Here is a 57,671-nt window from a genome sequence, read left to right as displayed (position 1 = left end):
GAACCGAAGGAGTCGGTGATGTTCTCCCGAATCGCCATCGTCAACCGTGGCGAGGCCGCAATGCGCCTCATCCATGCCGTCCGTGGCCTGTCCGCCGAAACGGGGCAGGCGATCGAGGTCATCGCGCTGCACACCGATGTCGATGCCTCCGCCACGTTCGTGCGTGAGGCCGACATCGCCTACGACCTCGGTCCCGCAGCGTCGCGCCCGTACCTCAACATGAAGGTGCTCGAGCGCGCCCTCCTCGAGACCGGCGCCGACGCGGCGTGGGTCGGCTGGGGCTTCGTCGCCGAGGACCCGGTCTTCGCCGAACTCTGTGAGCGGATCGGTATCACCTTCGTCGGCCCGTCGCCGGACGCGATGCGCAAGCTCGGCGACAAGATCGGCGCCAAGCTGATCGCCGAGGAGGTCGGCGTGCCGGTCGCGCCGTGGAGCCGCGGCGCCGTCGACACCATCGACGACGCGCTCACCGCGGCCGCCGACATCAGCTACCCGCTGATGCTGAAGGCCACCGCAGGCGGTGGCGGACGCGGTATCCGCGTGGTCAACAACGACGAGGAACTGCGCGAGGCCTACGAGCGCACCCGCGACGAGGCCGCCCGTGCGTTCGGCAGCGGCGTCGTCTTCCTGGAGCGCCTGGTCACCGGTGCGCGCCACGTCGAGGTGCAGGTCATCGCCGACGGTCAGGGCACCGCATGGGCGCTCGGCGTCCGTGACTGCTCCGTGCAGCGTCGTAACCAGAAGGTCGTCGAGGAGTCGGCGTCGCCGGTCCTCGCCGAGGAGCAGGTCGCCGAGCTGAAGGCCTCCGCCGAGCGCCTCGCCGTCGCCGTCGGTTACCGCGGTGCCGCCACGGTCGAGTTCCTGTACCACCCGGGCGAGAAGCTGTTCGCGTTCCTCGAGGTCAACACCCGCCTCCAGGTCGAGCATCCGATCACCGAGATCACCAACGGCTTCGACCTCGTGCGCGCCCAGCTGCACGTCGCGGCGGGCGGCAAGCTCGAGGGCGAGCCGCCGACCGAACGCGGCCATGCCATCGAGGCCCGCCTGAACGCCGAGGATCCCGACCGCGACTTCGCTCCGGCGCCGGGACGCATCAACCTCCTCGAACTGCCGGCCGGCCCGGGAATCCGCGTCGACACCGGCGTCAGCGAGGGCGACACCATCCCCGCCGACTTCGACTCGATGATCGCCAAGATCATCGCCTACGGTCGCGATCGCGACGAGGCGCTCGGCCGCCTGCGCCGCGCGGTACGCGAGACGCGGGTGATCATCGCCGGCGGCTCGACCAACAAGTCCTTCGTGCTCGAGCTGCTCGACCAGCCGGAGGTCATCGACGGCAGCGCCGACACCGGCTGGATCGACCGGGTCCGCGCCGAGGGCGGCCTGGTCGCCAATCAGCATTCGGCGATCGCGCTCACCGCGGCGGCGATCGACGCCTACGAGGAAGAGGAGAAGGTCGAGCAGCAGCGCCTGATGTCGACCGCCTCGGGCGGCCGTCCGCAGGTCCAGCACGAGAGCGGCCGTCCCCTCGATCTCAAGCTGCGCGGCGCCAACTACCGCGTCCGCGTGGCCCGCATCGGCGCACACCGTTTCCGCGTGAGCATCGAAGCCGGTGTCGAGACCCACACCGCCGACGTCGAACTCGAACGCTTCGACGACCACGCCGCCCAGCTCGTGGTCAACCGTGAGCGGTTCCGTCTCGTCACCGACACCCACGGACCCGTCCACCTCGTCGACGTCGACGGCATCACCCACCGCGTCAGCCGGGACGAGGGCGGCGTCGTCCGCTCCCCGGCACCCGCACTCGTCGTCGCCACCCCGCTGCAGGTCGGCGACGAGGTCGAGGCGGGCGCACCCGTGCTGGTCCTCGAGTCGATGAAGATGGAGACCGTGCTGCGTGCACCGGTCCGCTCGCGGCTCAAGGAGAGCCTGGTGTCGGTCGGCACGCAGGTTGAGACCGGCGCGACACTGCTGCGTCTCGAGCCGCTGGCGGACGACGACGGCGACGAGGCCCCGGAGGAGGTCGCCGGCGTCGATCTCGACCTGCCCGCCGAGCCCGAGGTCGAGGCGCACGAGCGCACCACCCGCACGCAGGAGGACCTGCGCGCCCAGCTCCTCGGCTTCGACGTCGACGCCGACGAGGCCACCCGTCTGCTCGACGACTACCTCGCCGTGCGCCGCGCGGTCATGGCCAGCGGTCGCCGGCCCCTCGCCGACGAGCTCGAACTCATCACCGTGTTCGCCGACCTCGCCGAGCTGAGCCAGAACCGACCGTCGAGCGACGAGGTCGGTGTCGAGCACGTTCACAGTGCCCGCGAGAACTTCCACACCTACCTGCAGAGCCTCGACGTGGAGCGCGACGGTCTGCCCGCCGCCTTCCACGACCAGCTCGGCCGGGCGCTGCGGCACTACGGCGTCACCGAACTCGACCGGACCCCGGAACTCGAGGCCGCGGTCTTCCGCATCTTCCTGGCCCTGCAGAACCCGGCCGGCTCGGTCACCGTCATCACCACCCTGCTGCGTGAGTGGCTGCAGGAACCGACGCCGCGTGACGAGCTGCGCGACGACGTCGGCCCTGCCCTCGACCGCCTGATCGCCGCGACCCAGATGCGCTACCCGGCCATCGCCGACCTCGCCCGCGGCGTCGTCTACGCCTGGTACGGCCAGCCGCTGCTGCTCCGCGACCGTGCCCGCGTCTACAGCAACGTGCGCAAGCAGCTGCGGTACCTCGACGAGAACCCGAACGCCGCGGACCGCGACGAGCGCGTCGACAACATGGTGCGCAGCACCGAGCCGCTCGTCCGTCTCCTCGGCCAGCGCATCGAGCGCGGCACCACCGACAACCAGGTGATGCTCGAGGTCCTGACCCGCCGCTACTACGGCAACAAGGGTCTCTCGGACATCCGCAACCACGAGGCCGGCGGCACGACCTTCGTCGTCGCCGATCGTGACAGCGGCAGCCTGATGTCCGCGGCTGTCGGTTTCACGGGCCTGCCCGCCGCGCTCAACGGTCTCGGCGAACTCGCCCGCGGTGCCGCCGCGGTCGACGCCGACATCTACCTCAGCTGGGAGCAGCAGCCCAGCGGCTTCGACGCCCTCGCCGAGACCCTGCACGAGATCGTCTCCAACGCCGCACTCCCACCGCAGGTCCACCGAGTCACCATCACGGTGGCCGGCCGCGGCGACGCGCGGATGCATCATCACGTCACGTTCCGTCAGTCCGCGACCGGCATGGCGGAGGAACGCCTCATCCGCGGGCTGCACCCGCACATCGCACAGCGGATGCGGATGGAGCGGCTGCGGAAGTTCGACCTCACCCGTTTGCCCTCCGCCGACGACGAAGAGGTGTACCTCTTCCGTTGTGTCGCAAGGGAGAACCCCTCCGACGAGCGACTCATCGCCTTCGCCCAGGTCCGCGACCTCACCGCGGTCCGCGAGCCGGGTGGCCGTCTGCTGACCCTGCCCACCGCGGAGGCGACGCTCGCCTCGTGTGCCGACTCGATCCGCCGCGCCCAGCGCGGGGCGGCCCGGCCGTCGAGCACCAACCGGATCGTCCTCTACGTCTGGCCGCCGATCGACGACGACGCGTCGATCCTCGACATGATCTCGGGTCACATCCGCGGTGTCACACGGGGAATAGGCCTCGAAGAGGTCCAGGTCATCGCGCGTCGGCGCAACCCCGAGACCGGGGAACTCTCCAAGGTCTCGGTTCGCTTCTCGCTCAACGCGACCGGCGATTTCGACGTCAAGGTCGGCGAGCCGTCCGACGCGCCGATCGAGCCCGTCGACGAGTACCGCCAGAAGGTCAAGCGCGCCGCGGCCCGCAACACCGTCTACCCGTACGAGCTGGCCGAGATCCTCGGTGATTTCACCGAATACGACCTCGACGCCGAGCATCGCCTGGTCCCGGTCGACCGGCCCAAGGGTCGTAACACCGCGGCGATGGTCGCCGGTGTCGTGACCACCCCGACCGAGAAGTTCCCCGAGGGCGTCACCCGCGTGGTCCTGCTCGGCGATCCGACCAAATCGCTTGGCGCACTGTCGGAACCGGAGTGCAGCCGCGTCATCGCCGCACTCGACCTCGCCGAGCAGATGCAGGTCCCCCTCGAGTGGTACGCACTGTCCTCGGGTGCCCGGATCTCGATGGACTCCGGTACCGAGAACATGGACTGGGTCGCACGTGCGCTGAAGCGGGTCGTCGAGTACACCCAGGACGGCGGCGAGATCAACATCGTCGTGGCGGGTATCAACGTCGGTGCGCAGCCGTACTGGAACGCCGAGGCGACGATGCTCATGCACACCAAGGGCATCCTGGTGATGACCCCGGATTCGGCGATGGTTCTCACCGGCAAGCAGTCGCTGGACTTCTCCGGCGGCGTCTCGGCCGAGGACAACTTCGGCATCGGCGGTTTCGACCGCGTGATGGGCCCGAACGGCCAGGCCCAGTACTGGGCACCGAATCTCGGTGCAGCTCGCGACGTCCTGATGTCCCACTACGAGCACACCTACGTGCTCCCGGGCGAGGGCACCCCCCGCCGCGCGGAGACGGTCGATCCGTCAGACCGCGACGTCTCGGACTACCCGCACGTCCTCGCGGGCAGCGACTTCACCACGGTGGGCCAGATCTTCTCGCGCGAGCACAACCCGGATCGCAAGAAGCCCTTCGACATCCGCACCGTCATGCGCGCCGTCGCCGACCAGGACCACGTCGTCCTGGAACGCTGGGCGGGCATGGCCGACGCGGAGACGGCCGTCGTGTGCGATGTCCATCTGGGCGGAATCCCGGTGTGCATGCTGGGCATCGAGTCGCGTGAGGTCGCGCGTCGTGGCTACAAGCCCACCGACGGTCCCGACACCTACACCGCGGGCACCCTGTTCCCGCAGTCGTCGAAGAAGGCCGCCCGGGCGATCAACGTGGCCAGCGGCAACCGTCCGCTCGTCGTGCTCGCGAACCTGTCGGGCTTCGACGGTTCGCCGGAGTCGATGCGCAAGCTGCAGCTCGAATACGGCGCCGAGATCGGTCGCGCGATCGTCAACTTCCGCGGTCCGATCGTGTTCTGCGTGATCTCGCGCTACCACGGCGGTGCGTTCGTGGTGTTCTCGAAGGCGCTGAACCCGAACATGACCGTGCTGGCCATCGACGGTTCGTTCGCCTCCGTGCTCGGTGGCGCACCCGCCGCCGCGGTGGTGTTCGCCGGCGAGGTCGCCAAGCGTGTCGCGGCCGATCCTCGTGTCCGCGAGCTGGAGACGAACATCGCCGAGTCCTCCGGTACCGATCGCTCGAGCCTCAACGCCGAGCTCGCCGACATCCGGCAATCCGTCCGCGCGGAGAAGATCAGCGAGATCGCTGCCGAGTTCGACAAGGTGCACAGCATCCAGCGCGCCGTCGAGGTCGGTTCGGTCGACGCGGTCATCCGCGCCGAGGAGCTGCGCCCGCGGATCATCGGCGCGATCGAGAACTCCCCGGCCTGGGGCAAGAAGGACTCGCACGCCGTGAGTTCCTAATCAACACAAGTCGCCGCCCCCGGTTCGATTTCGAACCGGGGGCGGCGGTGTGTTGCGGGCACCTCAGCGAGAGTTGTAGGGCAGTAAGGCCATCTCCCGGGCGTTGCGGATCGCGGTGGCGACCTGACGCTGTTGCTGTGGTGTCAGGCCGGTGAGCCGTCGACTCCGAATCCGTCCCTTGTCACTGAGGAACTGACGGAGGAGTTGCACGTCTTTGTAGTCGACCGGGTTCCGACCGTCGGCCCGGACGCCGAGCGCGGACAGTTGGTTCTTCTTACGGGCCGGACGGTCGTCGTCACGGCGTGGTCTGCGTTTCATGAGTGCCTCCTGTGCCGGCCGTTCACCAGCTCGACTTGTGGATTCCGGGCAGTTCGCCTCGATGGGCCAGTTCGCGGAACCGGACCCGTGACAACCCGGCCTTGCCGATGTAGCCGCGGGGCCGGCCGTCGATGGCGTCCCGGTTGCGCAGGCGCGTCGGACTGGCGTCTCGTGGCAGGGCGTGCAGGCGACGCTGGGCCTCTGCCCGCTCGGCGCCGGTGGAACCGGGGGCGACGATGGTCCGCTTGAGTTCCGCGCGGAGGTCGGCGTACCGGGCCACCACGTCTCGACGCTGTTCATTGCGGACGATCTTGGACTTCTTCGCCATCAGCGGTCCTCCTTGAAGTCGACGTGGGCCCGGGCGATGGGATCGTATTTTCGGAGCACCATGCGGTCAGGATCGTTGCGGCGGTTCTTCCGGGTGACATAGGTGTAGCCGGTGCCTGCTGTGGATCGGAGCTTGACGATGGGGCGGATCTCGTTGCGCGCCATCAGATCTTCTCCCCTCGCGCCCGCATCGTGCGTAGCACCGATTCGATCCCGTGGCGGTCGATGGTCGAGATTCCCTTGGCGCTGACCCGCAGGGTGATGTACCGCCCCTCGCTGGGTACGAAGTAGCGCTTCCGTTGGATGTTCGGGTCCCAGCGACGAGATGTGCGCCGATGGGAATGCGAAACCTGCTTGCCGAAGCCCGGTTCGCGCCCGGTGACCTGGCACCGACGTGACATGGCGTCCTCCTTATTGACAATGATTGGCATTAGAGTCGCCGCCACGGTACCGTCGATTCAGCCTAAATGGAAATGATTCTCAATAGTCTGGAGTGTGGACGTGGACGACCTGAGCCCCGCAGAAGGGCAGATGCGATTCCTCCCTGCCGACAACCGAACGCCGGTCATCCTGGTGACCGGCCTGGACCGACCCACATCTCGCCGGATCGGCGACGCGCTGACGTCCGATCCCGGAACGGTGCAGGTCCACCACGATCTGAGTGGCGTGGCCGACGGGCGCGTGGTCCGGACCCTGGCCTGGCGGGAATCCGACGGCCGACGCCGCGAAGGGGTCACGGTGATCGAGCTCGCCCACGGTTGTGTCTCGTGCACGCTGAGGGAGGATCTGCTGCCCCTGCTCCGACGCCTTCACCGGCGGTCGTCGGTGCGACGCGTCGTGCTCACCCTCGATCCGATCCTGGAACCGGAACGCATCGCGTGGTCGATCGAGCATGTCGTCGTCGACGACGTGCCCGCCATCCCCGCGGCACCGGCCGCACTGGATGTTCGGGTGGAGTCGACGATTACCGCTGTCGCAGAGCACGTCTGGCTGCATCACGCGACGAGCGATCTCGGGTTGTGCGAGGTCCTTCCCGTACCGCCCGACGACGAGCGAACCCTCGCACAGGTCGCGGTCGGTCAGGTCGCCTTCGCCGATGCGCTCGTCGTCCTCGGCAACAATTCTCCCGCCCGGGACAGTTGGGAGTCCGCTCGCCTCATGGCCGTCCTCGAACGGTTGGCACCGAGGGCGCCCATGATGTTCGAACTGCCGGAACGGCCGCTCACTCCCCTGCTCGTCCAGCAGTTGGTCGCCGCGATCCCGCCTTCGTCGCGGCGGGGGCGCATCGACGGGCCGCACGACCCGCTGTTCCTCGACCAGCCCTCCCTCGACCCCGACTGCGGTGTCACCTGGATGGAGTTCTCCACAGATCGACCCCTGCACCCGGGTCGCCTCCATGACGCGATCGACTCGCTGCTGGACGGCGTGGTCTGTGCTCGTGGACGCTTGTGGCTCGCGACCCAACCCGACGAGGCCCTGTGGCTGGAGTCCGCCGGCGGCGGTCTGCGCGTCGCGCCGGGTGGCCGGTGGCTGGCCGCAATGGACGACGACGAGCTCGCCCGGGTCACACCCGAACGGCGAGCACTCGGGGCATTGCGGTGGGACGACACGTTCGGGGATCGCCACTCCTCGCTGGTCGTCCTCGTCCACCGCGGCGACCCCGACGAGATCGAACAGGCGCTGCGAGCCGCCTGCGTGAACGATGTGGAACTCGCTGCCGGACAAGAGTTCTGGAGCACATACGATGATCCGTTCGGCCGGTTCCACGCGGACCCGTGTGACGACGTCGACGTCGAGGCCCCCATGGTCGACACCCCATCCGCCGACCGCCCGTCCGGCGGGGGGCCGGCCGACGATCACCACGACGACCGGTGACGTTTTGCCGATCCTCAGGCATGGTGGAGGGATGGCCGACAACGAGCAGCGCGACTGGACGACCACCGAAGACGAGCTGAAGTCCGACCCCGACATGCCCGAGCAGCCCGCCGAGCGGGGTGGCCCGGACTCGGTGCTTCCCACCTCCGGCGACACCCCCATCGGTGAGACCGAGCGCATCGAGGAGGAGAAGGCCGCCTACGACGCAGCCCCGCCGGACACCGACGCCCCGAAGGATCACGCCGTCGGCGGATCGGAAGGCACGGCAGATGGCCAGTGAGAAACGGACCATCGTCCTCACCGGTGCCAGTGACGGCATCGGAGCCATCGCGGCCCGCGCGCTGGCCGGGCCGTCGACGAACCTGATCCTCGTCGGCCGGAACCCGCAGAAGCTGGCGCCCATCGCGGCCGAGACCGGGGCGACCTCGTTCACGGCCGACTTCGCCGACCTCGCCCAGGTGCGGGATCTGGCCGCGCAGATCTCCGGCGGCGTCGAGTCCATCGACGTCCTGATGAACAACGCCGGCGGCACCTTCGACCACCGGGACCGCACCGCCGACGGCCACGAGCCCAACTTCCAGATCAATCACCTCGCCCCGTTCTTGCTGACCCACCTGCTGCGCGACCGGCTGGCCGCGGCGGGTTCGTCGCTGGTCCTGAACACGGCGAGCGTCGGCAATCTGGCCGGCAACGTCGACTTCGACGATCTCGACTTCGAGAAGCGTCGAGCGCTGGCACTGCGCCCCTACGGCACGGCGAAGCTGATGAACATCCTGTTCACGCGCGGCATCTCACAGCGGTGGACCGATGACAAGATCTATTCGGCCGCAGTGCATCCCGGTCCGGCCGCGACGAGCTTCGGACGAGACTCGCGGTTCGTCGGACTCGCCTATCGCTCTCCGGTCACCCGCCTGGTGACCATCACGCCCGAGCAGGGCGCCGCACCGCTGATCGCCCTCGCCGAACGGGGAGCGGATCCGTCGGTCAACGGCGTGTACTTCAGCCGGCACAAGCCGAACGGGCTCGAGAACCGACAGGCACACGACCAGAAGATCATCGACGGCCTGTGGGAGAGGTCGGCGGAACTCACCGGGCTCAACTGACCCGCCACAGGTCAACCCACAATTGAAGGAGCGCAAGATGACGCACAACATCCTCTTCGTCATGACCGGCGCCGACGCGTGGACGCTGAACGACGGATCAAGTCACAAGACCGGCTTCTGGGCCGAGGAGGCGGTCGCGCCACTCGAGGTGTTCCGGGAGGCCGGATTCGCGGTGACCGTCGCGACGCCGGGCGGCGTGCGTCCCCCGGTCGACGAGGGCAGCCTCAGCCCGGACGCCGCCGGATCCGTCGAGCGCGCCGACGAGCTCCGGAAAGTGATCGACTCCGCCCCCGAAATCCAGAATCCGATCCCCCTGTCCGACGTGGACGTCGCCAACTACGACGCGGTGTTCGTACCCGGCGGCCACGGGCCGATGGAGGACCTCGCGGTGGACACCGACGCCGGAGCGCTTCTCATCGCGGCCGACCGGGCCAAGAAGACCATCGGCATCGTGTGTCACGGACCCGCGATCCTGTTGGCCGCCAAGGGCGAGGACGGGGTCAATGCCTTCTCCGGTCGTACGGTGACCTGCTTCGGCAATGCCGAGGAGCAGCAAGCCGGACTCGCCGACAAGGCGCCCTGGCTCCTCGAGAACCGGCTCACGCAAGAGGGTTTCAAGGTCACGCTCGGCCTGCCGTGGACGGTCCACACCCAGGCCGACGGCAACCTGCTGACCGGACAGAACCCGGCGTCGTCGGAGAAGCTGGCCCGCGAGGTCCTGCATCGCGTGAAGAAGGCCGCGGAAGAATCCGCGTAGCGGCCGCTAGGCCGGAAGCAACCCGTCGACCAGCGCGTCGACGATGTCGGCGAGCGACTCGTCGGGCATCAGTGGCCCGGTGAGCCGGTCGAGGACCAGCCCGTCGACGGCGTAGTGGAAGAGCGCGATCTCGTGCGCGGACCCGGGCAGGCCCGCCTGCTCGTTGAACGCCACGTCGCCGGCGAAGCCTGTCCGACGCCACTCCCCGATGATCTCGGCCACCTCGGGGCGGCGGATGCCCTCGAGTCGTAACTCGATGAGGGCGATCGTCACCTCCCGGTTGGCGAGGAGCCGTTCGACGATGTTGCGCAGATACTGTGCGAACAGCGCCCGACTGGGTGGCTGGCCGGCCCGTGCGGCGATGAACTCGTCGCTGGGCGCCAGTCGCTCCCCGATGCGCTCGACGAGCCCCTGGAGCAACGCTGCGCGGTTGCGGAAGTAGTTCGTCGTCGTCCCCTGGGGAACGCCCGCCTCCCGATCCACTGCGCGGTGGGTGAGTCCGCGTGCACCCGCTGTCGCGAGCACCGTCAGTCCCGCATCGGCGAGGGCTCGGCGTCGTTCGTCGTTTCGGGCCATGGACAAGACCATAGCGGGAACCACTACATCTGTTGTACATTCCTATCCACTACACCTGAAGTGGATAGGAGTGAGCATGCGAGAACTCGTGTACTACGTGGCCGTGAGCCTCGACGGGTACATCGCGGGACCGGACGGTGAGTTCGACGCTTTCCTCGTCGAGGGCGATCACATGGCCGACATCACCGAGCGGTTCGCCGACACGATCCCGACGGACTACGCGGTGGCCCTCGGGATCGATCAGAGCGGCGGCGGCTTCGACACCGTCCTCATGGGCGCCAACACCTACGGCGTCGGGCTGCCGGAGGCACCGAGTCCCTACCGGCATCTCGACCAGTACGTGTTCACCCACCGACCGCCGGAACCGGTCGACGGCGTGACGTTCACCGACCGCGATCCCGTCGAACTCGTGCAGGAGCTGAAGTCCGTGGACGGCAAGGACATCTGGCTCTGCGGCGGCGGGTCCCTGGCGACACAGTTGATCGGCGAGATCGATCGCCTGGTCCTCAAGAGGCAGCCGCTGCTCTTCGGCGACGGCATCCCGCTGTTCTCGCCCGGGACGTACAAACCGGAATGGTTCCAACTCGTCGACAGCCGGAACTACGAGACCGGGGTGTCGTTCATGGAGTATGTCCGCGCCTGATCGCTCACCTTGTGCGTTCGCGCTCACCCGATCTTGGTGAGCGCGAACGGAAAGAGTGCGCGAAAAAGCGAAACGCACCACCGGGGTCCGGTGGTGCGTTGCGGTTCGTGCAGTGGTGGAGCCTAGGAGATTCGAACTCCTGACATCTGCCTTGCAAAGGCAGCGCTCTACCAACTGAGCTAAGGCCCCGTGCCGACCGGAATCGGTCGACGGGATGCGATTTCGGGAGTTCGAAAACTTCCGTCGCAGTGGGCCTAGGAGGACTTGAACCTCCGACCTCTTCGTTATCAGCGAAGCGCTCTAACCGCCTGAGCTATAGGCCCTTGAACCGAGAAGTGAGGTTACCCGACGGATCCCCCACCAACCAAAACGGCTGGTCAGCGGCTCGATTCAGTCGAGATCCGCAAGCGTCACCTCGGCACCGCCGACGAGGTCGGCACAGATGTTGTAGATGTAGCTGCCGACCGTCGCGAGCGCTGTCAGCAGGATGGCGTTGACGGCCCCCAGGAGCGCCGCCACGCCGAAAACGGTGCCGGCCCCGATGACGTCCCCGGCCGAGCTCGATTCGTCGGCCACGAGCGTGCCGAAGCTGTTGTTCACCTGATCCCAGATGCCCATGCCGTCGAAGATCAGATACAGCACGGCGACCGCGATCATCCAAATGAAGAACCCGACGAACGACAGCACCGCGGCGATCTTGAACGTCGCCCACGGGTCGATCCGACGCAGCTGTACCGCGGCGCGCAGAGCCGTGCCGGCACCCACCTGACGCGGGGCCGAACGTGGTGCCACCTTCGACGGCGCCGCGGCAGGCGGCGCCTCCGGAGGACGCTTCTTCAGATCGGCCGTGTGGTGGATCTGATCCAGATCGGGCAGATCCTGGCCGGGCAGGTTGTCACGGTCGATGGTGCTCGTCGGCGACTCGACGAAACCGGGCTCCTCGGTCGCGACAGCCGAGCCCGGCCGACGCGGACTGTCGAGCTTGGTGACCGGAGCCTGCTGACCGCTCATGCTGGCCGCAGCCGTGCCGCTGTTGGTGACGACGCCCCGCGGCGGCGGGCCGCCCCTCGACTCAGGCGGCGGACCGCCGGGGTTGCCCTGCGCGTTCGGGCGCGAGTCGTCCTCACGCCCGAACGCCTCGGTCGGCGCGGAACCGGGCGATTCCTCGACCGGTCCGCGCTGCCACGGCGGCACCAGCCCACCGGTCGGTGTCCCCGTACCGGGACCGGACGGGTTCCCGGACGGGCGCCCGTTCTGCTCCTGGTTCGGCTCGTTCGGTGTGCTCACAGGCAATCCCTCACTCTGGCGTCACTGCCGATGGACATCGACGCGTCGGGTCACTTTCTACCGCCACCGACTCCTCGGCTGCACGTTTTCTCAACCCTAACGCCTACTCCGAGGCGTCCGTCTCCTCCGGCTCGTCGGCGTTGCGGGCGATCGCGATGACGGTGGTGCCCTCGTCGAGGTTCATCAGACGCACACCCTTGGTCTGGCGTCCCGCCTTGCGGACCTGCTTGGCCGCGGTGCGGATGACACCGCCGCCCGAGGTGATCGCGTACAGCTCCGAGTCGTCGTCGACGATGAGCGCGCCGATGAGTTCACCGCGCCGGCGATCGTGGGCGATGGTGAGCACGCCCTTACCGCCGCGACCCTGGACCGGGTAGTCATCCATGCCGGTGCGCTTGGCGTAGCCACCCGACGTCGCGACGAGCAGGTAGGTGTCATCGCGGACCACGTTGAGCGACAACAGGGTGTCGTCGGCGTTGAACCGCATGCCCTGGACACCCGAGGTCTGCCGGCCCATGGGTCGCAGGGTCTCGTCGTCGGCGTGGAACCGGATCGACTGGCCCTTCTGCGACACGAGGAGCAAATCGTCGTCGGAGGAGCACAGCTGCGCACCGACGAGTTCGTCCTCGCCGCGCAGGTTGATCGCGGCGATACCGCCGGAGCGGTTGGAGTCGAAGTCAACGAGCTTGGACTTCTTCACCAGGCCGTTGCGGGTCGCGAGCACCAGGTACGGCGCGTCCTCGTAGGTCTTGAGCTGGATGACCTGCGCGATGCGCTCCTCCGGCTGGAAGGCCAGGAGGTTCGCGACATGCTGGCCGCGCGCGGTGCGGTTGGCCTCGGGCAGTTCGTAGGCCTTCGCCCGGTAGACCCGCCCCTTGGTGGTGAAGAACAGGATCCAGTCGTGGGTCGAGCAGACGAAGAAGTGCTTGACGATGTCGTCCTGCTTGAGACCCGCGCCCTGGACGCCCTTGCCGCCGCGGCGCTGACTGCGGTACAGGTCGGTCTTGGTGCGCTTGGCGTAACCGGTCTCGGTGATCGTGACGACGACGTCCTCGCGAGCGATCAGATCCTCGTCGCTGACGTCGCCGTCGGCCGCGATGATCTTGGTCCGACGCTCGTCGCCGTACTTCTCGACGACCTCTTTGAGCTCGTCACGCACGATGGCGCGCTGACGCTCCGGCTTGTCGAGGATGTCCTTGTAATCGGCGATCTCGAGCTCGATCTCGGCGAGTTCGTCGACGATCTTCTGGCGTTCCAATGCCGACAGGCGACGCAGCTGCATCGCCAAGATGGCGTCGGCTTGGATCTCGTCGATGTCGAGCAGCTCGATGAGGCCCGTGCGCGCGGTGTCGGTGTTGGCCGACCGGCGGATCAACGCGATCACTTCATCAAGTGCGTCAAGGGCTTTCACCAGACCGCGCAGGATGTGCGCGCGTTCCTCGGCCTTGCGCAACCGGTACCGGGTGCGGCGCACGATGACGTCGATCTGATGCGCCACGTAGTAGCGGATCATCTGGTCGAGACGCAGGGTGCGGGGCACGCCGTCGACGATCGACAGCATGTTGGCGCCGAAGCTGGTCTGCAGCTGGCTGTGCTTGTACAGGTTGTTCAGCACGACCTTCGCCACCGCGTCACGACGCAGCGTGACGACGATGCGCATGCCGACGCGGTCCGAGGACTGGTCCTCGATCCGGCTGATGCCCTTGAGCTTTCCTTCGTTGACCTGCTCGGCGATCGACTGGATCAGGTTGTCCGGGTTGACCTGGTAGGGCAACTCGGTGACCACCAGCGTGGTGGTTCCCTTGTTCTCCTCGATGTCGACGACGCTGCGCATGCGGATGCTGCCGCGGCCGGTGGTGTAGGCGTCCTTGATCCCCTGGCTGCCGACGATTAGTCCGGCCGTGGGGAAGTCGGGTCCCTTGATGCACTCCATACAGGCGGCGAGAGTGGTCTCGTCGTCGGCATCGTGGTGCTCGAGAGCCCAGAACACCGCGTCGGCAACCTCGTTGAGGTTGTGCGGCGGCATATTGGTGGCCATACCGACGGCGATACCGCCGGATCCGTTGATCAGCAGGTTCGGGATGCGCGACGGCAGCACCGTCGGCTCCTGGGTCTTGCCGTCGTAGTTCGGCGTGAAATCGACTGTCTCCTCGCCGATGTCACGCAGCATCTCCATGGCGAGAGGCGTGAGGCGGGCCTCGGTGTAACGCATGGCGGCCGCGCCGTCGTTGCCGCGGGAGCCGAAGTTGCCCTGGCCGTCGATGAGCGGGTAGCGCATCGACCACGGCTGCGCCAGACGCACCAGGGCGTCGTAGATCGCGGTGTCGCCGTGCGGATGGTAGTTACCCATCGTCTCCGCAACGGGTTTCGCCGACTTGACGTAACTGCGGTCGGGGCGGAACCCGGCGTCGAAGGATGCGTACAGGAGCCGGCGGTGCACCGGCTTCAGGCCGTCGCGCACCTCGGGGAGCGCGCGGCCCACGATCACGCTCATCGCGTAATCGATGTAGCTCTTCTGCATCTCCTGGCCGAGATCGACAGGTTCGATGCGGTCGCCTTCACCGCCGGCGGGCGGCAGGGTGGTGTCAGTCATTGTGGATTCTTTCTCCGATCACTGCGAAATACTTCGATCCGTGATCAGACATCAAGGAAGCGAACGTCTTTCGCGTTACGGGCGATGAAGCTTCGACGAGCGGCGACGTCCTCACCCATGAGGATGGAGAACAGTTCGTCGGCCGCCGCGGCGTCGTCGAGCGTCACCTGGCGCAGGACACGCACCGCCGGATCCATGGTGGTCTCCCACAGTTCCTTGGCGTTCATCTCACCGAGACCCTTGTAGCGCTGGATGCCGTCGTCGGTGTTGATCTTCTTGCCGGCCGCGCGACCCGCCTCGAGCAGACCGTCGCGCTCGCGATCGGAGTAGGCGAACTCCGGAGCGGACTTCTGCCACTTGAGCTTGTACAGCGGCGGCTGTGCGAGGAACACGTGACCGTTCTCGATGAGCGGGCGCATGAAGCGGAACAACAGCGTGAGCAGCAGCGTCGAGATGTGCTGACCGTCCACGTCGGCGTCGGCCATCAGCACGATCTTGTGGTACCGCAGCTTGGCGATGTCGAACTCGTCGTGGATACCGGTGCCGAACGCGGTGATGATCGACTGGACCTCGGCGTTCTTGAGGACCCGGTCGATGCGGGCTTTCTCGACGTTGATGATCTTGCCGCGCAACGGGAGGATCGCCTGGTACATCGAGTCGCGACCGGACTTGGCGCTGCCGCCGGCCGAGTCGCCCTCCACGATGTAGACCTCACACTTGGTGGGGTCGTTGCTTCGGCAGTCGGCGAGCTTGCCAGGCAGACCACCGATGTCGGTTGCGGTCTTGCGGCGCACCATCTCTCGCGCACGACGCGCGGCCATGCGGGCCTGTGCGGAGTCGGCGGCCTTCTTGACAATGATCTTGGCCTCGGCGGGATTCGCCTCGAACCAGTGACCGAGGTGCTCGTTGCAGGTGCGCTGGACGAAGCCCTTGATCTCGGTGTTGCCGAGCTTGGTCTTCGTCTGACCCTCGAACTGCGGATCGGAGACCTTGGCCGAGATCACCGCGGCGAGACCCTCACGGATGTCGTCGCCGGTGAGCTTGCCGTCCTTCTCCTTGATGAGCTTCTTCTCGAGGGCGTACTTGTTGACCGTGCTGGTCAGCGCCGCACGGAAACCCTCTTCGTGCGTTCCGCCCTCGTGGGTGTTGATCGTGTTGGCGAAGGTGTGCACCGACTCCGAGTAGCCGGCGTTCCACTGCATCGCGATCTCGACCTCGTGGCCTTCGCCCTTGGCGCTGAACCCGATGACGGTGTTGTGGATCGACTGCTTGGTGCGGTTGAGGTGCTTGATGTAGTCGACGAGCCCGTCCGGGTAGTGGTAGGTCCGGGTCTTCGGCTTCGTCGCGGCGGCAGCCTTTTCGGTCTCCGTCTGGACGGCCTCGGCGACCTCGGTCACGGATGCCTCGCCGTCACCGTTGGCATCGCCCGGCGCCTCGACGGCCTGGGGACGCTGATCGGTCAGCGTGATGGTCAGACCCTTGTTGAGGAAGGCCATCTCCTGCAGACGACGCGCCACGGTCTCGGCATTGAACCGGGTGGTCTCGGTGAAGATCTGCGGGTCCGGCCAGAACCGCACCGTCGTACCGGTCTTGCGCGTCGCGTCGCCCTTCTCCAGGGGACCGGGCTTGGCGTAGGAGTAGGTCTGCTCCCAGTGGAAACCGTCGTTCTCGATCTCGAGCTCGACCTTGGTCGACAGCGCGTTGACGACCGAGATACCGACGCCGTGCAGACCGCCCGACACCGCGTAGGCGTCGGAGTCGAATTTGCCGCCGGCGTGCAGCTGGGTCATGACGACCTCGACGGTGGGGACGCCCGTCCGGTGCATGCCGGTCGGGATGCCACGCCCGTCGTCGACGACCTGGACGCCGCCATCCTCGAGGAGGGTCACGTCGACGCGGCTCGCGAAGCCGGCCATCGCCTCGTCGACCGAGTTGTCGACGACCTCCCAGATCAGGTGATGCAGGCCGCGTTCACCGGTGGAACCGATGTACATGCCGGGCCGTTTGCGGACGGCTTCCAGACCTTCGAGGATGTTGATCGAGTCGGCGCCGTACTCCGACGGCTTCTTCTTGCTCTTCTTGGGTCCGGTGTCGTTGGTGTCGGCCACGAGGTGCGTCCGCTCCTGTTCTGCTCATCGGCGGATCCCAGGTAACCGAGATCCGTCGTCGATCTACTCGACCAGGGGGCGGGCAGGTCGATGCGCACACAGGTATGCCCGGGACTTCCCGGGTTGCCTGAAGGCCGCGTTCGTTCTGCCGTTCGGTGGTCCCCTGTCGGGACAACACCTCACAGTGTACTGCCTGACTCGCCCAGGAACGTGCATCCGGGGCCGCTAACAGGCCCTCAGATCGATTTTTTTGGGATCAGCCCGGTTCGATCGTGGCTTGGGGAGGAAAATCCGCTCACGGGGCGCATCGACTAGTAATGTGCGAACGAGTCTGCTAAGCCCGGCCTAGCCGTACGTGTCCCGCGGGCCCCTCCCCCGCACATGACGTTCGCCCTTACGCCACGACGGTCCCTTGGGCCCGCTGATGCGCAGGGACTTCACCACGCCGTCGCCGACGGCCGCCGCGATCTTCGCCAGGATCTGCGCCTGCACGTACCGCAGCTGCGTCGCCCACGCCGTGGACTCGGCCTGGACGTGAAGTACGTTGTCCCGCAACTCGATCGGCTTCGCATGCGCAGCGATGTCGGCACCGACGATGTTGTCCCACATCCCGAACAGGGTGCCCTCGCCGATCTTCTCCTGCCAGCCGCGGTCCTTCGCGAGACCGCCGACGAGGCGCCCGAAGGGCTGCGGATCCCGGGCATCGGGACCCGATCCCGACCATCGCTTCCGCGTCTGCGCACCCCGCGGTGTGCGACGCACCGGTGACGCGCGACCGCGTCCCACCGACTTCCCCGCCGCCCGCGCCGCGGCGCGCGCCTCCTCGAGAGCCTTCCGGGCGCGTTCGTATCCGCCGAGTTCGCCCGGTTCGATCGGTCGGTTCGACGGTTCTCCCACCGCGTCGGGGCGCGACAGGTGTGCTTCGTCACTCATCGGCGACCCCGCTCACCGGTTCCTCTACCTCACCGGACAGCAGGTCCGATTCATCTCCGACGACCATGGACCGACGACCGTCCGCGTCCTCGACGACGTCGACGAAGATCCGCCGGCCGCCGATCTCGCCCGGGATGTCGTCGGCGACGGCCGCGGTGATCAGCAACTGCTCGGCGCCGGCGGTGAACTCCACCAGTTTCTCCCGACGCTTGGCGTCGAGTTCGGCGAAGACGTCGTCGAGCATGATGACCGGTTCGATCCCCTCGGCGCGCGTGAGCTCGACGGATCCGAGCCGCAAAGCGAGCGCCAGCGACCATGATTCACCATGCGACGCAAAGCCTTTCGCGACGTCGGAGCCGAGGACGATGTCGATGTCGTCGCGGTGCGGACCGACCAGGCACATACCGCGCTCGATCTCCTTGTCGCGCAGCTCGCGCAGGCGAGCGGCCAGGATCTCGCTGATCGACTCGACCGTCGCCGTGTCGAATTCGACGCCGCCGGCGGGCCGGTATCGCAGGGTCGCGGGCCGGGAGTGCGGCGCGATCGACGCGTAGGACCGGGTGAAATGTGGTTCCAGTTCGGCGAGTACCTGCAGCCGCGCCGCGGTGACCTGACCGCCGAGGTCCGCGAGCTGACCGTCCCACACATCGAGCGTGCTGATCACCGACTCGGCCTGGTCGCCGCCACGTCGCAACGCGGCGGCCGCCGTCTTGAGCAACGCCGACCGCTGACGCAGTACCCGGTCGTAGTCGGCGCGGGCCGCCACCCATCGGGGACCGCGCTGGGCGACGAGTTCGTCGATGAAACGTCGGCGATCGCTGGGATCCCCCCGGACGAGCGAGAGATCCTCGGGAGCGAAGAGCACGGTCCGCAGGATCCCGAGGAGGTCACGGGGTCGCCGGGCGGGACTGCGGTTGATCGACGCCTTGTTGGCACCTTCGGCATTGATCCGCAGCTCCGCGGTCAGCTCCCGGCCCTCGTTCTCGACGGTGGCGGTGACCAGCGCCGACGCGGATCCGGAATGTACCAGCGGCGCATCGGAACTCACCCGGTGCGACCGCAGGGTCGCCAGATAGAACAGCGCCTCGAGCAGGTTGGTCTTGCCGAAGCCGTTCCGGCCGGTGAAGACCGTCGGGCCGGGCCGCAGATCGAGGTCGACGGCCTGCCACGAGCGGAAATCCCTCAGGTGCAGCTCACGAACGAACACGGTCGGTTGCGGTGATCGGCTGGGTGCGCGGCGCGGGTCAGCCCGGCAGGCGGACCGGCATCAGCAGGTAGCTGAACGCGCTCTCGGGGGCGACGAAGGCGCCGGACTCGTCTGCGACCGGATCCTCGCCGCTGGCCGGACGCAGGACCGCCGGACGGCTCGGGGTGGTGAACCCGAAGTCGACGCTGTCGGCGTTGATCGCCGAGAGGCCATCCTGCAGGTAGCCGGGGTTGAAGGCGATGGTCAGCGGCTCGCCGTGGAACGACACGGGCAGCTCTTCCTCGGCCTTGCCGGCCTCGTCGCCACCGGCGGTGAGGAGCACGGATCCCTCGGAGAACTCCATCCGGACCTGTGCACCGCGTTCGGCGACCAGCGCGACACGGCGGATCGCCTCGATCAGCGGGGCGCTGTCGATGGTGGCGACTGCGGTGTGGCTGGCCGGCAGCAGCTGGCGGAACTTCGGGAACTCCGCGTCGAGCAGGCGGGTGGTGGTCTTCTTGGTCTCGCCGAGGATGCCCAGGATGCCGTCGGATCCGATGGCGGCACCGCTGCCGAAGGCCAGCGAGACGACGCCGGTGCCCTCCGAGCCCGCGGTCTTGGCGCTCTCGGAAAGCGTCTTGGCCGGGACCAGGACCGCCCCCTTGGTGTCGGGGTCCGAAGGCTCCCACTGCAATTCGCGCACGGCCAGACGGAAACGGTCGGTGGCCGCGAGGACCACGGAGTTGCCCTCGATCTCCACGCGCACGCCGGTCAGCATCGGCAGGGTGTCGTCCTTGCCGGCCGCGACGGCAACCTGCGAGATCGCCTCGGCGAACAGCTGCGACGGGATCGTGCCCGTGATGGCCGGGACGTCGGGCAGCTGCGGGTAGTCCTCGACCGGCATCGTCGGCAGGGAGAACTTGGCGCTACCGCAGGTGATCGCGACGCGGGCGCCGTCGAGGGTCACGTCGACGGGCTTGTTGGGCAGGGCCTTGGTGATGTCGGCCAGGAGCCGACCGGAGACCAGCACCTGGCCGGGCTCGGCGACCTCGGCACCCAGGTTCTCCTGGGCCGATACCTCGTAGTCGAAGCCCGAGACGGTCAGACCGGTCTCGCCGACATTGAGCACCACACAGCCCAGAACCGGTACCGGCGGACGAGAGGGCAGGCTTCGAGCGACCCAGGCGACGGAATCGGCGAACTCGTCACGTGCGACACGGAACTTCATGCTGGGAGATTGCCCTTCTCTCTCGTGCGGATCGTCGGCATGCCGGAGCCGAAACGACGGCATGGTCGATCACGTCCCACATCCGGGAATCCCACTGTAGAACGCCGCCGCCCATACCGGGATGGTTGGGGCCAAGTCAGTCCATCCGGGAGGCCGGGCCCGCAGGGCCCGCGGATGGGTGTTTGTGCACAGTCCTTCTTACAAAAGATTTCTCTTTAGAGAGGGATCCATCTCAGTAATAGGAACTGTGGAATCTGTGGACAACTGTCACATCGGGCCAGTCGGACGGGGTGCGCGGGTGTGCATGACCGGTGGAGCGTCGTTGAGCCGAATCCCAAGAATTTGTGGACAAAACTTGTTGTTCGCGCGGCGTCCACCGTCGGTGCACAGGTCTTGCCCTGTTATCCCACGCCGATCCACAGCCTGCGGAGCCGAAAATTGTCATTCCAGAGGGCCGATCCGAGTGTGCGAGAACACAGAAGATCGACGTGTCAGTCTCGACCCCGGGAGCAGAGTTGTGGTTCGGGCGGGCCGGATCCGACGGGATGCGAAGCCGACCTCGTTCTCCGTTTCGGACGCCGCGACACCGCTCGCTCCCCTATCAGGGACGGCGTGACGCCTTCGACTGTTGCCTGTTTCGGGCGGCGTGACGCCTTCACTGTTGCTTGTTTCGGGCGGCGTGACGCCTTCACTGCTGCCTGAGGTGCGAGGAGCGCAAGCGACGAGCCACGAAGGCCTGGTGAGACGACGCCGCTGACGTCGGCCCCTCCGGGAGCACCCAGATCGGCCCCTGACACACGAAACGCGCCTCCCGTGCAAGGCACGAGAGGCGCGTGGAGAGCAGAGGAGTAAGGACTGTCAGCCCACCGCACGCTGCTTGATGCGGGCGGTCAGCTCCTGGACGTGGTCGTACACCTTGCGGCGTTCGGCCATCTCCTTGCGGATCTTGCGTTCGGCGTACATGACCGTGGTGTGGTCACGGTCGAATGTCTCACCGATCTTGGGCAGCGACAGGTCGGTCAGCTCACGGCACAGGTACATCGAGATCTGACGGGCCTGGGCGATGGATCGGGTCTTGCCGGGCCCGCGCAGCTCCTCGACCGAGATGTCGAAGTATTCGGCGGTGATCGCCAGGATGCTGGCGGCGCTGACCTCGAGGGTGCCCGAGTTGGGTAGCAGTGCCTGCAGCACGACGTCGGCGAGCGACTTGTCGAGCGCTGCGTCGTTGAGCGAGGCGAACGCCGTCACACGGATCAGCGCACCCTCTAGTTCGCGGATGTTGCGTTCGATCTTCGACGCGATCAGCTCGAGGACGTCGTCGGGCACCGCGATGTTGTCCATCTGCGCCTTCTTGCGCAGGATGGCGATGCGGGTTTCCAGATCGGGCGGCTGGACGTCGGTGATCAGACCCCACTCGAATCGTGTGCGGAGCCGATCTTCAAGGGTTGCAAGCTGTTTCGGCGGACGGTCGGACGAGATGACGATCTGCTTGCTCGCGTTGTGGAGGGTGTTGAAGGTGTGGAAGAACTCCTCCTGGATACCTTCTTTACCCACCAGGAACTGGATGTCGTCGACCAGCAGCACGTCGACGTCGCGGTAGCGGCGCTTGAACGCCACCCGCCGGTCGTCACGCAGCGAGTTGATGAAGTCGTTGGTGAATTCCTCGGTCGAGACGTACTTGACGCGCATCCCCGGGAACAGGCGCTGGGCGTAGTGGCCGGCCGCATGGAGCAGGTGGGTCTTGCCCAGTCCGGACTCTCCCCAGATGAAGAGCGGGTTGTATGCCCGTGCCGGAGCCTCGGACACCGCGACCGCGGAGGCATGCGCGAAACGGTTCGACGCGCCGATGACGAAAGTGTCAAAGGTGTACTTGGGGTTCAGGTTTGCGCCCGACGGCGAAGGCGTACTCGTCGGTCGCTCGGCGAAGTAGGAGGCCCAGTCGCCCGACGGTCGTCCGGTGTCGCCACCCGGCACGGCTCCGGCACCCGGGGTCGCGGGGAATCCGGCACCGATCGCCGCACCCGGGACCGCGGAGTAGTCGACCGGTGCCGCGCCGTTGACCAGGCGTGGTTCGGGCGCGGCCGGCTCCGGCACCGGTTCGTCGTTGCGGGGTGTCTGGATACGAACGCCGAGATCCACCGGCTCGTTGAGGTGACGGCTCAGGACCGAGCGGATCGTCTCGCGCAGATTGCGCTCGATCTGTTCCTGGACCAGAGCGGTCGGCACGGTGAGGAGGGCGAATCCCTCGGTGAGGGTGAGGGGTCGAACCAGTGACAGCCACGCCTTCTGCTGGCGGGTCAGTGGTTCGTGGTCGCGTGCGGCTTCGTCGTCGTTGAGTTCGGCGACGACCTGTTGCCACACCTCACCGAATGTGTCGCGGTCTGAAGTCACGGGGCTGGCCTCCTGACCCGGAAAACTACCAGCGTTGACGCGGGCCGGGGCACCCCACGTCATCGACCGCATCTCTCCACAGAGTTATCCACACCTGTGTACAACGGTGATGACGAACTTGGGACTTTGGTCGGTAACCTCGGATCCCGGCGACACTTCGTTGGTGTCCGGCAGGGGTTCGCGGCCGACGCTCTGACAGAACCTAACAGAGGTGTCGGCGGGCGACAAAGCGATCGGGACAATTGACTCGTTCGAACTGATTGTCGTCGTCCGCGTGCTTCAGAACACACCTGGTGAGAGACTGTTCTGCTGCCTCGACGACCGCGTTTGATTTGAGCGCGCGCTGTCAGTAGTCTCGACTGGTCATCCAGGTAGCGGATTTGCGCGGCGTTTTGTCATGTTCGCCGAGTTCATCACCGACAAGAGTTCGGCACCGTCCTGGATCAACGACCAACGACAACATGTGGGTCACGTGCGGGTAACCGGCGTGCTCACAGGGAGCACAAGGAGTCACCGTGGCCAAGGGCAAGCGTACTTTCCAGCCGAACAACCGTCGTCGTTCGCGCGTGCACGGCTTCCGTCTGCGTATGCGGACCCGCGCCGGCCGTGCGATCGTCAGCAGCCGTCGTACCAAGGGCCGCGCGAAGCTCACCGCCTGATCGTCGGCTACCCACCGGATCCTCCGGGTCCGGTCAGCTGATCGATGACTGCGTCTTCTCATCGGATCTCTCGTGGATCCGACTTCTCACGCACCCTGAAGTCCGGTGCGCGGGTGAATGCTCGTGACTTCGTCGTACACCTGGCACCGGTCGGCCCACAGTGGCCGGATCCGTCCGGGTTGCGACGCGACGTCGCCATGACAGGTGGACCCTGGCTCGGCCTCGTCGTCAGCAAGTCCGTGGGCAACGCCGTGGTCCGCCATGCCGTCGCACGACGGCTGCGGGCCGCGTTCGCGGCGACCCGGCATCTCTGTCCGGCCGTCGAGACATACGTGGTGATCCGCGCTCGGCGCGGTGCCGCGGACAGGACCAGTGAAGAACTGGCGGATCAACTGCGGGCGGCCTTCTCCAGCCGGCGGGTCGTCGAAATGGCGTCCACCGCAGGCACACCGATCGGGGCGGGTGTCGGTCGATGATCGACTCCGAGCTGGATGACCGTGGATCGGCCCCCTCCCCCACCCCGTCATCGTCGACTCCGGACACTCGGACCGACTCGCCCGCCGACGCGGACGATCAGCTCACCGTCATCGCCCGGATGCGCCGCGGAGCCCACCTGCTCCCCCGCCGCACGGTCATCTTCCTCATCGAGCTCTACCGCACCTGGGTATCGCCGCTGCGGCTGCCCACGTGTCGGTTCGAACCGACCTGCTCGGGTTATGCAGTCGAAGCCCTCTCTCGTCACGGCTTTCTGTACGGCTCCCTGCTGGCGACGGTCCGGCTCCTCAAATGCGGTCCGTGGCACAAACCCGGATACGACCCGGTCCCCGACAAAGGTCCCCGCGAACTGTGGAGCGATCTCTGCGGCCGGGTCCGTGACCTCTCCGGCGGGCCGCAGGCCCACGATGACCGGACCCATCAGCCACCATCCCGGCGGAACGATTCCACCTAGAGAACAACAAGTAAGGGGTACCTGACCCGTGCTCGACTTCATCTACTACCCGGTCTCCGGGATCATGTGGGTGTGGCATTGGCTCTTCAGCTACGTCACGCCCAGCAGTCCCGGTGGCGACGGCATCGCCTGGGCATTGTCCGTGGTGTTCCTCGTCTTCACCCTGCGCGCGATTCTCTACAAGCCCTTCGTGAAGCAGATCCGCACCACGAAGAAGATGCAGGAGATCAACCCGCAGCTTCAGGCGATCCGGAAGAAGTACGCCAAGGACCGGGTCAAGATGACCGAGGAGATGCAGAAGCTGCAGAAGGAGCACGGGTTCAACCCGATGCTCGGCTGCCTGCCGATGCTGCTGCAGATCCCGGTGTTCATCGGTCTGTTCCACGTGCTGCGTTCGTTCAACCGCATGGGTACCGGCATGGGACAGCTCGGCATGAGCGCCGCCGAGACCCGGGCGCAGGGCAACTACGTCTTCAGCGCCGATCAAGTGCAGAACTTCCTCGACGCCCGTCTGTTCGGTGTGCCCCTGTCGTCCTACCTCGTCGAGCCGGTCACCGAGTTCCAGGCATTCGTCGAGCCCGGCGCCCCCATCGATTTCACCCGTGTGCAGATCGGCTACGTCATCGTCCCGATGATGATCATCGCCTCGATCGCGACGCACATGAACTCGCGCGCATCGGTGCAGCGTCAGCCCGAGGCCGCTCTCGAGAACCCGCAGACCCGGATGATGAACAACCTCGCGCTGTACATCTTCCCGATCGGCATCCTGATCACCGGTCCGTTCTTCCCCGTCGCGATCCTCCTCTACTGGATGAGCAACAACATCTGGACCTACGGCCAGCAGCACCTGGTCTTCGGCAAGATCGCGAAGGAAGAGGAAGAGGCCAAGCGCCTCAAGCAGGAGAAGCTGAAGGCGAACGCCCCCAAGCCGGGTGCGCGTCCGGACCGCCAGAAGAAGCGCAATGCAGCTGCTGATGCCTCCGGGGACGCGGAGACGACGGCTGTGTCGATGACCAAGGCGGGTGCGGCTGACGACGCCGATACGACGTCCGACTCCTCCCCCAGCGAGACCACCGACTCCGCGCCGAGTGCGAAGCCGAAGCCGGGACAGAAGCCGACGCGCTCAGGCGCCGGCGCCGGTCCGGGTTCCAAGAAGCAACCCCCCAACCGGGGCGGAAAGTCCACCGCCAAGAGCGGTAAGAAACGCGGCAAGCGATGACCGCACAGACTTGTTCGAAGCACACAGTTAGGTGAATGAGATGACAGCAGAGACTGCAACTCAAACCGGAACCGAGACCGAGGCGCCGGACGACGCCAAGGCCACGACCGAAGCCCAGACCGACACCACCGAGTCCACCGGAGCGGACGCCGCTGCCGACACCGACGTCACCGATGAGTCCGCCGAGGACTTCGACGACGATCAGGACGATGACGAGGACGATGAGGATCGCCTCGTCGAAGAGGGGGAGATCGCGGGCGACTACCTCGAGCAGCTGCTCGATGTTCTCGACTTCGACGGCGACATCGATCTGGATGTCGACGGTGACCGTGCCGTCGTCAGCATCGACGGCGGTGACGACCTGACGAAGCTCGTCGGCCGCAAGGGTGAGGTTCTCGACGCCCTGCAGGAGCTGACCCGCCTCGCGGTCCAGCAGGCGACCGGCGAGCGTAGCCGGCTGATGCTCGACATCGCCCGGTGGCGTGCCGACCGTCGTGACCGCCTGGCCCGTCTCGGTCGCGAGGTCGCCGAGCGTGTGCTCAAGTCGGGCGAGCGTGAAGCGCTCGATCCGATGACCCCGTTCGAGCGCAAGATCGTTCACGATGCGGTCGCCGCCGTCGACGGTGTTGTCAGCGAGAGCGAGGGTGCCGAGCCCAAGCGTCGCGTGGTGGTCCTCCCCGAGTAGGACTCACCAGAACGAGAAGTTCCACTCAGGCCCCGACCGATGGTCGGGGCCTGAGTCGTTTCGGACTCCCCTATCCCATCGGCGCCCAGGTCCCTCGGCGCCGCCGGACGAAATCACAACGGTGTTGTTTCACGTGAAACCGGACGGGCTTGGATCCTCCATCCACTCGGAACGACTGTGTCGTCGATGCATGAGGAGCGCTCGCGACGGGGACGGTTTGAGGGATGCGGTCGACTGGCGCGCGTGGCAGTCAAGTGGTCGAACTGACCGTTTCGGGCCATTAAGGACCGCGAATTTCCACGACCTCGGGCATCGGTGCTGAATCGTCACGTGTCGATTCATCTCGACCCGGCTCCCTTGATGCCGGAGAGTGCTCAACGAGCCGGGCCGGATTTCGCGCGCAGTGCACGATGCCCGCACTGATGCCGTGGGAGCGTTACGCCGATGGCGGCGTCACCGGTTTCGAACCTCACTGGGCTCGTGGCGCCCGTTGCACGTCGCGAATGCCGAACCCCGCTCCCGTCCGTCGTGACCGCGGTCGGTTGTCCGATTGTTGTTCGCGGTTGACCGCAACCTCGTCAATCGCTGCGTCCCGCTGGGCACCGGTCTGAAGCGTCACGCTCGTCGGCAAGCTGGCACTCACGCGACCAGCTGGCAACGGGTTTGGCAGACGTCGCCCATCGTGTCGGACATCGACACTCTCCGCGACATCTGCACATGGCACCGGCGGGGTTCCACGTGAAACCGCGCCGGCGATGTTGTCCGTAGGCCTCGCGGCGATAGTCCGGTCGCCACTGTTCGGTTCTTCGGGCCACCGGGACGGACTTCGATCGAGGCAGGGTCTGCCGGGACCGTTGCGTCGCTTGCGACACGTCGGCTGTACTTGCCGATCTTCCGGAGTGCGTTCGCGTCTCGGCTCTCGGTGAGGTTTCCGGTGTGGCCCGGCTTCGAACCACTCGATGGGTGGCGCATCGTTCCGCCTCGACGGGTTGATCTGCGACGCTGTCCGTTCGTCGCAGGCGAAGCGGAACGGAACGCGCACGAAAGCACGGTGGGCGGCAACCACCCCCTCCCCCACCGGGTGATCCGAGGACGCCCAGAGGTGAACGGACCGGACCACGTGAGCAGTCGAGCTGGACCATGGCTGGGGCGAGTCGATGCGTCGCTGCGGTCCATCGAAATAGGGCAGGGTGGATGTCGGTAAGGCAGTCGGACCGACCGGTCAGGGGCACCCACCCCGATCGAGGGCGGCTTCTGCAATCACCCTGGGGAATGACATCAGTGTCGTTTCACGTGAAACATCCGCCATCGGGTGTCAGCATGTGGTCGGTCAGGAATACTCGGTTCCACGTGAAATCTCACGCATTCGGCGAAGCGCCCGACGATCCGGTCTGAGGTCGAACCAGGTTTGCCGGACCGTGTCGAGCTCACGATAGGACGAGGGTTCTCTCCGCAATGTCGACGTGGAGACCAGGTTGCTCGCTCCGCAATGATCATCGGTCTGAGCCGAGCTTGCCCAGCGCTTTCGACTCGAGCAATGCTCGACGCTCCCGTCGTTGGATCAGGTCATGATTGCCGAGCGGACGGCGACCGTCGCCGACAGGGTGTGCGCTCGCGGGCCTCATCGCGCTTGGCCGCGATGCTGAGTCACAGACTGTGAACGGAAACCGGGCGGATCCGGTCCCGGTCCAGGTTGCGCGTGTCCAGGTAGTCGCGTGAGTGCCAGCTCCGACGACTGTGTCGCATCAGATCTGCGCCCAGCGCGACGGAGCGATGGACGAGGTTGTCCGTAACGACCTCTGGGTGGCATCCCTGTGTAGCGGTAGAGGCTGATTGTCCAGAGCCGAGGCAGTCGCTGAAGTCGGTGGGGTGTCGCTGCTCCGCGCCGCTCCACGTCGTTGGGGTGCTCACGGATCAAACCGTGGGGTCAGCCGGGATGCGTGACTGTACGAAGACTGACAACTCCGCTCCCCTCTCTGATCGCTACCCCGGGACACGCGTGGGTGCGATGGCGGCGAGGTATGGCCGTCGTCCGACTAGCGACCGGCGCGCTACCCGCCCCGCGGGTGTCCCTATGTCTCTACAGTCGGTCCTTCCTGCGGACGGTCTGTTAGTCCGCGGCCCAACCAAGGACCAGCGCTCTCAGTAGCCCGCAGGGGCGCGTCCGCACAAGAATGACAAGGCTGTGGTTTCACGTGAAACGTGCCCTTGACTGTGATGTGCACCGACCGTCGGCCGCGCCAGGTTCCACGTGAAACACTGTCATAGGACCAACTAGAAACGGAGGCCAAGTGTCGTCAGACGCTCAACCCGATGACCATCCCGACCTTGACGCATTGCAGACCCCGCCGGCTTCGGCTGACGCGGTGTTCGGCGAGCGCAAGGAGTTGGCGAAGGGGTACTGGCGAATACTTGCTACCGATGGGATCGACCACGGTCTGATGGGACCCCGAGAGGTACCTCGTTTGTGGGATCGCCACATCCTCAATTGCGCGGTGATCGGGGAACTGATCCGGGAGGACGAGACGGTGTTCGACGTCGGTAGCGGTGCGGGTCTTCCAGGCCTGCCTCTCGCGATCGCGCGCCCGGATGTGTCGATCACTCTGATCGAACCGCTCCTCCGTCGCAGCACCTTTCTGGAGCGAGCGGTGGAGACTCTCGGTCTCGAGAACGTGCGGGTCGTTCGCGGCCGTGCGGAGGAGAAAGTGGTCCGGGCCGATGTCGGCCTCGCGGACGTGGTCACCTCGCGGGCCGTTGCACCGCTCGAGCGACTTTCCAAATGGTCCGCTCCCCTGGTTCGCGGGGGCGGTCGCATGATCGCTATCAAGGGATCCTCGGCAGCCGAAGAGATCGAGCGGGATCGCGCAGTGGTCGGACGGACCGGGATCAGCGACCTCCGCGTCGCCACCTGCGGGGCGGTTCTCGACACCCCGACGACGGTCGTCGTAGGGACGAAGGCGGAGCGCGCCGCCAAGAAGCAGCGACGGCGATGAGCACCGACTCGATCATTCGGGCCGATGCGGCGGATCCCGCCGATGGTGTCACACAGAGGGAGTTCTGAATTGGTATGGAGTCCGCGTAAGGCGCAGAATAGAAAGCGTTCTGGCAGCGCGTCTCAGCGTGCTGCCGTCGACGATTCTGCATCTGTTGGAGCCGGGGCGACGTCCGCCGGAGCCGACAACTCGAACGCCTACCAGGTAGGTCAAAGGAGTGCCCGCGTGGTCGATCAAGACCCGAACGTTTCACGTGAAACGCCAACCGCTGGAGCCCCGCCCGCCGCGGGCGAACCATACGCCGACACCCCGATCGCCATGGCCGCGGAGCGCGCGAGCCAGGTCCTGACCCCGGGCGGTGCCGGCCAACTCCCCCGCCCACAGCACACCCGGATCATGACGGTCGCGAACCAGAAGGGTGGCGTCGGTAAGACCACCACAGCGGTGAACCTTGCAGCCGGTCTCGCTGTCCGTGGACTGCGTGTGCTCGTCGTGGATCTCGACCCCCAGGGCAACGCGAGCACCGCCCTGGGCATCGATCATCGCGCCGAGGACATTGCTTCTGTCTACGAACTTCTCCTCGGCGAGGTGACCCTCAAGGAGGCCATCCAGGAGTCACCGAGCCAGCAAGGTCTCTTCTGCGTGCCGGCGACACTCGATCTGGCCGGTGCCGAGATCGAACTCGTCTCTCTGGTGGCGCGCGAGAACAGGCTTCGCAACGCGCTTTCCGACGAGGTGCTGGCCGAGTACCAGATCGACTACGTGTTCATCGACTGCCCACCGTCGCTCGGCCTGCTGACCGTCAACGCGATGGTCGCCGCCCGCGAAGTCCTCATTCCGATCCAGTGCGAGTACTACGCACTCGAGGGTGTTGGGCAGCTCCTGCGGAACATTGAGCTCGTCCAAGCGCACCTCAACCGTGGGCTGCACGTGTCGACGATCGTCCTCACGATGTACGACGGTCGGACCAAGCTGGCCGATCAGGTGGCCGAGGAAGTCCGTCGCCACTTCGGCGACAAGGTGCTCGGCACGATCATCCCCCGCAGCGTGAAGGTGTCCGAGGCACCCGGGTACGGAATGACGATCATCGAATACGATCCGGGTTCACGTGGAGCGATGAGTTACCTTGACGCGGCGCGCGAGCTCGCTCTCCGCGGTGCATCGGAAAACCCTCAGGCATGACGACACAGATCCGGTTCCGAGTGGAGGTAGAGGCATGAGTCAACGGGACACTGCGCAGCGTCGCGGCGGGCTGGGTCGTGGACTGGCCGCCCTAATCCCGACCGGTCCCACCGAGGATCAGTCGAATGCTCCGCGACTGGGCAACGCCGCTGCCGACGTCGTCATCGGCAAGGGCCCGTCGCCGGTGGTCGACGGCCAGCCCTCCTCCCCTGTCGATGCTTCGACGGTCGACGTACTGAGCCGCGAGGAGGCCGGCGCCGTCTATCGGGAGATCCCGCCCAAGCAGATCCAGCCGAACCCGAACCAGCCGCGAACGGTCTTCGACGACGAGCAGATGTCCGAGCTCGTCCACTCGATCCGCGAGTTCGGATTGATGCAACCGATCGTCGTTCGACGGCTGAAAGAGCCGACGGCTGACGGTGTGGCCTACCAGATCGTCATGGGTGAGCGACGCTGGCGAGCGAGCCAGGAGGTCGGCCTCGAGGCCATTCCGGCCATCGTCCGTGAGACCGCCGACGGCGACATGTTGCGCGACGCGCTGCTCGAGAACATCCACCGCGCACAACTGAATCCGTTGGAAGAGGCGGCCGCCTACCAACAGCTTCTCGAAGAGTTCGGTGTGACCCACGAGCAACTGGCTGCCAAGCTCGGCCGCTCACGTCCGCTCATCAGCAACATGATCCGGTTGCTGAAGCTACCGATTCCGGTGCAGCGTCGGGTCGCGGCGGGTGTCCTGTCGGCCGGTCATGCCCGTGCCCTCCTCTCCCTGGAGACAGGCAGCGACGCACAGGAGGCTCTCGCCGCGCGAATCGTCGCCGAGGGACTGTCTGTTCGTGCGACCGAGGAAGCTGTCACTCTCGCCAACCGCGGCGACGGACCCGAGGCGAAGCCAGCGGCTCCGAAGCGCAAGCCAATGCAGATGCCAGGACTCCAGGACCTTGCCGAGAGACTGTCCGACAGCCTGGACACCAGGGTTACAGTCAGTCTAGGAAAGCGGAAAGGGAAGATCGTCGTGGAATTCGGATCGGTTGACGACCTGGAACGCATCGTTCAGTTCATCGACCCGAACAAGTGAATTTCACCGCGGATTTCTCGGTACCAGCGGATGCGGAAGTAATGTCACTGTGACGATTGACGGATCAGGTAACGGCCTGGACTTCGGGATGGGTTGTAGCCCAACACTTTTCGTCGGATCCCGCCTGTGGCTCGGAGTTCGGTGACATGAGCGTGTCGATCGTGCGGCTGGAACTCGGATCTTTCGAGTCCCTCCCCCATCACACCCGCCGATGTGTCTTCTGGGAAGTCGAGCCGACCACCAACGGCCAGGCCTACGAGAGCGAGTTCGACAAGGAGGCCTGGATCTCCGGGCTGCTCCTCGAGTGGGGTGCGTGCGGACAGGTCGCCATCGACTCGACGACCAGTTCCGTCATCGGTACGGCGTTCTACGCACCGCCGAACAGGGTGCCCCGTTCGCAGCACTTCCCCACTTCCCCGGTCAGTCACGACGCCGTCCTACTCACCAGCATCCGCACCGAGCCGGGACATGAGGAAGTTGCGACGATCTTGCTCGACGCGGTCCTCGGTGATCTGATCCGGCGCGGTGTCCGGGCAGTGGAGGCCTTCGGACTCGTTCGAAACGGTGCCGGCGGTGCCGAGTTCGGCGGAACGATCGGTGGAACACCGGCCAGGTCCGCGGAGACGGGTGAGGCCGTCACGGGTGTAGGTCTCCCCGACCTCGACTTCTGGACGGATGAGGCGATCATCGAAGTCGCCCGGGAAATTCTCGAGGACTCACAGGCGGATCTGTGCACCTCGTGCATGATCGACGCGTCGTTCCTCAAGAACTCCGGATTCGACGTCGTCTCGTCGCATCAACGGTTCCCGCGTTTCCGTCTGGAGCTCGACGAAGGACTCGGCTGGAAGTTCGAAGTCGAGAGCGCACTGGAAAAGCTCGTGGTGATGGCCGAGATGGATCTCACCGGACGGCAGCGGACAGCTGTTCCGGTGGGATCGGGAGCGGGTTGCGTCAGTGCGAAGCGTTCTCTGCGGCCAGAAGGTCCGCGAAAGTGTAAGTGCCCGTAGGACGATCGTCCTGGTCGAGCAGGTACAGCCGCTTCACCGCGACCAGGATGGCGTCGGCGATGACGTTGCGCCAATCGGAACTGCCCAGCACCGCAGCATCATCCGGATTCGTGATGTAACCGACGTCGATGAGGGCAACCGGCATCCTGGTGAGCCGCAAGACATCCCAGGTGCGCTCGTGGGTTCGACAATCGGCAAGCGGTGTGCGAGCGGCGATCTCGCGCTGGATGAACCCGGCGAGATTGCGGCCGATCGTCGAGAAGGAGTTCTGGTTGTTGCCGAAGTAGAACGAGGCGACACCGTTTGCCTGTGCATTGCGGTAATGACCGCAACGCAGCGAGATCATCAGGTCGGCATCCATGAGGTTCGCGACCCGGGCACGTTCATTGTCCCCCGGTCGGCCGCGACCGTCGTGGGACAGGAAGGTCTGCATCCCGGCAGCGGCCATGCGGCCCTCGAGACGTGCACCCAGATCCCAGAGCAGATCGGATTCGCGCTCGGCGAGCTCGCCGGTGGACAGCGGATGCAACCCGCCCGAACCCGGATCGATGAGGATCCGCTTGCCCGACAGCTGCGGACCGGAGCGTCGAACCTGCTCCTCCTGGCGGATGGCATAGGGCGAACCACCGGTCACACGGGTGCCGAGACGCTCGAGAGAGCGGAGAGTAGCCGGGCCGCAGATGCCGTCAGAAGCCAGACCGTATTCACTCTGGTACAGACAGACCGCGTTGTGGGTGTTGAGCCCGAAGATGCCGTCGACGAGCGAGGTGTAGTAGCCGAGATTCTGGAGGCGGTGCTGCAGAGTCGCCACGTCATCGCCGACCATGGGCGCCGACAGCTGGTACGAGAGCACTCGGGCGCCGAGACGGTACGAGGCCTCTCGGAGAACCCGGTAGGTCGCGGGGCCGACGATGCCGTCGACGATCAGACCACGCTGCTGCTGGAACGCCCGAATTGCCCGGTCACAGGCCTCGTCGAAAACAGGATTCCCACCGTCGGGTAACAGACCCAGCCCGACCAGGATGGCGCGGATCTCGGCCACCGCCGAGCCGTGATCCCCAAGTCGGAACAATGGCATGTCGTCACCCCTCGATATCTGGCGGACCGCGTGACTGCGGTACCGGTCAGCATCAGCCTGCATTCTCTCAGCTGAAGTTCACTACACCAAACTGGAACAGCTCCAGTGGCGTGGTTGCCGGCTCGTGTCCCTCATGGTCGGGGACCCGGGCCGACACTACCAACGACGAGAGCCCGCGGGCCGACGACAACGTCGTTCACCCGTCGGACTCTCGTCGCGGATCAGAAGAAACAGCAGCTCAGGCCGACTGACCGATCACCGAATCGAGTTCACGGAGCAGAGCCGCCTTGCCCTTGGCCCCAACGATCGTCTTCACCGGCTGACCCTTGTCGAACAGGATCATCGTCGGGATCGACATGATCTGGAAGTCACGCGCGGTGGCCGGGCTCTCATCGACGTCGAGCTTGGCGACGGTGAGCTTGTCACCGTTGTCGCGGGCGATCTCCTCGAGAACCGGGGCGACCATGCGGCACGGGCCACACCAGGTGGCCCAGAAGTCGACCAGGACCGGCTTGTCGGCGCCGAGAACGGTGTCCTTGAAGGTGGTGTCGTTGACGACGACCGTGTTTGCACCCATGGTGATGTCCTCCTCAGATGGACTCAAAAGAATGAGATTGGGATTGGAAAGCTCAGGTCAGGCGGGCGCCTGAACAGCTTCGACCTCTGCGACCGACTCGGCGTCGACGGTGTGTGTGGGCGCCTCACCCTGTTCGGCGAGCCAGCGCTCCGCATCGATGGCCGCCGAGCAGCCGCTGCCGGCTGCGGTGATGGCCTGCCGGTAGGTGTGGTCGACCAGGTCGCCGCAGGCGAAGACGCCGGGCAGCGAGGTGTAGGTGGTGCGACCCTGAACGAGGACGTAACCCTCGTCGTCGAGGTCGACCTGCCCGCGGACCAGTTCGCTGCGCGGGTCGTGCCCGATCGCCACGAACATGCCGGTGACATCGAGGTTGCTGACCTCACCGTTGCGGGTGTCCTCGATCTCGAGGCCGCTCACCGACCCGTCGCCGGTGACGGAACGGACGGCGGCGTTGGTGACGAAGCGGATCTTGTCGTTGTTCCGGGCGCGCTCGAGCATGATCTTCGAGGCGCGGAACTCGTCGCGGCGGTGAACCAGCGTGACCGTGCGGGCGAACTTCGTGAGGAAGGTCGCTTCCTCCATCGCCGAGTCGCCACCGCCGATGACGGCGATGTCCTGGTCCTTGAAGAAGAATCCGTCGCAGGTCGCGCATGCGGAAACGCCGCGACCGAGGAGCTCCTGCTCTCCCTGGACGCCGAGGTATCGTGCTGCGGCGCCCATCGCAAGGATGACAGCGCGTGCGCGGAACACCTCACCGCCGACCTCGACCTCCTTGATGTCGCCCTCGAGGCGGACCGTGTCGACGTCCTCCATGCGCAGGTCGGCGCCGAATCGGATCGCCTGCTCGCGCATCTCGTCCATCAGGGCCGGGCCCTGGATGCCGGTTTGGAAGCCGGGGAAGTTCTCGACCTCGGTGGTCGTCATCAGCGCGCCACCGAACTGGGTGCCTTCGAAGACGATCGGCGCTAGCTCGGCGCGCGCGGCGTAGATCGCCGCGGTGTACCCGGCAGGACCAGATCCGATGATGATCACGTCGTGGATCTGCTGGGTCTCTGGCTGGCTCATCCGTCCTCCGTGCTGTGGGGTATGCGGAATCCCGGAGTTCTCGTCGGGATCACGGCTGCTTCAACACAAGGGTAAGCGCAGATGTTCCCGGTCAAGTCCATGCGTCCGGCGTGGTGACGCAGGTCTCGGCCCTGGTAGAGGTGATCAGGCGCCAATCGTCCCCCTGGCCAGGAACGCGGGATTGCCGGTGTCGCAGTCGAGACCGACGATCAGGGCGTCGAAGCGGCCGGCGATGCCGGTCGACAGCAGGATCGCGGCGGCGGGATCACCGTGGAAGATGATCCGCCCGGATCCGACGATGACGACAGTCGCAGGGACGAGATGAGCCGCGGTGCAGCGTCGGAGTGCGGCGACCGATTCGAACGGTGCGCCGTCGGTACGACCGAGGACCGCGAGGGCTGACGCGGACCCCGCCGGGTCCAGGGTCTGGGTCGATCCGGGTTGGGCCTGTATCGGTGATGGGGTGTCGTCGGACGAGGAGGACATCAGCCCGAGCACACCGATCGAGCCGAGGGCGACCAGCGCGATCGCCGCCGCGGCGAGCACCACCGGCAGGATCCTCGATCGGGGGGATCGATCGCGACGTGCGCCGAGATCCGCCGGGGCGTCCTCGGTGAGACCGGGTCGTACGGGGCCGGCAGGTGCAGCCGCGCCGGGCGCGGACGATCCCGCCAGCGCGGCCAGTGTGGCCTGGACGTCGGCGCGGACATGATCCGGAACCGTATGCGGGGCGGGGGCCGAAGTGCGAAGCTGACTCGTCGTCCGGTCCAGAGCTGTCAGGATCTCCTGCGCGGCAGCGTCATCGGCGATCTGCGCACGAATGTGGGCGGCAGCGCGCTCGGACAGCACTCCGGCGTGGAGATCGGCCAGCGTGTCCGCCGAGTACGGCGGATCGGGCAGATCGCCGGACTCGGTGTCATCAGGTCCCCGCGGGGTCATGGTGTCAGTCTTCCATTCCGAAGGTCGGGCGTCGGTGTCTCGGTGGTGGCATCTCGCTGGTCGTTGTCCGTTGTCGTCGAATACTTGGACGCACGACGCGCGGTTCCGGTTCCGCTCGTGCCGGATTGATCGGAAAGAGGTTGGCAGGCATAAGATTACGCGTCATCAGCAGTCCGGAGGTGGCCTAGGACCTGAGCAAGTTTGAGACGTCCGCGTGCGCAGCGACTCTTGATGGTCCCCTCGGCGACGCCGAGCAGGGCGGCGGCCTCGGCGATCGAGTAACCCTCGAGGTCGACGGCGACGATGGCCTGCCGCTGGCCCTCGGGAAGAGCATGCAGAGCCCGGCCGATGGAGACGGACAGATCCACCGCGGCGATGTCGTCGGTGGTGTCGGCGATCGACATCACGTCCCATTCGGGCAGCGGAACGGTCTTGCGGGAATTGTTGCGTCGGATCCGGTCGAGGCAGGCGTTGACGACGATCCGATGCAGCCAGCTGGTCACCTTCGCGTCGGAACGGAAATCCCCGGCGGTCCGGTGGGCGGCGAGTAGAGCGTCCTGTAGCCCGTCGGCGGCATCCTCCGGGCTCTGGCTCGTTCGGATGGCGACCGACCACAGATAGTCGAGGTGCCGGTTGACCAGATCGGTGAACGCGCCCGGATCGCCGGCGACGTGAGCGCGTAACAACTGCTCATCGGTGCGCAGGTCAACTGCGTCGTTCCCCCCGGCCATGCGCTGAGAGTAATGGAGAAGCCTCGAACCGACCCGGTGACGACGCGGTTGTCTACAGGAGTGATCGTGCTGTGGACAGCCGGTTTGGTGGGTGTACTCACGCCTCCAGACGGGCTCGGACCGCGGCCATTCGCTGCGCGAGCTGGCGTTCGTCGATCACCCCGCGATCGAGCAGAGTGTGGGCCAGGGCGACGAGCTGATTCTCCGGATAGGGGAGATCGGCGTAGGTGGTCGCCGCCAACCGGTCCTCCTCGTCCCGGCGCTCCACGACCCCGGGTGCCGCGCAACCGCTGTCGGCGGCCCGGTCGAGCGCGTCGCAGAGGCCGTCGAGGCTGGTCTTCCACGGTGGGACGAGGTTGGCGACCCCGTACTTGGCGGCCATCCGCGGCCACACCTGGTCACGCTCGACGACCTCGGCGAGCGGCGGGTAGACATCTCCGGTCTCGGGTTGCATCGACATCGTCACTCTCCTGCCGGGTGGACGGCCGGTCGAACGGTCGTGACCGCGTTGGTGGTCACCCCGGGCTTGGGAAGAGCCACACCGATCAGGCAGTCGCGGGTCAGGATCTCGGCCAGCTGCTCTTGTGTCCAGTCCTCTGTCCCGGCCGGGCGTTGCGGCATCACCATGAACCGGTGTTTCTGATTGGAGTCCTGGACACGGACCGACACACCGTCCGGAAGCTGGAGACCGAACTCCGACAACACCTGTCGCGGCCAGCGCACCATGCGGCGCCGATAGTTCGGCGTGCGATACCACTCGGGCGAATTACCGAGGATCGGGCGCGGATAACACGAACACAACGCGCACACGATCACGTGATGAACCGACGGGGTGTCCTCGAGGATCGAGAAAGCGGTGAAATCACTGGGCGTTCCGAAGCCGGTGGGCTCGAGCCAGTCGACCCCGACCTCCTTGCTCGCGGTCATCGGTTCGGCGAGGGCGAGCTCTCTGAAGTCCGGTTCCAGCCAGGCGCGCGCGACCAGGGTCGCGGCCGGCGTCGGACCGATCTGTTCGGCGAACTCGGTGAATCTACGATGCTCCTCCGCGGTGAAAAGCCCTTTCTCTATGCATAATTCACGCAGGGCGATCTCGAGCACCTCGAAATCGGTGACCTCCTCGACCATCGGCGCGACCGTCCGCGCATGGTCGTGATCGTGATCGTGGCCGTGCGCACCGGTGGCGTCGCCCATGGTCTAGTTCTCCTCTCGACCGGCCGGCGCCAGCCACCTCTCCGGGATCTCGGTTCGCAAGGTGTCGTCGGCGGTGCCGGTGTATCCGTGCCACAGGTCGCTCATCTGGAACTCGACGACGTAGAACCACTCGGCCTGGGCGTCGGACAGGCCCCAGGTCTCGTCTTCGGGTACGGGACTCTCGTAGGCGACGGCAGAGATCGAGCCGGTTGCACCGCGCACGTATTCCGGTGTCCGCGTGTAGAAGACGACGGGAAGCTCTCGCACGACGACGGGATCGCCGACGGCGAACCGGGCCTCACCGGCCTTCCCCGCGTAGACCTGCGGATCCCCCACCCCGACCGCGTGCCGGTGGTGGGTGTTGCGGGCGACGTCGGAACCGTCACCGACGCTGCGGGGTTGCGCTTCGAGCTTCTTGCCGGCCAGTCCCCCGGCGTACCGCTGCTGAACTTCGAGCATGCGCTCGGAGAGCTCACCGAGACCGATGTGGTGTTTCTCGACCAGAACTCGCGCGACCGCGAGTAACCATCGCCCGTAGTACGGCAGTCCGAGGTACTCCGCGCGGCCGACATCGACATTGCCGATCCGCCGGCGTTCCTCGGAGAGCCAGATCCCGCGCCAGGCCAGCACTTCACACATGACGTATGTCATGTGTTCCCACAGCTCGTACGCCTTTCCCTCGTAGAAGATCGGGGCGTCGGGTTCACCGCCGACGTCGTGCACCGGTTTCAGGTAGGCGGTGATCCGCGCGTGATCGAGGAGATCGGGAGTGGGCGCGTCCGGAAGCTCCGGGTACGAAGATTTCAGGCGCGCAACAAGATCCAGCTGTCTGGCACGTTCTTCTGCTGTACTCATCCGTCGCCTCCCGGGAGTAGCGGCCCCGCGGCTCTGAAGCAGAATGTTCCGAAATCTACTCGCGTAGCACCACTTATGGTGGTGTTTTGACGGAGTCGACGGCCGTGAGGCGTCAGTTCAGCAGTCGACCGTGCGCGGCGACGAACAGTTCCACGCACACGTCGAGGACGTCTTCGAGAGGTTCGCGGGGAATGTCGGAGTCGGCTTCCCCGGCGACATACCAGTCGACCATCAACTGGGTGACGGCTCCGACGAGACCGACCGAGGCGAGCCGCTGACGGGTCGTGGGCGGACGGCTTCCCCGTGCCAGCATCAGGATGAGGTCGGCCCATCCGTGTATCGCGTGCATCCGGACGCGCTCGATCTCCGGTGAGACACCGACGACCTCGACCAGCATGACCCGCGCCCGACGTGCGTCGTCGGCCAGTGCCGACATGAAGGCCTGCAGTATTGCGCGCGCCGCGTCGGAAATGGCCTCTGCGGGAATGCCTTCCGACGCATCGATGACCCCGGTCTCGTCGATCGCGGCGTCGAGGAAGCTGCTCGCGGCGGCGATCGTCGAGGTGCGGGCGAAGTCGACGCAGTCGTCGTAGACCGCGACGAGGAGGTCGGCGCGGTCGCTGAAGGATTCGTAGAAGTAGCGCTGGGTGAGCCCGGCCTGGTCGCAGACGCTCTTCACCGAGGCCTTCGCGTAACCGTCGGTACCGAAGACGTCGAGTCCGGCGCTGATCAGGGCGCTACGGCGCCGAGCCTGACGTTCGGTCGGGTCCGCTCCCCCATAGCGCCGACCGCCGGCTCGGGTGGCGGGGTCTCCCGCGGTGGCGGACGTGGGCACGGAACCCCGCTCCTCTCGTCACGACCCGATTTCGACCGACCGGGTCTTTACAGCGCTGCTTCTGACACGATACCTTGTCAGAATTGAACTGACATGCTGACGTGTCAGATGGTGTCCTAGGGAGTACACGGTGTTGGAGTTCTTGCCGGAACCTATGCGCGAGCCGACGGTCCTCGCGATCCCGTTCTTCTTGTCGATGCTGGCCATCGAGTGGTTCGCCGCGGCCAAGCTCGAACACGATCACGACGACGAGGGCGGTCCGGCCCCCGGTGCCTATGAGACCCGGGATGCCCGCGCGAGCGTGATGATGGGGGTCGTCTCCATCGGCACCAGCGCCTTCTGGAAACTTCTCGGCCTGCTCGCCTACACCGCCCTGTTCACCTATGTCGCACCGTGGCATCTGCCGATGAACCAGTGGTACTCCTGGGTCATCGCTTTCGTGGCGGTGGACTTCATCTACTACTGGGTGCATCGGGTGTCGCATCGCGTGCGCATCGTCTGGGCGACCCATCAGGCACATCACTCCAGCGAGTACTTCAACTTCGCGACCGCGCTGCGCCAGAAGTGGAACATCAGCGCAGCGATCGTGATGTGGCTGCCGCTCCCCCTGCTCGGTGTCCCGCCGGCCCTGGTGTTCTTTGCGTACTCGCTGAACCTCATCTACCAGTTCTGGATTCACACCGAGCACATCAACAAGATGTGGGCGCCGTTCGAGTACGTGTTCAACACCCCGTCGCATCACCGTGTGCACCACGGACGCGATCCCGAGTACCTCGACCGCAACTACGGCGGGGTCTTCATCATCTGGGATCGGATGTTCGGATCCTTCACGCCGGAGGTTCGTCGCCCGCGCTACGGCCTGACCAAACCGGTGGACACCTACAACATCTGGCGACTCGAGACGCACGAGTACGTGGCGATCGCCCGCGATGTGAAGTCGACGTCGAGCTGGCGTGCACGCCTGGGCTACATCTTCGGCCCGCCCGGGTGGACGCCGAAGACGACCGATCCGGCGCCCGAACCGATGGCATCGACCATGGAGAGCGAGCCGGTCAGTCCGGTGAACGAGTCGGTCAGCCCGCCATCGTGACGCGGCCGACCTCGGCCTGGAAGCCGCCGGCCGCGGGTGGCAGCGTGGTGATCCACACCATCACGTAGCGGCTGGGCTGCGGAGACGCGATCTGGATCGTCGTGGTGTTCTGATCGACACGACCCGCGGCCACCGGGGTGGTCCGGGCGAAAGCGGGCCTCGCGGCCGGCGAGGTGCGGATCTCGACGTCGAAACCGGGGGTCGGCGTCTCGATGGTCACCGACTTCACCGCGCGCTCGTCACCGAGGTCGAACATGAGACCGAGCCCCTGCTTGAGACCGCCGAACTCGGGACGACCCCGGTAGTTGTCGGTCTGCCACGGCGGCGCCGCACCGGTGATCACGTTGCCGACGTTGGCCGAGTTGTCCGGCGGCTGCGACGAGAAGTCGGCCACGGTCACACCCCGGAGGGCGATGTTCTGTGCGGGTGGGGCCTCGGCGGGTGCCTTGGCCTCGGGGGTCGGCTCGCCCGGCGGGGCCGGCTCGGTGGTGGTCAGGATCGAGTCGATGTCACTCGAGCCGTCATTGCTGCCGAAGACGTTGGTTGCTCCGACGATCAGCGCGATGACCACGAAGAGTGCGAGCAGACCGGCGCCGATGAGCAATGCGAGGTTCTTACGTCCCGGCTTGTGCTCGGCGCTGCCGACCCGCGGTGCCACCGTGACCGGCGGCGGCGCGTCGGCGTCGGTGATGGCGGGGAGCATGTCGGTGTTGAGGTCGACCACCGTCGCCTGGTCGAGGACGTGCTGGACCGTCGCCGCGGTCCGGATGCCCCGGGTTCCGTCGAGCGCACGCGCCGCGACGGCCGAGATCTCGAACGGGATGTCGGGCTTCGCCGCCCGCGGTTCCAGGGGCTGACCGTTCTCCCCCGGTGCCGCCACCGGGATGCCACCGATCGGATCGGTGACGTCGTCTGTGGTGACGAGCCGCGACCCGTTCTCGGGATCGAGGGTCCACCGGTTCAGCAGCAGTGCGTAGAGCACCGCACCGAGTCCACGCACGTCGGAGGCCTTGTCGTCCCCGGCGAGGGTGCCCGGGAAGGCGAGGACCGCGTTGCCGTCGTGGCTGATGCGGATGCGGTCGGGATGGTCGATCGACAGTGCGCCACCGGACCGGTGGGCGATCTCGGCGGCCGCGGCCAGCGAGCGCACGGCTCGGGCGGCGCCGATCGGGGACGGCTCGGACCGGGCGACGTCGGCCAGCGACGAACCGGGCACCCATTCGGCGACGACGATGCCGCCGGAGGAGCCACGCACCACGTCGAGCACGCGGGCCACGCCGTCGGAGGTGATCTGGCCGAGGCGCAGGGTGCGCGAGAGGACGGCCTGGGGTCCCTGGTCGGTCGCCTTGATGGCCTGTCCGCGCTCGAGTGGCGGCGCGAGCTGGTCCGCGTCGACGAAGGTCAGTGCGACCTCACGATCGAGGTTGATGTCCTGGGCGCGCCAGAACTGCAGACCGCGGGTGCCGCCGTGCTGCTCGAGGAGCCGGTATCGACCACCGGCGACCGCGGCGCCCGGGATCAGGCGCGGGCCGCGTCGACGGACGGCCTCCGGGGTGGGGGCAGCGGCCGGCGCGTCGGGAGTCTGGCCGTGAGTGGACGTGGAGGGAGTCTGCGGTTCGGCGGAATGGGATTCGCCGGGGCCGGATTCGACGGGCGACCCGGTGGGTGCACTCGTGTCGATCTCGCTGTCACTCACGCGACGGACTCCTTTCCTCCGGTATCTGATGTCGCGCGGAACCGGTGCGCGCTCTGGGATGGGACGTGCTCCCCGGCCGGCGCCGATCGCGCCGCCGGTGTGCACGGAGTAGGACTGCCACGTCGCGGTGCCCCTGTCGAAGCGGCGCAGCACTTGTACCTGACCAGAGTACGGGAGCGATTCGTCCGCAGAGACGCGCGGAAACTGAACTGTGATCGCCGGGGACTGTTCGCGTTCGGGCTCCGCGGGCGGCGCGAGAGCCGGGATGAACCGGCCGAGGAGGCGACGCACCGAGTTGCCGATCGCGACCACGTCCGGTACCCGTGCGGCGGCCAGACCCGCATAGGTCACCGCCAGCACGACGACCGCCGTCAGGATCAGGTACAACAGCGATCCGACCTTGCCGAGCCACCCGATCATGTGGTCGAGGTCGGACATCTTGGCCACGGCCCAGACGACCGCCGAGACGCTCAGGGAGACTGCGAACGTGACCAGCGTGGTGCGGGCGACGTTCGTCAGTCGTGCGCCGCGCAGGCGGCTGCGGAGCAGGTAGTGGCCGACGATGGCGCCGACCAGGTAGCCGAGCCCGTTGGACAGGGCGAGCCACCGCACGACATTCGACGGGTCGTCGAACAGAACAGGACCCATATACGACGACGTCACCTTGACCACGGTGATGCCGAGCGCGATGAAGGTCGGGGTCCAGGCGTCCTCCCGGGCGTAGAAGACGCGCAACTGGACTAGGGTCATCGAATACGGGATGAGCGTGAACGCACCCCAGGCGAGCACCGAGCCCAACTGGGAGGCGTCGGCGGCGTCGAACCGGCCGAAGTTGAACACCGCGATGGCGATCGCCGGCCCGAAGAAGGTCATGAACGACACGACCGGAACCAGTGCGACCATGGTCAGGCGCGTGGCCAGCGACAGGTCGTCGACCACGGCCTTCGTGTCGTCGGCGGCTGCGTTACGCGACAATCGCGGCATGATCGCGGTCAGGATGGTCACGCCGAGCACGCCGTAGGGCAGCTGCAGCAACTGCCAGTGGGTGAAGTAGATGCTGACGCCGGACTCCTCGGCGGAGGCGGCGATCCGGTAGGTCGCGATGAGACCGACCTGCAGCAGGGCGACGTAGGCGACGATCGCCAGCGCCATGTTGCCGAACTGACGCAACCGGGCGTCGATGCCCCATTCCAGCTTGAGATGCACCCCCGCCTTGCGCAGGAACGGCACCAGGACCATCGCCTGCAGCACCACGCCGAGGGTGCAGCCGATACCCAGGACGAGCAGCTGCGGATCGCTCATGCGGACCGGGTTGAGCGTGATCTCGCCGGGCACGAGTGCGTACAGCACGAGCGTCGTGATCTGGACGACGTTGTTCAGGACCGGTGCCCAGGCACCCGGTTTGAACAGACCGCGCAGGTTGAGTACCGCGATGAACAGTGCGGAGAGCCCGTAGAACAGGATCTCGGGCAGCAGCAGATAGGCGAGGTGGGTGGACAGGTCCCGGTTGACCTGCCCGTCACCGAGATTCAGGTAGGTCAGCAGTGGCGCGGCGATGACGGCCAGAACCGTCGCCGAGCCGAGCACCACCACGGTGATCGTGAAGATTCGGTTGAGAAAGCCCTGACCACCGTCTTCGTCCTCGGCCTCGGCCCGGGCGAGCAGCGGGATGACGATGGCCGTCAGCACGGCGCCCAACACGACCTCGGCGATCATGTTCGGCAGCACGTCGGCGGCCTGGAACGCCGAGGCGATGCCCGAACCGAGCATCGCCAGGATCAGAACGGTGCGCATGAAGCCGGTGATGCGACTGAAGAGGGTCGCGATCGCGATCGAGCCGCTGGTTCGCAGGATGCTCGAGTCGGAGTCGCGTGCCAGACCGGTCGACGACGAGTCGTCGGCGGTCACCTTCTTCGACGACCCGGTGTTGACGGCGTCCGTCTCGCCGCTGTGTCGTTCGTGGTACCCGGCCGCGTCGAGGCGTCCGGGTCGGGCCGGCGGGGCGTCGACGCGCACACCACCACCGCGTACGGGGCCCTGGGCATGACGGGCGCCGTGGGCGGGCGGCGGCGGGACCGGCCGGCCGGGACGTGGTGGCGGCGGGACGGGGCCGGAGCCGGGCGGGATCCGGCGGGGCGCGGCGCGATCCGGACGCTGGGGAGGCACCGCACCGGGTGTTCCCGGCCGCGGTTCGCGCGGCACGTCGTTCCAGTTCACGTGTTGTTTCGCCGTCCTCGTTCAGTGCTCGATCAGGGGTCGTGCGGGTGGTCTTCCGGCTCCTCGCCGGGTGGCCGACCCTCGCCTTGCAGGGTACGGCGTCGCTCCTGATAGCCGCTTCCCGCCAGCATCCGCTCGAGTTCGTCGGGTTCGGGCCGGTCGGCGTCGGCGGGGTCGGGCTGACCGCGGAATCGGTGCCACAGCCTGCGTGCGGTCAGCAGCACGAGCGCCACGCCGGCGACGATGGTGATGTAGAACAGCGGCTTCCCGTAGGCGTTGGTGTGCACCTGCAAGGTGATCGGCTGGCCGAGGGGCACGCCGGTGACCGTGGCCAGCCGGATGTCGATGGTGATGGCCTCGGAGGTCTCGCCGCGTGTGGGGAGCTGGATCTGCCGGGTTCCGCGGGCGGGGATCTCGATCACCCCGAGATCCCCGATCTCGACGCCCTCGGGCGCGGACGTGGTCAGGCGGGCCCGGACCGGCAGGGCGAGGTCGTTGCGCACCGCGAGCAGTACCGGGCTGCGTTCGGAGGCCAGGGTGTACCGGCCGCCGGGGTCGAGGATCGTGACGGACTGCCCGAGGCGGTGCAGGGTCGACGCCACGGCGTCGATGCGCTCCTCCTGCAGCCGTCGCAGGTGCGTATAGACGGCGGATCCCTCGACGTCAGGGGACCTGATGGCGCGCAGCTGGTCCTCGCGCAGCGGCGACATGTACCGCTCCGGGGTGGCCGCGACATCGGCCGAGCGGACCAGCGCGCCCTCGAACTGCCAGCTGTCCTCGACGTTGCGACGGATGGCGGCGGTCGCCTGCGAGGTGAGCACGGATCCGATGCGGCCGACCGGCCCCACCCCCGGCGGGTTGGTCAGGCGGCCGGTGGCGCGGGTGGTGTTCAGTTCCTGCACGAGGGACGGCAGGGGTGTCGGGGTCGCGGCGCCGGACTCGAGCAGCAGGCGCGCGGTCGCGAAGAGCGCGTCGGAATCCGCGACCGACGGGGACCAGTAGGTCGGGGGGACGAGGAACGCCGACCGCCCGACCACCGGATTCCGGGGGCCGGCGTCGTCGGCCGAGCCGGGTTGCGGCGCGGCGATCGCCGGGTAGGCCAGCGCGGCGATCGCACTCTGGCGACGGCTGCCGGTCGACTCGTCGGTGAGGTCGACCTGCTGGGAGTCCGGGGTGAGGGCCGGGGTGCTCGGTGCGATGCCGATCGCGGCGAGCGACGCCGTGATGGGTGCGTCGAAGGTCTGGGCGGTGAGACGGCCGACCCGGTACCGACCGGTGTCGTCGCGACGGCCGGTGGGGGCGACCGAGTTCGACGCGAGCGCAACCGAGGTGACAGCGGCTTCGGCCAGGGCGTCCGCACCGGCGTCGTCGATGGCGCCGAGCGCGGGCACCGACAGGCCGCGCACGCTGCGCACGCCCAGGATCGCGTCGATGATGTCGGCGGGCTTGCGGAGGGCGGCCTCGGTGAGTCCGGTGTTGCCGATCCGCGCGAGGGACGTCAGGTCGGCCTGCGCGAACGGCAACGCCACGACGCACATTCGGCCGGCAGTCCACCGCAGGTCATCGAGCCAGCGTCCGGCGATCTCGGATCCGTTGCCCGGCCGAGCGGCCGAGGTCGGGTCGGCCGGGTTCGTCGACACCTCGTAGCCGAGGGACATCGCGCGCACGGTCACGACCAGGTCGGGGTCGATGGCCAGGCACATGCTCTCGGCGAGCTTCTCGGAGCCGGGCATCGCGGCCGGCGCCGGTTCGGCGGGACTCTCCGCCGGGGGTTCGGAGGACGGCGGTCCCGACTCCTCGCGCGGTGGCGTGCCCACCACCTTCTGCAGTGACTTCAACAGTTCGTTCAGCCGCCCGCCGGTGTCGAGCGACCGCGCCATGTCCTCGTTGATGAGCCGGACGGGTTCGGTGTTGCCGCCGAGGACACCGGGCGCGAGCTGCGGCGGCGCGGCCATCGGCCACAGCATGGTCATCCGCGCCGGGCTGGCCAGATCCGCCGAGACCGAACCGTCGGGACCGAGCCCGGGTACCGACGGCGAATCGGTCACGTCGGTGCTCGGGTCGACGTAGCCGCGGGCACGGTTCTCGTCGGGCGGCAGCGACAGCACCGGCAGCAGCATGCGCGAGCCGGCGACCTGAGCGGGGTTGCCGTAGTCGGGGGTGCCGTTGACGTTGACCTGCATCGGGTAGACACCGGTCTCGGAGATGCCGAGCCCCTGGCCGTCGGGCCCGGAACCGGCGGACAGCGCCATCGACATCCGGAAGCCGACGCTCTCCCCCGGCTCGAGGGACTCGCTGAGGGACTCGAACGGACCGGCGACGGCCACCGCGGGATCGTCGTCGGCGAGTTGGGTGCGCAACCCCGAGGCCGACGAAACGGGGTCACCACGCTCGAGGCGGATGGACAGGTTGCTGATCGAGCGGTCGCCGATGTTGTCGACGCGACCGCTCACCGTCACCAGCGGCCTGCTGGTGGTGGTCACGATCGACGGGGTCATCGAGTCGATGACGATGCGTGCGAACCGCGGCGACGACTGCTGAGCGGGATCCGCCCCGGTGGCACTCGTCTCGGGCACGGCGGACGCCGGTGCGGCGACCCCCGGCAGCAACAGCAGTGCGACGACCCCCAGCACCGCCGCCAACGCGGTCACGACCTGCACCCGCCGCAGATCGATGATCCCGTCGCGACGATCATGGCGTCGCTCGGATCGGCGGAGAGAAGGACGAGAGAACGGACCGGACCGGTCGGGCAACAGGCGCGCCTCAGCCATCGCCGGCCGCGGGCCGTCGGGGACGGCGTCGTCGCCGGCGCGGACGAGCCGGGGGCGGGGGCTCGTTGCGGCGCTGATTGCGCGCTGCGGCGGCTTTCTCATAGGCGTTGGGTTCGGTGCGAATGCTGTCGGCCTCGGACTGGGCGAGTCGGGTCGGGTCGGCGGCGAGATCGGCGATCACGCCACGGGCCATCCGGGCGAGTCGTCGCTCGTCAGAGTACGTGAGGCGACGCGGCAACTCGTGCAACGGCACCCAGGCCACCTCGCTGACTTCGTAGTCGGCGTCGGACAATTCACCGCCGACACAACGCAGAAGGTAGTGGTGCACGGTCTTGTGGATTCGACGACCCTCGCTCACGAACCAGTAGTCGATCTTGCCCAGCGGTGCCACGACCGTGCCCAGGATCCCGGTCTCCTCCTCGACCTCGCGGATCGCGGTCTGCTCGGCGGTCTCGCCGGTCTCGATGTGACCCTTGGGCAGTGACCACATCATCCGACCGCGACGATCCACCCGGCCGATCAGTGCGGCGGACAGCTCGTCGATCGGCAGACCGAGGTCGGAGATGACGAGTCCACCGGCCGAGGTCTCGCGCACGGTCCGGAGCTTGTCGGTGGGAGTGCGGTCGTTGGACCGGTCGGCGGTGCGATCCGCCCGTGCGGAGCGGCGTCGACCCTTGCCGGCCTTGCCCGTCGCCTGGGTCAGGCCCTTGGTGGTGATGGTCGCCGTGACCGTGGCCATGTCGGAGGGCTTCGGCGGTGTGACCTTCGGCCGGGCTCGGTCGGGGTCGACCGGGAGCTTCTCCACCGGTTCGGCCTCGACGGGGTCGGGGCAGGCGGGATCGGCGGTGCGGGCGCGGACGAGATCGTTCGGCGTGGGCCGCCCGGTCGACGGCGCCGGTGAGGTGGCCGGGTTGTGCTGCTTGTGGGAGCCCGGTTTGTGGCCGTTCTGTTTCGGCCCGTTCTGCTTGGAACCGGACTGCTTGTGGCCGGCGGCGGCGTGACCGCCGCTGTTGTGCGACGTGGTTCCGCGACCGTCGCCCTTGCGTCGACCTCGACGCCGGCGACCGCGCCGGGTGCGACGCCCCTGACCGGCGGGGTTCTGACCTGCTTGTCCGCCGCCGTCCCCATGCGAACCCGACGAGACGTCGCTGACGTCTGAAGGGTTGGTCGAGGAATCGGTGGACACTCCACGATGCTAGCGGCTGGTCACCTGCAGTTTGCCCGGACGCCTCGTAGTGCGCGGAGGATGTCGACACCGGCGACGGAACGCGCGGACACGGTGTACGACGGATATCGACAGGTGGCCACGACTCGGCCCGTGGTCCGGGCTCCTCCACGGCGTCGAAGCCGCGGGCGACGACGGTAGGGTGGCAAGCCGTGAATGACTCTTCTCCGTCGGATGTACGGCCGACGGTGTCGGATCCGGACCGCAAGACGCGGCTGCTGGCTGCAGCGGCGATAGCGCTCCGGGAGCTCGACGACGTCCTGGCTCCCCTCGGGGAGCTGTTCGCGTCGGCCGGTCACGAGTTGTACCTGGTCGGCGGCTCGGTGCGGGATGCCGTGCTGGGCCGGCTGGGCAACGACCTGGACTTCACCACCGATGCCCGTCCCGAAGAGGTGTCCCGCCTGCTCAAGGGATGGGCCGACGCCTTCTGGGATGTCGGCATCGAGTTCGGCACGGTAGGTATCCGCAAGGGTGAGCACCAGATCGAGATCACGACGTTCCGTGCCGACAGCTACGACCAGGTCAGCCGGAATCCCGAGGTCACCTTCGGGGAGACCCTCGACGACGACCTGATCCGCCGGGACTTCACGGTCAACGCGATGGCCGTACGTATCGGTGCGAAGGGCGCCGAGGACTTCTGCGATCCGCTCGACGGCATGTCCGCGTTGCTGGCCGGGGTCATCGACACCCCGGCGACACCGGAACAGTCCTTCGGCGACGACCCGCTGCGCATGCTGCGTGCCGTCCGCTTCATCTCCCAGCTCGGATTCCGGCTCGCGCCCCGTGTGTGGCAGGCGATCACCGAGATGAACGGCGAGATCGACCGCATCACTGCCGAACGTGTCCGCGCCGAGCTGGACAAGCTCATCTGCGGGGAGTTCCCCCTGGACGCGATCGACGCGATGGTCGAGACCGGTCTGGCCGAACGGGTGATGCCCGAGATCCCCGGGATGAAGCTCACCATCGACGAGCACCACCAGCACAAGGACGTCTACCAGCACTCATTGACCGTGCTGAAGCAGGCGATCGACCTCGAGGACGGCGATCCGGACCTCGTCCTGCGTTGGGCGGCCCTCCTGCACGACATCGGCAAGCCCGCTACCCGACGCCACGAACCCGGCGGAGGGGTGAGCTTCCACCACCACGAGGTGGTCGGCGCCAAGATGGTCCGCAAGCGGATGCGGGCACTGAAGTACCCGAAAGCCGTGGTGTCCGACGTCGCGGACCTGGTGTTCCTGCATCTGCGGTTCCACGGGTACGGCGACGGCGCCTGGACCGACTCGGCCGTGCGGCGCTACGTCAACGACGCCGGTCCCCTGCTCGACCGGCTCAACAAGCTGGTGCGAGCCGACTGCACGACGCGCAACAAGCGGCGCGCCCGCCGGCTGCAGCAGAACTACGACAACCTCGAACAGCGGATCGCGGCCCTCAAGGAAGCGGAGGATCTGGAGAAGGTCCGGCCCGACCTCGACGGCAACGCGATCATGGAGATGCTCGGCGTGCCACCCGGCCCGATCGTCGGCCAGGCCTGGCGGTACCTGAAGGAACTGCGGCTGGACCGCGGACCGCTCAGCCACGAGGAGGCCGAACAGGCGCTTCGCGAGTGGTGGGCAGCACGCGGCGACAAGTAGGCGCAAAGAGAAGTAGGCGGGGCGAGAAGTCAGGTCCCCGTCAGCTCGGCGTCGGAGGCGCGAAGACCTCGATGGCGTGCGGTACGGCTTCGAAGACCGCGGGCAGTTCACCGACGAGATCACCGTCGACGGACACCAGTGCCGGCGGATCGCAGTAGAGCTCGACCTCGGCGCCGCGCATCGTCTGCACCAGCGGATGGTCGACGTGCGTTCCGGTGAACACCTTCGGGAAGACGCGGGCGAGCGTCGGCCGGGCGAACCGCGGCGGATTCTTCGCGAGCGTGACATCGAGAAGCCCGTCGGACACCGATGCGTTCGGGGTGATCTTCATGCCGCCGCCGTAGGACGTGGTGTTCCCGATCGCGGCGAAGACGAGGTCGGCCTCGGCGGTCTCGTCGTCGACGCGCACCTGGTAGTGCCGCGACCGCAGGGCGATGAGCTCGAACAATGCGGCGATCGTGTAGCGCGACTGTCCCCGCGGCCAGCGCATGTCGATGGCGCGCGCGGTCACCGCGGCGTCGAAGCCGGTGGCGGCGACCGTGCCGAACAGAGCGGTCCGGCCGTCGGGGAAGCTGACGCGGCCCAGGTCGACGGGCCGGCGGTGGCCGTCGAGGATCACCTGGACGGCGTCGGCGGTCTCGAGCGGGATGTGCAGGTTGCGGGCGAAGTCGTTGCCGCTGCCGGCGGGGATGACGGCGAGGGGCTTGCCCGAACCGATGCTGGCCTCGACCGCGAGCCGGATGGTGCCGTCGCCGCCCGCGACGGCCAACACGTCGGTGTCGCCGCGGGCTGCCTTCCCGGCGAGATCGGCGGCATCGGCCATGTCCTCGCCGATGATGATCTCGACCTCGACGTTCTGTGCTTTCAGGAGGTCGGCGGCGTCGTGCGCCACGTGCAGTCCGGCTCCGTGACGTGCGTACGGACTGGCAACGATGGTGACGTGTCGGATGGTCATCTGGTCGGCCCCCCGCCGATTGTGTGATCCGTTACAGTGTTACACATCATGTCAATCCGTAACGAGGAGATCGGGGATCTCGTTCTGGACGCGGCGCGGGTCTGCCTGCTGCGTAGCGGCGGCCGCAAGGTGACCGTCTCCGAGGTCGCCCGCCAGGCCGGGGTGAGTCGACCCACCGTCTATCGACGCTGGCCCGACATCGCCGAGATCATCCGGGACCTGCTCACCCGCGAGGTTCTCACCATCGTCGACCACGTGCTCGGTGAGCGCGGCGAGCCGCAGGACCTCGACGCACTGGCCGACCAGGTGGTGACGGTGGTCGGGGCTTTGCGCGACAGCGACCTGATCTCCTCGCTGTGGCGCGAGCAGCGGGACTTCATGGCGCCCTACGTCTTCGAACGCCTCGGCACCAGTCAGCAGGGTGTGCTCGCGCTGCTGGCGGACATGCTGGCCCAGGGACAGGGGCGCAGGCAGGTGCGGACCGGTGACGCCAAGCGGATGGCGTCGATGGTCCTGCTGATCGCGCAGAGTTTCCTGCAGTCGGGGGCGCTGGTGTCGGACATCCTCGCCGAGGGTTGGAGAACCGAACTCCACGACGTCATCGTCGGCTACCTGCGACCGACGCCATGAGGGGGTCCATCTGATGGCCACATTCTCCGTTCGGACCCGCAGTCGCGCGCTCGAGTCGATGGCGTCGAGTGCCGCGCCTCTCGATCTGCTGGTGGTCGGCGGTGGGATCACCGGCGTCGGAGTCGCTCTCGATGCCGCCACCCGTGGCCTGCGCGTCGCTCTCGTCGAGCAGGGCGATCTGGCCACCGGTACCTCCCGGTGGAGCAGCAAGCTCGTTCACGGTGGCCTTCGGTACCTCGCCAAGGGCGACCTCCGGATCGCCCGGGAGAGCGCCGTCGAACGCCATCACCTGATGACATCCATTGCACCGCACCTGATATCACCGCTCCGGCAGATCCTCCCCGACCGCGGCGAACGGCAGAGCTCGGTGCTGCGCGTCGGGATGCGTGCTGCGGATCTGTTGCGCCGCAACGCCGGAACGCCGAGCGCGTTGTTGCCTCCACCGTCGCGGTTGTCGGTCATGGAGACCCTGGGCCGCTGCCCGACGCTGTCCCCGGTCGGACTCCGCGGCGGGATCTCGACCACCGACGGGCAGCTGGTCGACGACGCGCGGCTCGTCGTCGCCGTGGCGCGCACCGCCGCCGCCTACGGCGCGTTGATCTGTACCTACACCCGTGCCGACCGGGTCGACGGTCGCGGCGCCACGCTCACCGATGTGTTCACGGGTGAGAGCTTCGACGTCGGCGCGCGGATGGTCGTGAACGCCACCGGTGTCTGGTCCGGCTCGGTCGACGACTCGATCGCCGTCCAGCCCAGCCGCGGAACACACCTCGTCGTCGACGCGGCCACCCTGGGCAACCCGACCGCCGCGTTGACCGTTCCGGTCGGAAAGTCGTTGTCCCGGTTCGTCTTCGCGTTGCCCGCACAGTTGGGTCGGGTCTACATCGGGATCACCGACGTCGCGGCGCCGGGCACGATCCCCGACGTCCCGACCCCCGACGACTCCGAGATCGACTTCCTGCTCGACGCGATCAACCCCGCCCTGACCCGACCCCTCGACCGCTCCGACATCATTGGCGTCTACGCCGGACTGCGGCCGCTCGTCGACGAGCGCGGGACCGCCGGTGCCGAGTCCGACGGCCTCGCCGATGTCTCGCGCCGGCACCACATCCGGGTCCGCGGCGATGGACTGGTGACCGTACTCGGCGGCAAGCTCACGACCTACCGTCGGATGGCGGAGGACGCGGTCGACGCCGCTCTCGCCACCACCGATCTGACCGCGGGTGAATGTGTCACCACCACGACCGCGCTGGTCGGAGCCCTGCGCGACCAACGCGAACAGGGTCTTCCGGCGTCACTGGTGGCGCGCTTCGGCGGGGAGGCCCCGACGGTCGTCGAGACGGCCACGGTGGACCGGCCGCTGGATCCGATCGCCCCCGGCATCGACGTGACCCGCGCCGAGATCGCGTTCGCGCTCACCCACGAAGGCGCGGTCGGCGTCGACGACGTCCTACATCGGCGGACACGCATCGGTCTGGTCCAGCGCGACGCCGACCTGGCCCGACCGGAGATCGAGAAGATCGTGACGCAGGTGCTCCCCACCGCCGGTTGAGTACCGCCGACGGAACCCCTTACCGCCGGTTGAGTAGGCGCAGAGGTTACCGCCGGTTGAGTAGGCGAGGAGCGCAGCGACGAGCCGTATCGAAACCCTCAGTAACCCATGGTGCGCAACGCATCTGCGAGACGGTCGAGGTCTTCGCGCTGCACGTCGAGATGCGGGCTGAGGCGTAGGACCGGGGTCTCGGTGGCCAGGGGTGCGCGCCAGGTGTCGGCCGCGGTGACCAGGAGGCCGAGGGAGAGCAGCTTCTCCCGCGCGGCGGCGACGTCCTCGAACTGCCACCCGGGCGGCGGCGCGAGGGTGACGATCGCCGACGGCTCGTCGAGCGGTTCGACGACCTCCCAGCTCGCGATGCCGTGCAGACGCTCGCGGGTGACCCTGCCGATCGTCGCCAGTTCGCGGAAGACCCGCTGCTGCCCGATGTCGAGCAGCTCGCGAACTGCGATGCCGAGGCCGAGTCGGCCGGCGATGAACGCGTCGGATCCGTCGATCTCGACCGGTCGCAGGGAGTCTCGGCGTACCGCGACGAACCCCACACCGCGCGGGCCGGTCAGCCATTTGCGGCTGGTGCCGTAGACGACGTCGGCGCCGGTCACGGTGGGTACATGTCCGACCGACTGGGCCATGTCGACGACCACCGGTACGCCGACGCGGTGGGCGAGTTCGACGATCCGCGCGACCGGCTGTACCGCACCCGACATCGACCCGATGTGGCAGATGTGGATGAAGTCGGGCTGCTCGAACTGCAGCATGTTCTCGAGTGCATCGGTGTCGACGTGGCCGTAGACGTCGGCGTCGGGCATCGTGCGGACGGCGTAACCGCGACGTTCGAACTCCTCGAGGTTGGGGCCGAACTCGTTCTTCGCCACCCACACCGTCGAGGTGACGGGGAGACTCCAGTTGGTGAGCAGGGCACGCAGGGCCGCGCGGGCGCTCTCGCGGAAGATGATCTCGTCCGGGGTGTGCCCGATCAGGGCGGCCAGATTGCGTGTGTCGCGGGCGATTTCCTCGGCACGGTCGTCGGCGGCCACATAGGAGCCGCGTTCGGTCTCACGCCACAGATGGGCGGTCATCGCACCGATCACGCCGTACGACGACCGTCCGGCGGATGCGGAGTCGAGATGCGCGAGGGCGGGTTTCAGCCGCGCTGCATGCCATTGCTCGCCGAGGTCGCTGACGTACATAGGGCCTCAACCTACCGGGTACGGACGGGCCCGGTCACACGCCGGGGGGCGATGTGGCATGGGATCGATGGAACCGCCCGGGGTGGTCCATGCGTCCAAGAACGCATGGACCCGGTGATCGAGTATTTCTTCGGGCCCGGCGACGGTTCGACGACCCGCTGGTCCTCCCCTGCCGACGCCGTTCTCGGCGATTCCGGGCCCGACGCGGTACGCCTCGACTTCGACGGTGACGGCCGTCGGGACGACGCGATGTGGGACACCGACGCCGACGGCATCGCCGACGTGGCGGCGCTCGACACCGACGACGACGGTGAGGCGGATGCGTTCTACCGCGATTCCGGTGCCGGTTTGTGGGACCGCGCCGTCGACCCCGCCGCCGCAGGTGGCGAACCCGCCGCACCCGACGCCCGTCCCCCGGCGGCCGGCGACGGGTCGGGCGAGAGAGCCCTGAACCTCGATCTCGACAGGGACGGGGTCACCGACATCGAGCTGGTGGGCGCGGAGAAGGGAGGTCGGCTCACGGCCGAGCGTCTGTATGTCGACGCCGACGGGGACGGAGTGTCGGACACGGTGCTCGTGGACCTGAACGGGGACGGGGTGGCCGACGCGGCCTACGAGAAGCGCGATCCGCGGTTCACGCGGCGGGGTCGGTGACCGCCTGCTGTCCGGCGGCGGGTTCGCCGGTCACCTCGGCGCGGTTGTACAAGGCGCGGACCGCCACCATGCCGACCAGGTAGATGACCACACCGAGGACGACGAGCACGGTGGCATGACCGCCGACGGGGATGGCCAGCGCCGCCACGGTGACCGCGCCGACGTAGGCCATGTTGAAGACCGCGTCCTGCACGGAGAAGACCTGACCGCGTACCGCGTCGCCGACGTCGACCTGCATTGCGACGTCGCCGCACAGCTTGGCGACCTGACCGATCAGGCCGAGCACAAAGGCCGACCCGCAGATCACCGCGAAGTGGAACCCCAGGACGGTCACCTCGGCGACGGCTCCGACGCCCAGCGCGCACATCAGGGTCACGTACCGCCCGACGCGTCCCACCGCGATCGGGGTGATCACCGCGGCCAGGAGGGCGCCGGCCCCGGTGAAGCCGATGACGAGGCTGACGCGATCGAGCCCGTCGCCCGGTCCCATCTGCCGGGTCAGCACGAGGATCATGAGGGTGTTCATGCCGAACACCAGGCGGTGGGCGCCGATGGCCGACAGTGCGGCCGCCACCGTCTTATGAGACGCCACGGCCCGGGCGCCGTGCCACAGGCCGACCGAGACCGCGTGGAACGCCGACCTGCCCGGATCGTCGGGTTCGTCGGGACCCAGTTGTAACGGCCGGAATCCGTGTGCGAGACCGCCGGATACGACGGCCAGCACGATGCCGGCCAGCATGGTGAGCGCACTGCCCGAGTTGTCGTCGCCGAAGATGGCTCGCAGGCCCAGCGTGATACCGAGGCCGACGCTGAGCATCGCGCCGCCGAGCGTCGTGAACAACGCGTTGATGGCCACGATCACCTCGCGTTTGGCCACGTGCGGGAGCCCGGCGGACAGACCTGCGGCCACGAACCGACTCGCGCCCGTGGCGGCGAGCGCCGAGATCAGCACCACGAGGTCGGGTGCACCGGATGCGACCGCGATCGCGACGAGTCCGATGATGGCGCCGCGCAACAGGTTCGCGTAGAGCAGCACATTGCGTCGGTCCCAGTGATCGAGCAACGCCCCGGCGAACGGGCCGATGAGCGAATAGGGCAGCAGCAGCACCGCGAGACCGCCCGCGACGGCCAGTGGATCCGCGTGGCGTTCGGGGTTGAAGAGGATGCTCCCGACGAGTGCCGCCTGGAAGATCCCGTCCGTGACCTGACTCGAGAGACGGACGAACAGCAACCGTCCCAGACCCGGTGAGTGACGGAGCGAATCGAGGAACACCGACCACCCGCGGCGGTGGCTCACCTCGGTGCTGTTCACCCGTTCAAGCGTACTCACCGACGGGGTGAGCTCCCTCGGCTGTGCCGACCCCGGGACTCGACGGACGTGCGATGATGGCTGAGTGGCCGGCGGTGACGACGCAGACGATCCCACACCGGAATTCCGCCCCGGGGATCCCTCGGCGGGCAGCGGTGACAGTGGCCGCATGCCCGGTGTCCCGTGGGATGCCGATCCCACCCACCGTGTCCGTCCCGGCACCGCGTTGATCGCGTCGACCGATCTCATCGAACCGACCTTCGCGCGCACGGTCATCTACGTCATCGAACACAACGAGGCCGGCAGTCTCGGCGTCATCCTCAACCGCATGAGCCAGACCGCGGTGCACAACCTGCTGCCGCAATGGACCGACATCGCGGCCTCACCCCGCGCGCTCTACGTCGGCGGACCGGTCAAGCAGGATGCCGCCCTGTGCCTCGGCGTGATGAAGCACGGCTTCGACGTCGACGACCATCCCGCCCTCCGACCCGTCGACGGTCGGGTCGTCCTCGTCGACCTCGACGCCGACCCCGAGTCGCTGTCCGAGGTGCTCGAGGGAGTGCGCATCTTCGCCGGGTACAGCGGATGGGGAATCGGTCAGCTCGACGACGAACTCGACCAGGACAGCTGGATGCTCGCCTCGGCCCTCCCCCGCGACCTGCTCGCCCCGCCCGGCGTCGACGTCTGGTTCGACATCCTCCGCCGCCAGCCGTGGCCGATGCCGCTTCTCGCGACGCACCCGATCGATCTCAGCCTCAACTGAGCTGTACCCCCGCTCCCTGAGGTGCGAGGAGCGCACGGCGGTCTCCACCTGCTGCCTGAGGTGCGAGGAGCGCACGGCGGTCCCCATCTGCTGCCTGAGCAGCCTATGAGGGTTTGTG

The 57,671-nt window shown here is 67.3% G+C and carries 48 protein-coding genes and 2 tRNA genes; 21 read left to right on the top strand and 29 right to left on the bottom strand.

Translation table 11 applies throughout. From position 1 onward, the window contains the following. The first annotated feature begins 18 nt into the window (after window positions 1-18). On the top strand, window positions 19-5,505 hold the full coding sequence (locus OK17_RS19605; RefSeq protein ID WP_461418455.1) for an ATP-binding protein: 5,487 nt from the start codon (window positions 19-21) through the stop codon (window positions 5,503-5,505). Window positions 5,506-5,568: 63 nt separating this feature from the next. Here OK17_RS19605 and rpsR read toward each other — a convergent pair whose 3' ends face one another. Genes rpsR through rpmB form a run of 4 tightly spaced genes read right to left on the bottom strand, consistent with a single transcriptional unit; the run spans window position 5,569 to window position 6,551 of the window. Next, a complete protein-coding gene (gene rpsR / locus OK17_RS19600) occupies window positions 5,569-5,823 on the bottom strand; it encodes a 30S ribosomal protein S18 (RefSeq protein WP_461418454.1) in 255 nt (84 codons plus the stop codon). Between the two features lie 22 nt (window positions 5,824-5,845). Further along, complete coding sequence (gene rpsN / locus OK17_RS19595) at window positions 5,846-6,151, bottom strand: 30S ribosomal protein S14 (RefSeq protein ID WP_461418453.1); 306 nt, start codon at window positions 6,149-6,151, stop codon at window positions 5,846-5,848. After that, window positions 6,151-6,315, bottom strand: a complete 165-nt coding sequence (gene rpmG / locus OK17_RS19590; RefSeq protein WP_004020951.1) for a 50S ribosomal protein L33 — start codon at window positions 6,313-6,315, stop codon at window positions 6,151-6,153. The genes rpsN and rpmG overlap by 1 nt, the downstream gene beginning before the upstream one ends. After that, on the bottom strand, window positions 6,315-6,551 hold the full coding sequence (gene rpmB / locus OK17_RS19585) for a 50S ribosomal protein L28 (RefSeq protein WP_005200411.1): 237 nt from the start codon (window positions 6,549-6,551) through the stop codon (window positions 6,315-6,317). Before rpmB ends, rpmG begins: the two co-directional genes overlap by 1 nt. Window positions 6,552-6,645: 94 nt before the next feature. Here rpmB and mrf point away from each other — a divergent pair, with 94 nt between their 5' ends. From mrf to OK17_RS19565, 4 genes are read left to right on the top strand one after another with little or no spacing between them, the layout of a single operon-like run. Then, window positions 6,646-8,025, top strand: a complete 1,380-nt coding sequence (gene mrf, locus OK17_RS19580; protein WP_461418452.1) for a ribosome hibernation factor-recruiting GTPase MRF — start codon at window positions 6,646-6,648, stop codon at window positions 8,023-8,025. 31 nt (window positions 8,026-8,056) lie between these two features. Next, window positions 8,057-8,305 carry a hypothetical protein gene (locus tag OK17_RS19575; RefSeq protein WP_006868459.1) on the top strand — a complete coding sequence of 83 codons (249 nt, stop codon included), beginning with the start codon at window positions 8,057-8,059 and terminating at the stop codon, window positions 8,303-8,305. Further along, complete coding sequence (locus OK17_RS19570; protein WP_461418451.1) at window positions 8,295-9,128, top strand: SDR family NAD(P)-dependent oxidoreductase; 834 nt, start codon at window positions 8,295-8,297, stop codon at window positions 9,126-9,128. Before OK17_RS19575 ends, OK17_RS19570 begins: the two co-directional genes overlap by 11 nt. 37 nt (window positions 9,129-9,165) lie before the next feature. Then, the gene (locus tag OK17_RS19565) at window positions 9,166-9,885 is read left to right on the top strand and encodes a type 1 glutamine amidotransferase domain-containing protein (protein ID WP_461418450.1); all 720 of its coding nucleotides are present in this window, start codon (window positions 9,166-9,168) and stop codon (window positions 9,883-9,885) included. A 6-nt stretch (window positions 9,886-9,891) separates the two neighbouring features. Here OK17_RS19565 and OK17_RS19560 read toward each other — a convergent pair whose 3' ends face one another. Further along, window positions 9,892-10,461, bottom strand: a complete 570-nt coding sequence (locus tag OK17_RS19560; protein WP_232718417.1) for a TetR/AcrR family transcriptional regulator — start codon at window positions 10,459-10,461, stop codon at window positions 9,892-9,894. 76 nt (window positions 10,462-10,537) lie between these two features. Here OK17_RS19560 and OK17_RS19555 point away from each other — a divergent pair, with 76 nt between their 5' ends. Further along, window positions 10,538-11,104, top strand: a complete 567-nt coding sequence (locus OK17_RS19555; RefSeq protein WP_461418449.1) for a dihydrofolate reductase family protein — start codon at window positions 10,538-10,540, stop codon at window positions 11,102-11,104. 113 nt (window positions 11,105-11,217) lie between these two features. Here OK17_RS19555 and OK17_RS19550 read toward each other — a convergent pair. The 9 genes from OK17_RS19550 to dnaA form a co-directional block, all read right to left on the bottom strand. Beyond that, a tRNA-Ala gene (locus tag OK17_RS19550) sits at window positions 11,218-11,293 on the bottom strand. Between the two features lie 60 nt (window positions 11,294-11,353). Then, a tRNA-Ile gene (locus OK17_RS19545) sits at window positions 11,354-11,427 on the bottom strand. Between the two features lie 67 nt (window positions 11,428-11,494). Then, entirely contained in the window at window positions 11,495-12,391 is an 897-nt protein-coding gene (locus OK17_RS19540) for a DUF3566 domain-containing protein (RefSeq protein WP_461418448.1), read from the bottom strand. Between the two features lie 103 nt (window positions 12,392-12,494). Then, complete coding sequence (gene gyrA / locus OK17_RS19535; protein ID WP_006868465.1) at window positions 12,495-14,984, bottom strand: DNA gyrase subunit A; 2,490 nt, start codon at window positions 14,982-14,984, stop codon at window positions 12,495-12,497. Window positions 14,985-15,028: 44 nt separating this feature from the next. Then, the gene (gene gyrB, locus OK17_RS19530) at window positions 15,029-17,092 is read right to left on the bottom strand and encodes a DNA topoisomerase (ATP-hydrolyzing) subunit B (protein ID WP_461418447.1); all 2,064 of its coding nucleotides are present in this window, start codon (window positions 17,090-17,092) and stop codon (window positions 15,029-15,031) included. 345 nt (window positions 17,093-17,437) lie between these two features. After that, entirely contained in the window at window positions 17,438-18,025 is a 588-nt protein-coding gene (locus OK17_RS19525) for a DUF721 family protein (RefSeq protein WP_461418446.1), read from the bottom strand. After that, on the bottom strand, window positions 18,018-19,232 hold the full coding sequence (gene recF, locus OK17_RS19520; protein ID WP_461418445.1) for a DNA replication/repair protein RecF: 1,215 nt from the start codon (window positions 19,230-19,232) through the stop codon (window positions 18,018-18,020). The genes OK17_RS19525 and recF overlap by 8 nt, the downstream gene beginning before the upstream one ends. A 37-nt stretch (window positions 19,233-19,269) precedes the next feature. Further along, entirely contained in the window at window positions 19,270-20,439 is a 1,170-nt protein-coding gene (gene dnaN, locus OK17_RS19515) for a DNA polymerase III subunit beta (RefSeq protein ID WP_232718410.1), read from the bottom strand. Between the two features lie 858 nt (window positions 20,440-21,297). Then, window positions 21,298-22,830 carry a chromosomal replication initiator protein DnaA gene (dnaA, locus tag OK17_RS19510; protein ID WP_232718409.1) on the bottom strand — a complete coding sequence of 511 codons (1,533 nt, stop codon included), beginning with the start codon at window positions 22,828-22,830 and terminating at the stop codon, window positions 21,298-21,300. Between the two features lie 515 nt (window positions 22,831-23,345). On the opposite strand from dnaA, the gene rpmH reads away from it, so the two are divergent. From rpmH to OK17_RS19465, 9 genes are all read left to right on the top strand, one after another. Continuing rightward, window positions 23,346-23,489, top strand: coding sequence for a 50S ribosomal protein L34 (rpmH, locus tag OK17_RS19505; RefSeq protein WP_006437507.1), 144 nt, complete (start codon window positions 23,346-23,348; stop codon window positions 23,487-23,489). Window positions 23,490-23,533: 44 nt separating this feature from the next. Next, window positions 23,534-23,965 (top strand): ribonuclease P protein component, encoded by a 432-nt coding sequence (rnpA, locus tag OK17_RS19500; RefSeq protein ID WP_232718408.1) that lies wholly within the window; start codon window positions 23,534-23,536, stop codon window positions 23,963-23,965. Continuing rightward, window positions 23,962-24,438, top strand: a complete 477-nt coding sequence (gene yidD / locus OK17_RS19495) for a membrane protein insertion efficiency factor YidD (protein WP_461418444.1) — start codon at window positions 23,962-23,964, stop codon at window positions 24,436-24,438. Before rnpA ends, yidD begins: the two co-directional genes overlap by 4 nt. 28 nt (window positions 24,439-24,466) lie before the next feature. Continuing rightward, window positions 24,467-25,657, top strand: coding sequence for a membrane protein insertase YidC (gene yidC, locus OK17_RS19490; protein WP_232718406.1), 1,191 nt, complete (start codon window positions 24,467-24,469; stop codon window positions 25,655-25,657). Window positions 25,658-25,697: 40 nt separating this feature from the next. Further along, on the top strand, window positions 25,698-26,342 hold the full coding sequence (locus tag OK17_RS19485; RefSeq protein ID WP_232718405.1) for a Jag family protein: 645 nt from the start codon (window positions 25,698-25,700) through the stop codon (window positions 26,340-26,342). 2,291 nt (window positions 26,343-28,633) lie between these two features. Next, on the top strand, window positions 28,634-29,335 hold the full coding sequence (rsmG, locus tag OK17_RS19480; RefSeq protein ID WP_232718404.1) for a 16S rRNA (guanine(527)-N(7))-methyltransferase RsmG: 702 nt from the start codon (window positions 28,634-28,636) through the stop codon (window positions 29,333-29,335). Between the two features lie 225 nt (window positions 29,336-29,560). Beyond that, window positions 29,561-30,517 carry a ParA family protein gene (locus OK17_RS19475; protein ID WP_308196004.1) on the top strand — a complete coding sequence of 319 codons (957 nt, stop codon included), beginning with the start codon at window positions 29,561-29,563 and terminating at the stop codon, window positions 30,515-30,517. Between the two features lie 34 nt (window positions 30,518-30,551). Then, complete coding sequence (locus OK17_RS19470; RefSeq protein WP_232718402.1) at window positions 30,552-31,592, top strand: ParB/RepB/Spo0J family partition protein; 1,041 nt, start codon at window positions 30,552-30,554, stop codon at window positions 31,590-31,592. 146 nt (window positions 31,593-31,738) lie between these two features. Beyond that, window positions 31,739-32,599 carry a hypothetical protein gene (locus OK17_RS19465; protein WP_232718401.1) on the top strand — a complete coding sequence of 287 codons (861 nt, stop codon included), beginning with the start codon at window positions 31,739-31,741 and terminating at the stop codon, window positions 32,597-32,599. Here the strand turns inward: OK17_RS19465 and OK17_RS19460 are convergent. The 9 genes from OK17_RS19460 to OK17_RS19420 all read right to left on the bottom strand — a co-directional run bounded on the left by OK17_RS19460 (window position 32,544) and on the right by OK17_RS19420 (window position 39,870). Continuing rightward, a complete protein-coding gene (locus OK17_RS19460; protein ID WP_232718400.1) occupies window positions 32,544-33,677 on the bottom strand; it encodes an N-acetylmuramoyl-L-alanine amidase in 1,134 nt (377 codons plus the stop codon). The two genes, OK17_RS19465 and OK17_RS19460, sit on opposite strands and share 56 nt — an antisense overlap. 238 nt (window positions 33,678-33,915) lie before the next feature. Beyond that, entirely contained in the window at window positions 33,916-34,254 is a 339-nt protein-coding gene (trxA, locus tag OK17_RS19455) for a thioredoxin (protein WP_232718399.1), read from the bottom strand. A 57-nt stretch (window positions 34,255-34,311) separates the two neighbouring features. Continuing rightward, window positions 34,312-35,319 (bottom strand): thioredoxin-disulfide reductase, encoded by a 1,008-nt coding sequence (gene trxB / locus OK17_RS19450; protein ID WP_232718398.1) that lies wholly within the window; start codon window positions 35,317-35,319, stop codon window positions 34,312-34,314. Between the two features lie 144 nt (window positions 35,320-35,463). Beyond that, window positions 35,464-36,258, bottom strand: coding sequence for a hypothetical protein (locus OK17_RS19445; protein ID WP_461418443.1), 795 nt, complete (start codon window positions 36,256-36,258; stop codon window positions 35,464-35,466). A gap of 155 nt (window positions 36,259-36,413) precedes the next feature. After that, window positions 36,414-36,989 (bottom strand): RNA polymerase sigma factor SigM, encoded by a 576-nt coding sequence (gene sigM / locus OK17_RS19440; RefSeq protein WP_232718396.1) that lies wholly within the window; start codon window positions 36,987-36,989, stop codon window positions 36,414-36,416. Window positions 36,990-37,086: 97 nt separating this feature from the next. Continuing rightward, the gene (locus tag OK17_RS19435) at window positions 37,087-37,449 is read right to left on the bottom strand and encodes a thiocyanate hydrolase (RefSeq protein WP_232718395.1); all 363 of its coding nucleotides are present in this window, start codon (window positions 37,447-37,449) and stop codon (window positions 37,087-37,089) included. A gap of 2 nt (window positions 37,450-37,451) precedes the next feature. Beyond that, entirely contained in the window at window positions 37,452-38,180 is a 729-nt protein-coding gene (gene scnC / locus OK17_RS19430) for a thiocyanate hydrolase subunit gamma (RefSeq protein WP_232718394.1), read from the bottom strand. A gap of 3 nt (window positions 38,181-38,183) precedes the next feature. Further along, window positions 38,184-39,035, bottom strand: coding sequence for an SH3-like domain-containing protein (locus OK17_RS19425; protein ID WP_232718393.1), 852 nt, complete (start codon window positions 39,033-39,035; stop codon window positions 38,184-38,186). 112 nt (window positions 39,036-39,147) lie between these two features. After that, entirely contained in the window at window positions 39,148-39,870 is a 723-nt protein-coding gene (locus OK17_RS19420; protein ID WP_461418442.1) for a TetR/AcrR family transcriptional regulator, read from the bottom strand. A gap of 130 nt (window positions 39,871-40,000) precedes the next feature. Here OK17_RS19420 and OK17_RS19415 point away from each other — a divergent pair, with 130 nt between their 5' ends. Continuing rightward, a complete protein-coding gene (locus OK17_RS19415; RefSeq protein WP_232718391.1) occupies window positions 40,001-40,960 on the top strand; it encodes a sterol desaturase family protein in 960 nt (319 codons plus the stop codon). On the opposite strand, the gene OK17_RS19410 is transcribed toward OK17_RS19415, so the two are convergent. From OK17_RS19410 to OK17_RS19400, 3 genes are read right to left on the bottom strand one after another with little or no spacing between them, the layout of a single operon-like run. Next, entirely contained in the window at window positions 40,944-44,873 is a 3,930-nt protein-coding gene (locus tag OK17_RS19410) for a lipid II flippase MurJ (protein ID WP_461418441.1), read from the bottom strand. The genes OK17_RS19415 and OK17_RS19410 overlap by 17 nt on opposite strands. Before the next feature lie 32 nt (window positions 44,874-44,905). Further along, on the bottom strand, window positions 44,906-47,746 hold the full coding sequence (locus tag OK17_RS19405; RefSeq protein ID WP_461418440.1) for a DUF6049 family protein: 2,841 nt from the start codon (window positions 47,744-47,746) through the stop codon (window positions 44,906-44,908). Further along, complete coding sequence (locus tag OK17_RS19400; protein ID WP_461418439.1) at window positions 47,637-48,830, bottom strand: NUDIX hydrolase; 1,194 nt, start codon at window positions 48,828-48,830, stop codon at window positions 47,637-47,639. Before OK17_RS19400 ends, OK17_RS19405 begins: the two co-directional genes overlap by 110 nt. Window positions 48,831-49,057: 227 nt before the next feature. On the opposite strand from OK17_RS19400, the gene OK17_RS19395 reads away from it, so the two are divergent. Beyond that, window positions 49,058-50,500 (top strand): CCA tRNA nucleotidyltransferase, encoded by a 1,443-nt coding sequence (locus OK17_RS19395; RefSeq protein ID WP_308196003.1) that lies wholly within the window; start codon window positions 49,058-49,060, stop codon window positions 50,498-50,500. Between the two features lie 40 nt (window positions 50,501-50,540). Here the strand turns inward: OK17_RS19395 and OK17_RS19390 are convergent, their stop codons facing one another. Then, entirely contained in the window at window positions 50,541-51,455 is a 915-nt protein-coding gene (locus OK17_RS19390) for a diacylglycerol/lipid kinase family protein (protein WP_461418438.1), read from the bottom strand. A gap of 48 nt (window positions 51,456-51,503) precedes the next feature. On the opposite strand from OK17_RS19390, the gene OK17_RS19385 reads away from it, so the two are divergent. Both OK17_RS19385 and OK17_RS19380 read left to right on the top strand, forming a co-directional pair. After that, window positions 51,504-52,085: a TetR/AcrR family transcriptional regulator gene (locus OK17_RS19385; protein ID WP_006868494.1), complete on the top strand. Its 582-nt coding sequence runs from the start codon at window positions 51,504-51,506 to the stop codon at window positions 52,083-52,085. A gap of 13 nt (window positions 52,086-52,098) precedes the next feature. Beyond that, window positions 52,099-53,637, top strand: coding sequence for a glycerol-3-phosphate dehydrogenase/oxidase (locus tag OK17_RS19380; protein ID WP_461418437.1), 1,539 nt, complete (start codon window positions 52,099-52,101; stop codon window positions 53,635-53,637). A 98-nt stretch (window positions 53,638-53,735) separates the two neighbouring features. Here OK17_RS19380 and OK17_RS19375 read toward each other — a convergent pair whose 3' ends face one another. Next, window positions 53,736-54,827 carry an aminotransferase class V-fold PLP-dependent enzyme gene (locus tag OK17_RS19375; RefSeq protein WP_232718385.1) on the bottom strand — a complete coding sequence of 364 codons (1,092 nt, stop codon included), beginning with the start codon at window positions 54,825-54,827 and terminating at the stop codon, window positions 53,736-53,738. A 105-nt stretch (window positions 54,828-54,932) separates the two neighbouring features. Here OK17_RS19375 and OK17_RS19370 point away from each other — a divergent pair, with 105 nt between their 5' ends. Next, window positions 54,933-55,481 (top strand): hypothetical protein, encoded by a 549-nt coding sequence (locus tag OK17_RS19370; protein WP_461418436.1) that lies wholly within the window; start codon window positions 54,933-54,935, stop codon window positions 55,479-55,481. On the opposite strand, the gene OK17_RS19365 is transcribed toward OK17_RS19370, so the two are convergent. Then, a complete protein-coding gene (locus tag OK17_RS19365; RefSeq protein ID WP_232718383.1) occupies window positions 55,462-56,793 on the bottom strand; it encodes an MFS transporter in 1,332 nt (443 codons plus the stop codon). The genes OK17_RS19370 and OK17_RS19365 overlap by 20 nt on opposite strands. 166 nt (window positions 56,794-56,959) lie before the next feature. On the opposite strand from OK17_RS19365, the gene OK17_RS19360 reads away from it, so the two are divergent. Continuing rightward, complete coding sequence (locus OK17_RS19360) at window positions 56,960-57,553, top strand: YqgE/AlgH family protein (protein WP_083876457.1); 594 nt, start codon at window positions 56,960-56,962, stop codon at window positions 57,551-57,553. Window positions 57,554-57,671 lie beyond the last annotated feature (118 nt).

It is taken from the genome of Gordonia sp. GN26, assembly GCF_054823965.1.
The sequence above is the reverse complement of the archived record's forward strand: the minus strand, read 5'-3'. Positions and strand labels throughout refer to the sequence as shown.

What these genes read in the sequence shown, in the direction of transcription:
- scnC (WP_232718394.1), bottom strand. Translation starts at nt 38,180, where the DNA reads ATGGGCGACGCCACCGGTGCGCACGGCCACGATCACGATCACGACCAT.
- OK17_RS19560 (WP_232718417.1), bottom strand. Translation starts at nt 10,461, where the DNA reads ATGGCCCGAAACGACGAACGACGCCGAGCCCTCGCCGATGCGGGACTG.
- dnaN (WP_232718410.1), bottom strand. Translation starts at nt 20,439, where the DNA reads ATGAAGTTCCGTGTCGCACGTGACGAGTTCGCCGATTCCGTCGCCTGG.
- OK17_RS19380 (WP_461418437.1), top strand. Translation starts at nt 52,099, where the DNA reads ATGGCCACATTCTCCGTTCGGACCCGCAGTCGCGCGCTCGAGTCGATG.
- OK17_RS19370 (WP_461418436.1), top strand. Translation starts at nt 54,933, where the DNA reads ATGGACCCGGTGATCGAGTATTTCTTCGGGCCCGGCGACGGTTCGACG.
- rpsN (WP_461418453.1), bottom strand. Translation starts at nt 6,151, where the DNA reads ATGGCGAAGAAGTCCAAGATCGTCCGCAATGAACAGCGTCGAGACGTG.
- OK17_RS19425 (WP_232718393.1), bottom strand. Translation starts at nt 39,035, where the DNA reads ATGAGTACAGCAGAAGAACGTGCCAGACAGCTGGATCTTGTTGCGCGC.
- yidD (WP_461418444.1), top strand. Translation starts at nt 23,962, where the DNA reads ATGATCGACTCCGAGCTGGATGACCGTGGATCGGCCCCCTCCCCCACC.
- OK17_RS19375 (WP_232718385.1), bottom strand. Translation starts at nt 54,827, where the DNA reads ATGTACGTCAGCGACCTCGGCGAGCAATGGCATGCAGCGCGGCTGAAA.
- rnpA (WP_232718408.1), top strand. Translation starts at nt 23,534, where the DNA reads ATGACTGCGTCTTCTCATCGGATCTCTCGTGGATCCGACTTCTCACGC.
- OK17_RS19460 (WP_232718400.1), bottom strand. Translation starts at nt 33,677, where the DNA reads ATGCCATTGTTCCGACTTGGGGATCACGGCTCGGCGGTGGCCGAGATC.
- OK17_RS19360 (WP_083876457.1), top strand. Translation starts at nt 56,960, where the DNA reads ATGCCCGGTGTCCCGTGGGATGCCGATCCCACCCACCGTGTCCGTCCC.
- OK17_RS19385 (WP_006868494.1), top strand. Translation starts at nt 51,504, where the DNA reads ATGTCAATCCGTAACGAGGAGATCGGGGATCTCGTTCTGGACGCGGCG.
- OK17_RS19390 (WP_461418438.1), bottom strand. Translation starts at nt 51,455, where the DNA reads ATGACCATCCGACACGTCACCATCGTTGCCAGTCCGTACGCACGTCAC.
- trxA (WP_232718399.1), bottom strand. Translation starts at nt 34,254, where the DNA reads ATGGGTGCAAACACGGTCGTCGTCAACGACACCACCTTCAAGGACACC.
- rpsR (WP_461418454.1), bottom strand. Translation starts at nt 5,823, where the DNA reads ATGAAACGCAGACCACGCCGTGACGACGACCGTCCGGCCCGTAAGAAG.
- OK17_RS19465 (WP_232718401.1), top strand. Translation starts at nt 31,739, where the DNA reads ATGAGCGTGTCGATCGTGCGGCTGGAACTCGGATCTTTCGAGTCCCTC.
- gyrA (WP_006868465.1), bottom strand. Translation starts at nt 14,984, where the DNA reads ATGACTGACACCACCCTGCCGCCCGCCGGCGGTGAAGGCGACCGCATC.
- sigM (WP_232718396.1), bottom strand. Translation starts at nt 36,989, where the DNA reads ATGGCCGGGGGGAACGACGCAGTTGACCTGCGCACCGATGAGCAGTTG.
- OK17_RS19485 (WP_232718405.1), top strand. Translation starts at nt 25,698, where the DNA reads ATGACAGCAGAGACTGCAACTCAAACCGGAACCGAGACCGAGGCGCCG.
- rpmG (WP_004020951.1), bottom strand. Translation starts at nt 6,315, where the DNA reads ATGGCGCGCAACGAGATCCGCCCCATCGTCAAGCTCCGATCCACAGCA.
- OK17_RS19605 (WP_461418455.1), top strand. Translation starts at nt 19, where the DNA reads ATGTTCTCCCGAATCGCCATCGTCAACCGTGGCGAGGCCGCAATGCGC.
- OK17_RS19555 (WP_461418449.1), top strand. Translation starts at nt 10,538, where the DNA reads ATGCGAGAACTCGTGTACTACGTGGCCGTGAGCCTCGACGGGTACATC.
- OK17_RS19445 (WP_461418443.1), bottom strand. Translation starts at nt 36,258, where the DNA reads ATGACCCCGCGGGGACCTGATGACACCGAGTCCGGCGATCTGCCCGAT.
- OK17_RS19525 (WP_461418446.1), bottom strand. Translation starts at nt 18,025, where the DNA reads ATGAGTGACGAAGCACACCTGTCGCGCCCCGACGCGGTGGGAGAACCG.
- OK17_RS19565 (WP_461418450.1), top strand. Translation starts at nt 9,166, where the DNA reads ATGACGCACAACATCCTCTTCGTCATGACCGGCGCCGACGCGTGGACG.
- rpmB (WP_005200411.1), bottom strand. Translation starts at nt 6,551, where the DNA reads ATGTCACGTCGGTGCCAGGTCACCGGGCGCGAACCGGGCTTCGGCAAG.
- OK17_RS19575 (WP_006868459.1), top strand. Translation starts at nt 8,057, where the DNA reads ATGGCCGACAACGAGCAGCGCGACTGGACGACCACCGAAGACGAGCTG.
- OK17_RS19405 (WP_461418440.1), bottom strand. Translation starts at nt 47,746, where the DNA reads ATGAGAAAGCCGCCGCAGCGCGCAATCAGCGCCGCAACGAGCCCCCGC.
- OK17_RS19470 (WP_232718402.1), top strand. Translation starts at nt 30,552, where the DNA reads ATGAGTCAACGGGACACTGCGCAGCGTCGCGGCGGGCTGGGTCGTGGA.
- trxB (WP_232718398.1), bottom strand. Translation starts at nt 35,319, where the DNA reads ATGAGCCAGCCAGAGACCCAGCAGATCCACGACGTGATCATCATCGGA.
- OK17_RS19570 (WP_461418451.1), top strand. Translation starts at nt 8,295, where the DNA reads ATGGCCAGTGAGAAACGGACCATCGTCCTCACCGGTGCCAGTGACGGC.
- OK17_RS19435 (WP_232718395.1), bottom strand. Translation starts at nt 37,449, where the DNA reads ATGTCGATGCAACCCGAGACCGGAGATGTCTACCCGCCGCTCGCCGAG.